General features: G+C 61.0%; 43 protein-coding genes and 1 pseudogene (1 of these 44 only partly in view). 13 read left to right on the plus strand and 31 right to left on the minus strand.

Annotation, left to right across the window (positions count from 1 at the left end; all coding sequences use genetic code 11):
- The 3 genes from WH299_RS06570 to WH299_RS06580 form a co-directional block, all read right to left on the minus strand.
- On the minus strand, positions 1-863 hold the 5' portion of the coding sequence (locus tag WH299_RS06570; protein ID WP_323623174.1) for a phasin family protein. 103 nt of this gene lie to the left of the window's left edge; 863 of the gene's 966 nt are visible here — the first part of the coding sequence; its start codon is at positions 861-863; its stop codon lies off the left edge, out of view.
- A gap of 12 nt (positions 864-875) precedes the next feature.
- A complete protein-coding gene (locus WH299_RS06575; protein WP_028615406.1) occupies positions 876-1,298 on the minus strand; it encodes a phasin family protein in 423 nt (140 codons plus the stop codon).
- 105 nt (positions 1,299-1,403) lie between these two features.
- A complete protein-coding gene (locus WH299_RS06580) occupies positions 1,404-1,679 on the minus strand; it encodes a polyhydroxyalkanoic acid system family protein (protein WP_028615405.1) in 276 nt (91 codons plus the stop codon).
- A 144-nt stretch (positions 1,680-1,823) separates the two neighbouring features.
- Here WH299_RS06580 and ubiE point away from each other — a divergent pair, with 144 nt between their 5' ends.
- The 11 genes and pseudogenes from ubiE to WH299_RS29620 all read left to right on the plus strand — a co-directional run bounded on the left by ubiE (position 1,824) and on the right by WH299_RS29620 (position 9,975).
- Entirely contained in the window at positions 1,824-2,594 is a 771-nt protein-coding gene (ubiE, locus tag WH299_RS06585; protein WP_016972732.1) for a bifunctional demethylmenaquinone methyltransferase/2-methoxy-6-polyprenyl-1,4-benzoquinol methylase UbiE, read from the plus strand.
- Positions 2,594-3,217: a ubiquinone biosynthesis accessory factor UbiJ gene (locus WH299_RS06590; RefSeq protein WP_028615404.1), complete on the plus strand. Its 624-nt coding sequence runs from the start codon at positions 2,594-2,596 to the stop codon at positions 3,215-3,217. Before ubiE ends, WH299_RS06590 begins: the two co-directional genes overlap by 1 nt.
- Positions 3,214-4,818: a ubiquinone biosynthesis regulatory protein kinase UbiB gene (gene ubiB / locus WH299_RS06595; protein WP_122730446.1), complete on the plus strand. Its 1,605-nt coding sequence runs from the start codon at positions 3,214-3,216 to the stop codon at positions 4,816-4,818. Before WH299_RS06590 ends, ubiB begins: the two co-directional genes overlap by 4 nt.
- A gap of 41 nt (positions 4,819-4,859) precedes the next feature.
- Complete coding sequence (hisI, locus tag WH299_RS06600) at positions 4,860-5,252, plus strand: phosphoribosyl-AMP cyclohydrolase (RefSeq protein WP_012721796.1); 393 nt, start codon at positions 4,860-4,862, stop codon at positions 5,250-5,252.
- Between the two features lie 2 nt (positions 5,253-5,254).
- Entirely contained in the window at positions 5,255-5,587 is a 333-nt protein-coding gene (locus WH299_RS06605) for a phosphoribosyl-ATP diphosphatase (RefSeq protein WP_003187881.1), read from the plus strand.
- A 26-nt stretch (positions 5,588-5,613) separates the two neighbouring features.
- Positions 5,614-5,892 carry a twin-arginine translocase TatA/TatE family subunit gene (locus tag WH299_RS06610; RefSeq protein WP_016979166.1) on the plus strand — a complete coding sequence of 93 codons (279 nt, stop codon included), beginning with the start codon at positions 5,614-5,616 and terminating at the stop codon, positions 5,890-5,892.
- Between the two features lie 10 nt (positions 5,893-5,902).
- Positions 5,903-6,307, plus strand: coding sequence for a Sec-independent protein translocase protein TatB (gene tatB, locus WH299_RS06615; RefSeq protein WP_028615402.1), 405 nt, complete (start codon positions 5,903-5,905; stop codon positions 6,305-6,307).
- Complete coding sequence (tatC, locus tag WH299_RS06620; protein ID WP_010213805.1) at positions 6,304-7,092, plus strand: twin-arginine translocase subunit TatC; 789 nt, start codon at positions 6,304-6,306, stop codon at positions 7,090-7,092. Before tatB ends, tatC begins: the two co-directional genes overlap by 4 nt.
- Positions 7,089-7,796, plus strand: coding sequence for a 16S rRNA (uracil(1498)-N(3))-methyltransferase (locus WH299_RS06625; protein WP_122730444.1), 708 nt, complete (start codon positions 7,089-7,091; stop codon positions 7,794-7,796). Before tatC ends, WH299_RS06625 begins: the two co-directional genes overlap by 4 nt.
- Positions 7,797-8,148: 352 nt before the next feature.
- Positions 8,149-9,117 (plus strand): annotated as a pseudogene (locus WH299_RS29615) (methyl-accepting chemotaxis protein); the annotation flags it as partial.
- Between the two features lie 144 nt (positions 9,118-9,261).
- On the plus strand, positions 9,262-9,975 hold the full coding sequence (locus WH299_RS29620; RefSeq protein ID WP_371923933.1) for a methyl-accepting chemotaxis protein: 714 nt from the start codon (positions 9,262-9,264) through the stop codon (positions 9,973-9,975).
- Between the two features lie 172 nt (positions 9,976-10,147).
- Here the strand turns inward: WH299_RS29620 and WH299_RS06635 are convergent, their stop codons facing one another.
- The 22 genes from WH299_RS06635 to hutC all read right to left on the minus strand — a co-directional run bounded on the left by WH299_RS06635 (position 10,148) and on the right by hutC (position 36,630).
- Positions 10,148-10,882, minus strand: a complete 735-nt coding sequence (locus WH299_RS06635) for an amino acid ABC transporter ATP-binding protein (RefSeq protein ID WP_122730440.1) — start codon at positions 10,880-10,882, stop codon at positions 10,148-10,150.
- Positions 10,875-11,834 (minus strand): amino acid ABC transporter permease, encoded by a 960-nt coding sequence (locus WH299_RS06640; protein ID WP_028615398.1) that lies wholly within the window; start codon positions 11,832-11,834, stop codon positions 10,875-10,877. The genes WH299_RS06635 and WH299_RS06640 overlap by 8 nt, the downstream gene beginning before the upstream one ends.
- 51 nt (positions 11,835-11,885) lie before the next feature.
- The gene (locus tag WH299_RS06645) at positions 11,886-12,683 is read right to left on the minus strand and encodes a transporter substrate-binding domain-containing protein (RefSeq protein ID WP_025999974.1); all 798 of its coding nucleotides are present in this window, start codon (positions 12,681-12,683) and stop codon (positions 11,886-11,888) included.
- A 219-nt stretch (positions 12,684-12,902) separates the two neighbouring features.
- On the minus strand, positions 12,903-13,703 hold the full coding sequence (locus WH299_RS06650; protein WP_122730439.1) for a transporter substrate-binding domain-containing protein: 801 nt from the start codon (positions 13,701-13,703) through the stop codon (positions 12,903-12,905).
- Positions 13,704-13,889: 186 nt separating this feature from the next.
- Complete coding sequence (mdoH, locus tag WH299_RS06655; RefSeq protein WP_123475228.1) at positions 13,890-16,460, minus strand: glucans biosynthesis glucosyltransferase MdoH; 2,571 nt, start codon at positions 16,458-16,460, stop codon at positions 13,890-13,892.
- Positions 16,453-18,189 (minus strand): glucan biosynthesis protein G, encoded by a 1,737-nt coding sequence (locus WH299_RS06660; RefSeq protein ID WP_028615395.1) that lies wholly within the window; start codon positions 18,187-18,189, stop codon positions 16,453-16,455. Before WH299_RS06660 ends, mdoH begins: the two co-directional genes overlap by 8 nt.
- A gap of 267 nt (positions 18,190-18,456) precedes the next feature.
- Positions 18,457-18,894 carry a D-aminoacyl-tRNA deacylase gene (gene dtd, locus WH299_RS06665; RefSeq protein WP_339549899.1) on the minus strand — a complete coding sequence of 146 codons (438 nt, stop codon included), beginning with the start codon at positions 18,892-18,894 and terminating at the stop codon, positions 18,457-18,459.
- Complete coding sequence (pip, locus tag WH299_RS06670) at positions 18,891-19,862, minus strand: prolyl aminopeptidase (protein WP_123475232.1); 972 nt, start codon at positions 19,860-19,862, stop codon at positions 18,891-18,893. Before pip ends, dtd begins: the two co-directional genes overlap by 4 nt.
- A gap of 103 nt (positions 19,863-19,965) precedes the next feature.
- The gene (locus WH299_RS06675; protein WP_339549900.1) at positions 19,966-20,901 is read right to left on the minus strand and encodes an alpha/beta hydrolase; all 936 of its coding nucleotides are present in this window, start codon (positions 20,899-20,901) and stop codon (positions 19,966-19,968) included.
- Positions 20,898-21,830, minus strand: a complete 933-nt coding sequence (locus tag WH299_RS06680) for a choline ABC transporter substrate-binding protein (RefSeq protein ID WP_339549901.1) — start codon at positions 21,828-21,830, stop codon at positions 20,898-20,900. The genes WH299_RS06675 and WH299_RS06680 overlap by 4 nt, the downstream gene beginning before the upstream one ends.
- A gap of 190 nt (positions 21,831-22,020) precedes the next feature.
- The gene (gene hutG, locus WH299_RS06685) at positions 22,021-22,821 is read right to left on the minus strand and encodes an N-formylglutamate deformylase (RefSeq protein ID WP_122730426.1); all 801 of its coding nucleotides are present in this window, start codon (positions 22,819-22,821) and stop codon (positions 22,021-22,023) included.
- Between the two features lie 12 nt (positions 22,822-22,833).
- A complete protein-coding gene (gene hutI / locus WH299_RS06690) occupies positions 22,834-24,039 on the minus strand; it encodes an imidazolonepropionase (protein ID WP_126569682.1) in 1,206 nt (401 codons plus the stop codon).
- A 15-nt stretch (positions 24,040-24,054) separates the two neighbouring features.
- On the minus strand, positions 24,055-25,464 hold the full coding sequence (locus WH299_RS06695; RefSeq protein ID WP_028615389.1) for an amino acid permease: 1,410 nt from the start codon (positions 25,462-25,464) through the stop codon (positions 24,055-24,057).
- A gap of 201 nt (positions 25,465-25,665) precedes the next feature.
- Positions 25,666-27,204 (minus strand): histidine ammonia-lyase, encoded by a 1,539-nt coding sequence (gene hutH / locus WH299_RS06700; protein WP_339549902.1) that lies wholly within the window; start codon positions 27,202-27,204, stop codon positions 25,666-25,668.
- 32 nt (positions 27,205-27,236) lie between these two features.
- Positions 27,237-28,745, minus strand: a complete 1,509-nt coding sequence (gene hutH / locus WH299_RS06705) for a histidine ammonia-lyase (protein ID WP_126569683.1) — start codon at positions 28,743-28,745, stop codon at positions 27,237-27,239.
- Positions 28,746-28,905: 160 nt separating this feature from the next.
- Positions 28,906-29,730, minus strand: a complete 825-nt coding sequence (locus WH299_RS06710) for a quaternary amine ABC transporter ATP-binding protein (RefSeq protein WP_050572407.1) — start codon at positions 29,728-29,730, stop codon at positions 28,906-28,908.
- On the minus strand, positions 29,727-30,578 hold the full coding sequence (locus WH299_RS06715; protein WP_028615386.1) for an ABC transporter permease: 852 nt from the start codon (positions 30,576-30,578) through the stop codon (positions 29,727-29,729). The genes WH299_RS06710 and WH299_RS06715 overlap by 4 nt, the downstream gene beginning before the upstream one ends.
- Positions 30,579-30,649: 71 nt before the next feature.
- Positions 30,650-31,615, minus strand: coding sequence for an ABC transporter substrate-binding protein (locus WH299_RS06720; RefSeq protein ID WP_122730418.1), 966 nt, complete (start codon positions 31,613-31,615; stop codon positions 30,650-30,652).
- 69 nt (positions 31,616-31,684) lie between these two features.
- The gene (locus WH299_RS06725) at positions 31,685-33,130 is read right to left on the minus strand and encodes a purine-cytosine permease family protein (protein WP_068933863.1); all 1,446 of its coding nucleotides are present in this window, start codon (positions 33,128-33,130) and stop codon (positions 31,685-31,687) included.
- Positions 33,131-33,274: 144 nt separating this feature from the next.
- On the minus strand, positions 33,275-34,960 hold the full coding sequence (gene hutU, locus WH299_RS06730; RefSeq protein WP_256656584.1) for a urocanate hydratase: 1,686 nt from the start codon (positions 34,958-34,960) through the stop codon (positions 33,275-33,277).
- A gap of 402 nt (positions 34,961-35,362) precedes the next feature.
- Complete coding sequence (locus WH299_RS06735) at positions 35,363-35,923, minus strand: HutD/Ves family protein (RefSeq protein ID WP_339549904.1); 561 nt, start codon at positions 35,921-35,923, stop codon at positions 35,363-35,365.
- Positions 35,920-36,630: a histidine utilization repressor gene (hutC, locus tag WH299_RS06740; protein ID WP_232920667.1), complete on the minus strand. Its 711-nt coding sequence runs from the start codon at positions 36,628-36,630 to the stop codon at positions 35,920-35,922. The genes WH299_RS06735 and hutC overlap by 4 nt, the downstream gene beginning before the upstream one ends.
- Positions 36,631-36,777: 147 nt before the next feature.
- Here hutC and WH299_RS06745 point away from each other — a divergent pair, with 147 nt between their 5' ends.
- Entirely contained in the window at positions 36,778-38,142 is a 1,365-nt protein-coding gene (locus tag WH299_RS06745; protein ID WP_122730413.1) for a formimidoylglutamate deiminase, read from the plus strand.
- 130 nt (positions 38,143-38,272) lie between these two features.
- On the opposite strand, the gene WH299_RS06750 is transcribed toward WH299_RS06745, so the two are convergent.
- The 6 genes from WH299_RS06750 to WH299_RS06775 all read right to left on the minus strand — a co-directional run bounded on the left by WH299_RS06750 (position 38,273) and on the right by WH299_RS06775 (position 47,945).
- Positions 38,273-38,842: a lipocalin family protein gene (locus WH299_RS06750; RefSeq protein WP_028615380.1), complete on the minus strand. Its 570-nt coding sequence runs from the start codon at positions 38,840-38,842 to the stop codon at positions 38,273-38,275.
- 30 nt (positions 38,843-38,872) lie between these two features.
- On the minus strand, positions 38,873-39,127 hold the full coding sequence (locus WH299_RS06755; RefSeq protein ID WP_010213853.1) for a hypothetical protein: 255 nt from the start codon (positions 39,125-39,127) through the stop codon (positions 38,873-38,875).
- A 176-nt stretch (positions 39,128-39,303) separates the two neighbouring features.
- Positions 39,304-40,314 (minus strand): class 1 fructose-bisphosphatase, encoded by a 1,011-nt coding sequence (locus WH299_RS06760; protein WP_003237460.1) that lies wholly within the window; start codon positions 40,312-40,314, stop codon positions 39,304-39,306.
- 109 nt (positions 40,315-40,423) lie between these two features.
- A complete protein-coding gene (locus WH299_RS06765) occupies positions 40,424-41,776 on the minus strand; it encodes a DUF3999 domain-containing protein (protein ID WP_339549906.1) in 1,353 nt (450 codons plus the stop codon).
- Entirely contained in the window at positions 41,776-45,294 is a 3,519-nt protein-coding gene (locus WH299_RS06770) for a DUF2339 domain-containing protein (protein WP_339549905.1), read from the minus strand. Before WH299_RS06770 ends, WH299_RS06765 begins: the two co-directional genes overlap by 1 nt.
- 200 nt (positions 45,295-45,494) lie before the next feature.
- Positions 45,495-47,945: a glycogen/starch/alpha-glucan phosphorylase gene (locus WH299_RS06775; RefSeq protein ID WP_126569688.1), complete on the minus strand. Its 2,451-nt coding sequence runs from the start codon at positions 47,943-47,945 to the stop codon at positions 45,495-45,497.
- A gap of 240 nt (positions 47,946-48,185) precedes the next feature.
- On the opposite strand from WH299_RS06775, the gene WH299_RS06780 reads away from it, so the two are divergent.
- On the plus strand, positions 48,186-48,620 hold the full coding sequence (locus WH299_RS06780; protein WP_017529542.1) for a YkgJ family cysteine cluster protein: 435 nt from the start codon (positions 48,186-48,188) through the stop codon (positions 48,618-48,620).
- Positions 48,621-48,796: the final 176 nt, after the last annotated feature.

Below are 48,796 nucleotides of genomic sequence, written 5' to 3' on the forward strand. Positions count from 1 at the left end.
GCAGGCTTGGCGGCAGCAGCAGGCTTGGGTGCTGCTGGTTTTTTCGCTACAGCAGGCTTTTTCGCGGCAGCGGGTTTTGCCGCTGGCTTGGCTGCAGCAGGTTTGGCTGCTGGTTTCGCGGCGGCCGGCTTGGCAGCGGGTTTTGCTGCAGCGGTTTTGGCGGCAGGCTTGGCGGCTGGTTTGGCAGCGGCCTTGGCTGCAGGTTTTGCGGCTGCCTTAGCGGCAGGCTTGGCAGCAGCTTTAGCAGCCACTGGTTTAGCAGCCGGTTTGGCGGCCGGTTTGGCTGCTGCGGTTTTGGCAGCTGGCTTGGCGGCTGGTTTAGCAGCAGCCTTGGCAGCGGGTTTTGCAGCCGGCTTGGCGGCAGCTTTCACCAGAGGCTTGGCCGCAGGTTTCGCAGCCGGTTTGGCCGCTGCGGTTTTAGCCGCTGGCTTGGCCGCCGGTTTTGCAGCAGCCGTTTTCGCGGGTGCCACTTTAGCGCCGGTGAGTTTTTCGATTTGCTTGGTCAAGGTATCGACCTTGCTGTGCAGCGTCTTCAACTCTGCCTTACTCGGCACGCCCAGTCGCGAAATGGCACTGTTGAGGCGTTTGTCGAAAGTTTCTTCCAACTTGCCCCACGTGTCAGAAATGCTCGACTTGGCGGAGCCGGCAGTTGCCTTGGCGGCTTCAACTTTTTTACCAACCGTGGTTTTGGTCAACTTCTCGGCTTTCTCGCCGTCCTTGACCAAAGTCTCGAAGTATTTGCCGCCGTCACTGCTAACCTTCGAGTACACGCCTAAACCAGCAAGCCAGATCTTACGGGAATATTTTTCAACTTCCCCGACCCACGAGCTGCCTTCTTTCTGAGTAGTCTTTTTAACAGCCATCCCGATGTCTCCTTAGTGTTTACGCGCGACACGTTCTAGCAATGTCGTCAGCTCTTCGAGCTTAGCAGAGAGTGTCTCAACGTCATGTTTAGACGCAATGCCGATTCGATTCAAGGCACTGGCAACACGAGTGTCAAAAGCTTTTTCAACTTTATCAAGCTGAACTTCTACCAGACCTTTGACGGCGGAGACATTACTCTTTACTTGGTCAATCTGACTGTTGGCGGCTTCAAGTTGTTCAACTGCAACTTTTTTACCTTTACTTTCAACATGTTGACCGGTCTTAACCAGCTCTTTGAAGTACTCGCCGCCCTCGCTTCCGACCTTGGCATAAGCACCAAGTCCTGCCAGCCAGATCTTACGGGCGTAGGATTTAACCTCACTCAGGGTAGTGGTCTGGGCGTCGATTTTTTTCTTCAGGATAACTTTGGCCATGGTGCACCTCACGCAGAATAGGGTGGAGGAACGGCCCACAGGAGTTGAGGGCTTGGGCACAAAGTAGGCTGTAAAATTAGAATCGGCACCCTAAGAACAGACGGATCACACCAAGGCTTTATCCAGGGCTTTCTCGATTTCGGACTTGATGGTGCCACTCATGGCCGACATCAACAGGCCCAGTTCCACATCGATGCGCAACGAATCTTCAGTGACTAATACCGCGCCCTTAACCCCCGAACGCTTGAGGTTCAAGGTATCGCCGGACCATGACGGCTCCAGGCCATATTGCTCTTTGAGTTTGAGCGCCAACTTGTCGGCCTTTGCCCGCGCGCCTTCTTTACCCAGGGAATGTGCGCGCTCAACGGTTATACGGGCCATTGCAATGACTCCTCTTTATAGGGACGTGAATACCTTCGATGCGGCAAAAGGTCTCGGTGACCACCCATCTTACCTGCAGCCTTGCCAAGACAAAGCAGGCCTTGGGGATTATCATGTCCCGCATTCTCTTTTGGTGACAGCGATATGACTGATCAGCGCAAAGGCAGCGATGCCGAACCCACCACTCACTTCGGCTTCAAGAACGTCCCGGAAAGCCAGAAAGCGGAAAAAGTCGCTGAGGTGTTCCACTCCGTGGCGGCCAAGTACGACCTGATGAACGATGTGCTGTCGGGCGGCATGCACCGCCTGTGGAAGCGCTTCACCATCGAGTTGTCGGGTGTTCGCCCTGGCAACCGTGTGCTGGACATCGCCGGCGGCACAGGTGACCTGGCGGCCAAGTTTTCCAAGCTGGTTGGCCCGACTGGCCAAGTAGTATTGGCCGACATCAACAGTTCGATGCTCAAGGTCGGTCGCGATCGCCTGCTGGATAAAGGCGTGGCCGGCAATATCGAGTTCGTCCAGGCCGACGCCGAAAAGCTGCCGTTCCCGGACAACCACTTCGACTGCGTGACCATCGCCTTCGGCTTGCGCAACGTCACCCACAAGGAAGACGCGATCCGCTCGATGCTGCGCGTGCTCAAGCCGGGTGGTCGCCTGTTGGTGCTGGAGTTCTCCAAGCCGACCAACGCGGTGATGTCCAAGGTCTACGACACGTACTCGTTTGCCTTCATGCCACTGGTAGGCAAACTGGTGCTCAACGACCCGGACAGCTATCGCTACCTGGCCGAATCGATCCGCATGCACCCCGACCAGGAAACCCTGAAGTCGATGATGGTAGAAGCCGGTTTCGACCGCGTGACCTACCACAACATGACCTCGGGTATCGTCGCCCTGCACCGCGGCATCAAGCCCTGATGCTGCTCGCCAGCCTTCTCGCCAGCGTTGAACACGGTCTCAACCGTGTGCTGCGCCTGGACAGCACCGCCCTGGCGCGGCTTGCGCACCTCAACGGCAAGGTGATTGCCGTCGACTGCCGCAGCCCTGCCTTGCAGCTGTTTATCCTGCCCAGCGATGAAGGCCTGATGCTCGCGGCCCAATGGGCCGCCGACGCCGATTGCACCCTGCGTGCGCCGGCGTCGAGCTTGTTGCACCTGGCCCTGAGCCGCAACAAGACCGCCATCCTGCACAGCGCCGAAGTGGAGCTGGAAGGCGACAGCTCGGTGCTGATGGACCTGGCTGCCGTGCTGCAGGACCTGGAACTGGACTGGGAATACGAGCTGTCACGCTGGATCGGCCCCGTTGCCACCCAGTTGATCAGCGGGCACCTGCGCAGCCGTTCGCGCTGGTACCAGCAGGGGTTTGCCAGCCTCAACCAGAACCTCGCCGAATACCTGAGCGAAGAATCGCGCACCCTGGTCGGAGAGCGGGAAGCGCAAGCGCGCTTCCGTGAACTCGACAAGGCCAAAATCGACCTGGAACGCCTAGAGGCCCGCTTCGAGCGCCTGAGCCGTTCCCTTGATCCAAGCGATAACGCATGAAGCTGCTCGCCGTCCGCCGTTTGTTTCGTATCCAGCGCGTCGTAATCCGCTACCAACTCGATGACCTGCTGTTCGCCCTGCCCCTGCCGTGGTTCCTACTCGCGGTGCGCTATGTGCTGCCGTGGCGCTGGTTGCCGCGCAAGAAGCTGGAGCTGAGCCGTGGCGCACGCCTGCGCCTGGCGTTGCAGGACCTGGGGCCAATCTTCATCAAGTTCGGGCAGATCCTCTCGACCCGCCGCGACTTGCTGCCTGAAGACATCGCCGACGAGCTGATGCTGCTGCAGGACCGCGTGCCGCCGTTCGACTCCCAACAATCGATGGCGCTGATCGAAGAACAATTGGGCAAGAAAATCAGCGAAGTCTTCAGCCGCTTCGACGTTGAGCCCCTAGCGTCGGCCTCTGTGGCCCAGGTCCACGCGGCACAACTCAAGACCGGCGAAGAAGTGGTGGTGAAGGTGATTCGCCCGGGTCTCAAGCCGATCATCGGCCAGGACCTGGCATGGCTGTTTATCCTCGCCCGTGCCGCCGAGCGTTTCTCGGCCGATGCGCGGCTGCTGCACCCGGTGGACGTGGTCGCCGACTACGAAAAGACCATCTACGACGAACTCGACCTGCTGCGCGAAGCCGCCAACGCCAGCCAGCTCAAGCGCAACTTTGAAGGCTCGCCGCTGCTGTACGTACCCCAAGTTTACTGGGACTGGTGCCGCCCCAAAGTGCTGGTGATGGAGCGCATCTACGGCGTGCAGGTCACCGACCTCGCGACCCTGGCCGACCAGCGCACCGACATGAAGATGCTCGCCGAGCGAGGCGTGGAGATCTTCTTCACCCAGGTGTTCCGCGACAGTTTCTTCCACGCCGACATGCACCCCGGCAACATCTTTGTCAGCACCGTGAACCCGTGGAGCCCGCAGTACATTGCGATCGACTGCGGCATCGTCGGCAGCCTGACCCCGGAAGACCAGGACTACCTGGCCCGCAACCTGTTCGCCTTCTTCAAGCGCGACTATCGCCGTGTGGCGCAGTTGCACATTGATTCAGGCTGGGTGCCGGCGGAAACCAAGCTCAACGAATTCGAAGCGGCGATCCGTACCGTGTGCGAGCCGATCTTTGAAAAACCGTTAAAAGATATTTCCTTCGGCCAGGTGCTGATGCGCCTGTTTCAGACCGCGCGACGCTTCAACATGGAAGTGCAGCCACAGCTGGTATTGCTGCAAAAAACCCTGTTGAACATCGAAGGACTGGGCCGCCAGCTGTACCCGGACCTGGACCTGTGGAACACCGCCCAGCCGTTCCTCGAACGCTGGATGCGCGAACGCATGAGCCCGAAAACCGTGCTGGGCAACCTGCATAGCCAGATGGAACAACTGCCGCACCTGGCCAACATGACCCGCGACCTGCTGGAGCGCATGTCCCAGCCCCACGCCAAGGACCCGGCGCCGCCCTGGAAGCAGCGCAAGGACGACTGGTTTCTGCGCCTGCTGGGTGCTGCGCACCTGGTCGGCGGGGTGATGCTGGCCATCGGTGGCCCGCTGAACCAACTGGGCCACTGGCCGGCTGGCATCATGGTCGCGGTGGGTGTTTATCTGATCGTGCGTCGATAGCCAATCCGGTTATACACTGTCGCAAATTGCCGGAGCCGAACATGAAAGACTGGCTGGACGAGATCAAATGGGACAGTGACGGCCTGGTGCCGGCCATTGCCCAGGACTACAAGACCGGGCGCGTGCTGATGATGGCCTGGATGAACCGCGAGGCCCTGAGCCTCACCGCCACTGAGCAGCGCGCCATCTATTGGTCACGCTCGCGTGGCAAACTGTGGCGCAAGGGCGAAGAGTCCGGGCACGTGCAGACCCTGCACGAGATGCGCATCGACTGCGACGCCGACGTGGTGATCCTCAAGGTCGAGCAGATCGGCGACATCGCCTGCCACACCGGCCGTCACAGCTGCTTCTATCGCGTGTTCGAGAACGGCGAATGGAAAGTTGTGGAGCCGGTGCTCAAAGACCCGCACGCCATCTACTCGGCAGGACACTAGACATGAGCGATACCCTGAACCGCGTGGCCCAGGTGCTGGAAGACCGCAAAGGCGCGGATGCCGACAGTTCCTACGTCGCCAGCCTGTACCACAAGGGTTTGAACAAGATCCTGGAGAAACTCGGCGAAGAATCCGTCGAGACCATCATTGCGGCCAAGGACGCGCAAATCAGCGGTGATTACAGCGATGTAATCTACGAGACCGCTGACTTGTGGTTCCATAGCCTGGTCATGCTCGCCCAACTGGGGCAGCATCCGCAGGCTGTGCTGGATGAACTGGACCGACGCTTCGGCTTGTCCGGGCATGCCGAGAAAGCCTCGCGCCCGTCGGCCTGAATAACCAAGACTAGAGGATTTGCAGCATGGGCATTTTTGACTGGAAACACTGGATCGTCATTCTGGTGGTGGTGGTACTGGTGTTCGGCACCAAGAAACTCAAGAACCTGGGCACCGACGTGGGCGAATCGATCAAGGGCTTCCGTAAAGCCATGAACGACGATGAGAAACCGGCCGACCCGGCTGTAAATCCGGTGCCTCCGGCGCAGCCTGTGCACCCGCAGGCCACCCAGCCGATCACCGAGCGCCGTACGTTCGACGTTCAGGCTGAGAAAGTCGAAGAGCCGACCCGCAAAGACTCGTGAGCACTGACTAATGTTTGGTATCAGCTTCTCTGAACTGCTGCTTGTCGGCCTCGTAGCCTTGCTGGTACTGGGGCCGGAACGCCTGCCCGGTGCAGCACGTACGGCCGGCCTGTGGATCGGGCGCCTGAAACGCAGTTTCAACGCCATCAAACAGGAAGTTGAACGGGAAATCGGCGCCGACGAGATCCGCCGGCAACTGCACAACGAGCACATCCTTTCGTTGGAACAGGAAGCCCGCAAGATTCTGTCACCGGTGCAGGAGCCCGCCAAACCGGCAGAGCCTGTGGCCCAAAACAGCATCGCGCCTGTTGCCGAAGCCGCCCCCGTGGCACCGATCGCGCCCACCGAGCCTGCGCCGACGCCCACCGCGTCGCCCGCGCCCCATGACCCTACATTGCCGCCGCGAGCCCCATGAGCGCTGATAAACCGGAAAACGACCAGCATATGCCGCTGGTCTCGCACCTCACCGAGCTGCGTACCCGCCTGCTGCGTTGCGTAGCGGCCATCTTCATCATCTTTGCCGGGTTGTTCGCCTTTACCCAGCAGATCTACACCTTCGTCTCCACGCCGCTGCGCCAGTACCTGCCGGCCGGTGCGACGATGATCGCCACCGACGTGTCGTCGCCGTTCCTCACGCCGCTGAAGCTGACCATGATGGTGTCGCTGTTCCTGGCGATCCCGGTGATCCTGCACCAGATCTGGGGCTTTATCGCGCCGGGCCTGTACAAGCATGAGAAGCGCATCGCCGTGCCGCTGCTGGTGTCGAGCATCCTGCTGTTCTACACCGGCATGGCATTCGCCTACTTCCTGGTGTTCCCGCTGATCTTCAAATTCTTCGCCGCCGCCACCCCGGCCGGCGTGGAAATGATGACCGACATCACCAGCTACCTCGACTTTGTGATGACGCTGTTCTTCGCCTTCGGCGTGGCCTTCGAAATCCCGGTGGCCGTGGTGCTGCTGGTATGGATCGGCGTGGTCAACGTGGCGTACCTGAAGAAGATCCGCCCGTACGTGATCATCGGCTGCTTCGTGGTCGGCATGATCCTTACGCCACCGGACATCTTCTCCCAGACCCTGCTGGCCGTGCCGATGTGGATGCTGTTCGAAATCGGCATCCTGTTCAGCGGTTTGATCAGCAAGCGCGGCGAACACCCGGATGACCAGCCCGACGACGACCAGCCGCCAGCGACCCAGCCGTGAACCTGCTGCTCCTTGAAGAGGCCGACTTCATCGCGGCCGACCGTGTGGTGCTGCGTGATCGACGCCTGGTGCACATGCAGGAAGTCCACCGCGCCGCCGTCGGCGACAGCCTGCGTGTTGGCCGCATCAGTGGACGGATGGGCAATGCGCAACTGCTGCGCCTGGAAGCCACCGAAGCCGAGCTGCAAGTCAGCTTCGACCAGCCGCCACCGGCCAAGCTGCCACTGACCCTGCTGCTGGCCCTGCCACGCCCGAAGATGCTGCGTCGAGTGTTGCAGACCGTGGCCGCCATGGGCGTGCCCAAGGTGGTGCTGCTCAACAGCTACCGCGTCGAAAAGAGCTTCTGGCAAACCCCGTTCCTGGAACCCGAAGCGATTCGCGAGCAATTGATCCTCGGCCTGGAACAGGCGCGGGACACGGTGTTGCCCGAGATCATTATCGAAAAACGCTTCAAACCCTTCGTCGAAGACCGCCTGCCGGCACTGGTTGAAGGCACCCTGGGCCTGGTCGGTCATCCTGGCGACTATCCAGACTGCCCCCGCGGCCTCGACGAGCCAGTGACCCTGGCGATTGGTCCCGAGGGCGGCTGGATTCCCTACGAAGTGGACCTGCTGGCCAAGGCCGGCTTGCAGCCGGTACAACTCGGCGCCCGCATCCTGCGCGTCGAAACCGCCGTCACCGCCCTGCTCGCCCGCTTGTTCTAACCCCGCTTACTCCGGACGGATGGGCTTTTTGTGGTGAGCGGGCTTGCCCCGCGCTGGGTGGCGGAGCCGCCCTAAACCCAGGCATCGCGGTCTTGCTGATACACTGCGGCGTCCTTGTTGGGGCCGCTGCGCAGCCCAGCGCGGGGCAAGCCCGCTCACCACAAAAAGCCTCTCCGACATTCGACCTTGTTGCTACAGAACTCACCTACGCTGCCGATAAGCTCTTAATAAGTCCAAGCCTTGTTCCAGGGGAGTTCGCAGCATGTATCGTTGGTTAGCCGAAAAGCTGGGGAATGTCAGCGTCAAAACCAAACTCGGCGTGGGCTTCGGCCTGGTATTGCTGCTCACGTTGATGATCACCTTCACCGGCTGGACCGGCCTAGGCGACGTGATCAGTCGCGGTGACAAACTGGGCTATATCTCCAGCCTCAACGGCCTGACCAAGGACTTGCGCCTGGCGCGCCTGGACTTCGAAATGCGGCGCGGCGAACAAGGCACCGACGCGGTCAATAGCCTGATCGCCAAGCTGGACAGTGGCCTCAAAACCGCCGCCGACCTGATCGAGCAACCCGGCGACAAGGCCCTTGTGGAACAGCAACAAGACGCCTTGAACCAATACAAAAAGGCCTTTGCCGCCATGGTCCAGGCCGGGCTCAAACGCGAAGGTGCGCGCAGCAAACTGGGCGACACCGCCGACAACGCCGTGGCGAAGGTCAGCGAGGTCGAGAAAAGCCTGCTGCAAGGTGACAGCGTCACGCAGTTCAACAGCGTGGTCGACCTGAGCAAACTGATTCAGCAAGCGCGCTTCCAAGTGCGCGGCTATACCTACAGCGCCAAAGTCGAGGCTGAACAACCGGCCCTCGACGCCATTGATAACGCGGTGAAGAAAATCACCGAGCTGGAAGGCCAACTGCCCGCGCAGTACCAGGCCAATCTGCAGGAGGCCAGCACCTCGTTGCAAGCCTACCGCGCGGCCGTCAGCCAGTACCGTGACTCCCAGACCGCTGCCGCCGAGGCGTTGAAAATCATGAGCGCCCAGGGCGACATCCTGCAAGCTCACAGCGAAAAACTCACCACCTCGCAAACGGTGGTGCGCGACACCGACGCCGCGCAGGCCAAACAACTCTTGCTGCTGGCGACCGTGCTGGCGCTGATCTTCGGCCTGGTGGCCGCCTGGGCGATCACGCGCCAGATCGTCATCCCGCTGAACCAGACCCTCAAGGTGGCCGAGCGCGTCGCCTCCGGCGACCTGAGCCACAACCTGACCTCCACACGCCAGGACGAACTGGGCCAACTGCAACGGGCCATGCAAAGCATGACCGTCGGCCTGCGCGAGCTGATAGGCGGTATCAGCGACGGCGTCACTCAGATCGCCAGCGCTGCCGAGCAATTGTCGGCCGTGACCGAACAGACCAGCGCCGGGGTCAATAGCCAGAAGGTCGAGACCGACCAGGTCGCCACCGCCATGAACGAAATGGCCGCCACTGTGCAGGAAGTCGCGCGCAACGCCGAGGAAGCCTCTGAAGCCGCCGTAGCGGCTGACCAACAGGCCCGAGAAGGCGACAAGGTCGTCGGCGAAGCCATCGCCCAGATCGAACGCCTGGCCACCGAGGTGGGTAACTCCACGGTCGCCATGGGCGACCTGAAGCGCGAAAGCGACAAGATCGGCAGCGTGCTCGATGTGATCAAGTCCGTAGCCCAGCAAACCAACTTGCTGGCCCTCAACGCCGCGATTGAAGCTGCGCGCGCCGGGGAAGCCGGGCGTGGCTTCGCCGTGGTGGCGGACGAGGTGCGTAGCCTGGCCCAACGCACGCAGAAGTCCACCGAAGAGATCGAAGAGCTGATCGTCGGCCTGCAAAGCGGCACCCAGCAAGTAGCGACCATCATGGACAACAGCCGCGGCCTGACCGACAGCAGCGTCGAACTGACCCGTCGTGCCGGCAGCGCCCTGGCGAACATCACCCGCACGGTCTCGACCATCCAGGCGATGAACTCGCAGATCGCCACCGCCGCCGAGCAGCAAAGCGCGGTGGCTGAAGAGATCAACCGCAGCGTGTTGAACGTGCGTGATGTGTCGGAGCAGACCTCGTCAGCCAGTGAAGAAACCGCCGCGTCCAGTGCAGAACTGGCCCGCCTGGGGATTTATCTGCAAACGCTGGTGGGCCGCTTCCGGATCTGAGCCACACTTGATGAAACGTCCTACGTAGTGATCAGCCCAGCATTGTGCCGAATCGAATTAGCGTTTCATTAGTTGCGAAACGCTTCTTCAGATTCGGAGGTCACCATGTTTTCTCGGCTGACCCGCTTGCTGGTCAATGCCAGCGTCCGCCTCAAGCCCGCACAGGAACAGGCTATAAGACCTGACGCAGGAAGGCCTGGGCCCGTGGGTCCTTCGGCGCATCGAAGAACGCGGCCGGGGCAGCGTCTTCCAACAGTTTGCCATGGTCGAAGAACAGCACCCGGTCAGCCACTTCACGGGCAAAGCCCATTTCGTGGGTGACGCAGACCATGGTCATGCCTTCCAGGGCCAGGGTCTTCATCACGTCCAGCACTTCGCCGACCATTTCCGGGTCCAGCGCCGAGGTCGGCTCGTCGAACAGCATGACCTTGGGGTCCATCGCCAGAGCCCGGGCAATCGCGACGCGCTGCTGCTGCCCACCGGACAAGCGTGATGGAAACTCGTTGGCCTTCTGCGCAATTCCGACCTTTTCCAGCAACGCCAGGGCCTTGGCCTCGCGTTCCTTCTTGCTGCGCTTGCGCACGACTTTTTGCGCCAGGCACAGGTTTTCCAGCACCGTCATGTGGGGGAACAGGTTGAAATGCTGGAACACCATACCGACTTCGCGGCGATAGGCGTTCACGTCGGTTTTTGGATCAGCCAGTTGCAGGCCGTCGATGCTCACCGAACCCGAGTCGAATTCTTCCAGGCCATTGAGGCAGCGCAGGAAGGTGGACTTGCCGGAGCCGGACGGGCCAATCACCACCAGCACTTCGCCTTTGGCCACCTGAGTGCTCACGTTGTCGACCGCACGGACCACATGGCCACGGGTATCGAAGACTTTTACCAGATCGCGGACTTCAATCACTTTGCGCGAGCCTCCGCTCAAGCCGGCTGGCCATTTTCGACAGCGGCAGGTTGATCAGCAGGTACAGGCCTGCGACACAGAACAGAATTTCAAACGGCGAGAACGAGGTGGTGATCACTTCGCGGCCGCTTTTGAGCAGTTCGGTAATCGCAATCACCGAGACCAGCGAAGTGTCTTTTACCAGGCTGATAAATTGCCCGGCCAATGGCGGCAACACGCGCTTGAATGCTTGCGGCAGTACCACATGGCGCATCGACTGGCTCGCGCTCAGGCCCAAGGACCGCGCAGCTTCATTCTGGCCGCGGGTGATGGACTGCACACCAGCGCGCACGATTTCCGCTACATAGGCGCCGGTAAACAGCGAAAGCGCGGCGATCCCAGCAAATTCCCGGGACAGGTTGAGCACCGTGCCGATAAAGAAATAGAAAATGAAGATCTGCACCAATAGCGGCGTACCGCGCACCAGCTCGACGTAGATCGTCGACAGATCTCGCAAGGTCGGGTTGCTGGACAACCGGCACAAGCCAGTCGCCAAACCGATCGCCAGGCCCAGGATGCCCGACACCACCGACAGCCACAACGTGGTCCACAACCCCCACATCAGCGGGCCCAGCGCCCAATGGCGGGTCACGCCCACCACGTCGCCTTCGGCCACATCGTCGCCACGCGCCACTTGCAGGCTGTTGTCGGCAACGGTCAGCTTCTGCTCGGCGCCTGCGTCGTTGCGCAGGGTCACTTCGGCGACATCGCCTTTGCGTACCAACTCGACAACGGTGGAGATATCAGCGGCGCGCTGGGACGTTTCAGCCTGGTAGGCGAAGTACTGCGGCACGCGGTTCCAGCGCCACTCGTAGGACATCAACGAGGTGGCGTAGTACAAGGCGCCAGCCAGACCGACCAGCACGACCACCGTCAGCAGGTGCCAGGGCCATTGGGCTTTTTTCTGTTTCATTACTCAACATCCAAAAAAGTCTAAGGCAAGCCCGCTCACTACAAACCAGCCTTATTCCATGTCCTTGAGCCACTCGGAGCTCTTGAACCACTTGTCATGGATGCGATCGTAGGTGCCGTCGTTACGGATCTGGTGCAGGAAGTTGTTGATGAAGTTGATGCTGTCGTAGTCGCCTTTTTTCAGGCCGAACGCCAGGGGTTCGAAGGTGAAGGGTTCTTCGAGGTATACCAGCTTGCCGTTACCGACTTTCTTCTCGGCAACCACGTTGTACGGCGCGTCATACACAAAGGCATCGGCCTTGCCGTTGACCACGTCCAGCACGCCTTCCTGCTCGTTGTCGTAGCCGTGGTACTTGGCCTTGGAGATCAGCTTCTTTGCGACCATCTCACCGGTGGTGCCGAGCTTGGAGGTCAGGCGGTATTTCTCGTCGTTCAGGTCTTTGTAGGACTTGATTGTGCCTTCCAGTTCCTTGCGGATCAGCAGGGTCTGGCCGACCACGATGAAGGGTTCGCTGAAGTTCAGGCGCAGGTTGCGTTCCTGGGTCAGGGTCATGCCGCTGCCGATCATGTCGAACTTGTTGGTCAGCAGCGCCGGGATGATGCCGTCGTAGCCGGTGGAGATCGGTTCGAACTTGACGCCCATGGACTTGGCCATGGCCTTGAGGATGTCCACTTCGAAACCGATGATTTCGCCGCGCTTGTTGGTCATCTGGAACGGCATGTAGGTCGGGTCCATGCCGACTTTCAGCGTACCGCGCTTGACCGCATCATCGATGGCGCCGGCCTGGGCCGCATTGACCGCGACCAGCGCGGTGACGCCTAGCAGCAGCATCGAAAGATACTTTTTCATCATCAAGTCCCCTGAACGATTCTTATAAGGTCGGCGCGCAAACGGGCTGCACCATTTCGGGGTGCGATCCTAACCCACTCGTCTGCTGTCACAAAGGTTTCACGGCTATTTGTTATCGGCGTATGTCGGAAAAGCCCCACAACAGGACAGCAAAGGGCAGGCGTAGACACGTGCAGGGGCGATCGAAGCAACGGTTTGATGTGTAAGCAGTTATGACTTTCAGTCGATCTCTGCCAGCCAGGCGGTGTCTTTAAACCACTTATCGTGAAGATGATCGTAGGTGCCGTCCTGGGCAATCTGGTTGAGGAAATGGTTGATCCAATTGAGGCTGTCGAAATCACCCTTTTTCAAGCCAAACGCCAGGGGTTCAAACGTGAAAGGTTGCTCAAGCGCCAGTAGGGTGCCGTTCTCCGCGCGACTCAGGGCGATCAGGTTGTAGGGCGCGTCATGAATAAAAGCATCGGCCTTGCCTTGTACCACTTGGCGTACCCCTTCCTCCGGTGTTGAGAAACTGCTGACTCGGGCCGCCCCTAGAAACCGTCGCGCGGCCGCCTCGCCGGTAGTGCCTTCGGTAGCGGCGATCCGGTAGCTGGCGTCATCCAGGTCTTCCACACTGCTGACCTTGCCCGCCAGGCGTGGGTGCAACAACGCGGACTGGCCGACCACAATGAACGAGTCGCTGAAGTTCAGCTTGAGGTTGCGCTCTTGGGTGATGGTCATACCGCTGCCGATCAGGTCGAACTTCTTCGCCTGCAACCCCGCTACCAGTTCGGTGTAAGGCACCGCGACCAGCTCAAGCTCCACACCCAGCGCTTGGCTCATGACGTTGAGCAGGTCGATTTCAAAGCCGACGATGCGGCCCTGTTTGTCGGTCATTTCGAAGGGCACGTAGGTGGGCGTAGTGCCGACCTTCAGTACGCCGCGTCGAACGGCGTCGTCAATCGCGCCGGCCTGTGCCAACCCCGTGTGAATCAATGCAGCAGCGCTTAGCAGCAGTGCCAAACAATAGCCTTTGCTCATAAATACCCCTGTGGCAAGTCCAAATCCGGGGCGATGCTAACTCAGTCACAGGCACAGCAATACGCCTCGAACAAGGGTCTTTTGTTTCGAAAAAACAAGGGCTTGGCGTAAGGGAGGAGGAAGGGGGAAACGCTGTAGGACCAGCGCGTCGAACACCCCCGAGGAGAACCCTCGGGGGCGTCTGAATCAGGCCGGTTGGGCCTGGGACGACAACGGTTGCAGCGGCAGCAACGGCGCGTGCGGATCAGCCTTGATCGAGTCACGCCAGGCGGCGAGCCACTCGGCATGGCCTTCGCTCCAGACGTGCTCATGCAGGCGCGCCAGGGCGACCGGGTCGCTCAGCAGGGCCAGGCGTTCGCCGTTGTTGAGGCCAGCGGGGCCGACTTTCAACGCATGACGCACACGTTCGGTACGCAGGTACTCGATCGGCTCGGCCTCACGGTGACGCGACGTCGCCAGGGCACAGGCAAGGGCGTTCTGCTGTGGGTCGACCACCGAACGCACGAAGCCGTCGTTCAGCGCGTGCCAACGGTTTTCGTGGGTGTACAACTCGGTCGACAGCAAGGCCTGTGGCGGATTGTATTCCTCGGGGATCAGGAACAGGCTCTCGTCGCGGGACTTGAGGCCCAGCCCGACACGGCTGGAGATCACCGAGACCGGGATCGACAGCATCAGCGAACCCACGATCGGCACCAACCACCACAGGAAGCTCGGGTTCAACCACACTACCAACAGGGCCCACAGGAAGCCCAGCACGGTTTGCGGACCGTGGCGCTTGACCGCTTCGCTCCATGGGGTGGAGTCGTCGTCACGCTGCGGTGAGTTCCAGGTTGCGGCCCAGCCGAGGAACGCGGCGAGCACGAAACGGGTGTGGAAAATCATCCGCACCGGCGCCAGCAGCATGGAGAACAGCATCTCCAGCAGCATCGACAAGGTCACCTTGAACTTGCCGCCGAACTCTTTCGCGCCCTTGGCCCAGATCAGGATGATGCTCAGCAGTTTCGGCAGGAACAGCAGCACGATGGTGGTAGAGAACAGCGCCACCGCCTTGTCCGGATGCCATTGCGGCCACAGCGGGTACAACTGGCGTGGTGCCATGAAGTACTGCGGCTCCATCAGGGTATTCACCGCCAGCAACGCCGTGGACAGCACCAGGAACAGGAACCACAACGGCGCCGACAGGTAGGACATCACACCGGTCAGGAACACCGCACGGTGCACCGGGTGCATGCCCTTGACCAGGAACAGGCGGAAGTTCATCAGGTTACCGTGGCACCAACGACGGTCACGCTTGAGTTCGTCCAACAGGTTCGGCGGCAGCTCTTCGTAGCTGCCCGGCAGGTCGTAGGCAATCCACACGCCCCAGCCGGCACGGCGCATCAGCGCAGCTTCAACGAAGTCGTGGGACAGAATGGAACCGGCGAACGCGCCTTTGCCCGGCAACGGCGCCAGGGCGCAGTGCTCGATGAACGGCTTCATGCGGATGATTGCGTTGTGACCCCAGTAGTGGGATTCACCCAGCTGCCAGAAGTGCAGGCCGGCGGTGAACAGCGGGCCATACACGCGGGTAGCGAACTGCTGCATGCGCGCATACAGGGTGTCCATGCCCGACGCACGCGGCGCGGTCTGGATGATCCCTGCATCCGGCGTGGCTTCCATCAAACGTACCAGGCTGGTCAGGCATTCGCCGCTCATCACGCTGTCCGCGTCGAGCACAACCATGTACTTGTAGTCACCGCCCCAGCGACGGCAGAAGTCGTCGAGGTTGCCGCTCTTGCGCTTTACGCGACGGCGGCGACGGCGATAGAAGATCTTGCCGAAACCACCGGCCTCGCGGCACACGTCGAGCCAGGCTTGCTGTTCGGCGATGCAGATATCGGCATCATTACTGTCGCTGAGCACGAAGAAATCGAAGCGATCCAGATCACCCGTGGCGGCGACCGACTCGAACGTGGCACGCAAACCGGCAAATACCCGAGGCACGTCTTCGTTGCAGATCGGCATCACCAACGCGGTACGGGCATCTTTCGGAATCGGCTCGTCACCGGCACTTTTACCGGAGATGCGGTATTTATCGTGGCCGGTCAGCAGTTCCAGGAAGCCCATCAACGCGGTCCAGAAACCGGCTGACACCCAGCAGAACAAGATCCCGAACATAATCAGGATGCTGGTTTGCAGGGCGTAAGGCAGTACCTGGGTAGCAGTTTGCAGCAGGGTCTGGTTACGGATTTCGTCGAAGTCGACCAGCGACCAACCCTGGTACGGCATGATGCCTTTCATGTACCAACCGGCAACGATGGTCTGGCCGAGCATCAGCACCAGCAGGATGTAACGACGGATCGAACCGACCGTACGCCAGCGCGCAGCCGGCAATACACGCTCATCCTTCGGCGGCGCCGGAGGATTGCTGCGCCCGGTGATACGGCGCCAGCCGCGCACCAGGATATTGGTGCGCCACGGCTCCGGCACCACGCGGGTACGACGGATCGGCGGCGTGGCCTTCAAGCACACGCGACCGGCGGCGTCGACCGCCAGCATTTCGGCGTCTTGCAGCTCTTCGGCGGTGTTGAGGGTCAACCGGCGGCCAACCGACGCCTGGGCGGCATCGACCGGCGCATCGAAGGTCGACGACGACAAGCGTTCGTGCAACTCGGTGAAGGATGTGCAACCCGCCAGTTCGGCGCGCTGCTCAGCGGTCATCGGTAGATGCGCCAGATACTCCTGCAGAGTTTCTGGCTGGACTTGAGAATTACTCATCGGCAGGCAACTGGTAGCTCCAGGTTTCGGTCAGGACTTGTTCGGTCTTGATCGGCTCCGGTGTGGCTGGGGCAGCTTCTGGCTGCTTGGCTTCCTTGTCTTTCGCGTCTTTCTTGGCCTGTTTCTCGTGCTGCTTGGCCAGGACCTTGTCAGCCTTGAGCACGTGGCTGGAATCCTGCTCAGGAGCCGGCGGCGGAACGTCCTGCACCAGCGCAGCGCGCATTTCGGTCGGCTTGCCTGCGTCCTTGATCTTCATGCGCAGGGTCAGGCGCCAGCCTTTCGTGTGTTCGTTGTAGCGCACACTGTTTTCAACCAGTTCGGCGTTGTCGCTGACGCTCACTTGGCTGCGCACCGGGGCATCCGACGGCAGGGCCTTGAGGGATGGGCCCTCGAAGTCCACCAGGTAGGCCACGCTGCCGTCAGGCTGGCGGATCAGGTTGGATTGCTTCACGTCACCGGTAGAACGTAGGGTTTGCTTGACCCACGCGCTGTCGCTCGGGTGCAGGGACTTTTCGTCCATGGTCCAGTGCAGGCGGTAGGAAACATCCAGTGGCTTGCCGACTTCAGGCAGCTCGGCCGGGCTCCAGAACGCAACGATGTTGTCGTTGGTTTCGTCGGCGGTTGGGATTTCCACCAGGTTGACGGTGCCTTTGCCCCAGTCGCCCTCAGGCTCGATCCAGGCGCTTGGGCGCTTGTCGTAGTTGTCGTCGAGGTCTTCGTAGTGGCTGAAGTCGCGACCGCGTTGCAGCAGGCCGAAACCTTTCGGGTTCTCTACGGTGAAGTTGCTGACCGACAGGTGTTTCGGGTTGTTCAGTGGGCGCCAGATCCACTCGCCGTTGCCGGCATGGATCGACAGACCGCTGGAGTCGTGCAGTTCACGACGGTAGTTCAGCACTTTGGAAGGCTGGTTCGCGCCGAACAGGTACATGCTGGTCAACGGGGCAACGCCCAGCTTGCTGACCTTGTCACGCAGGAACATCTGGGATTTCACGTCGACAATGGTGTCGGTGCCCGGACGCAGGATCAGGCGATAAGCGCCAGTAGCCCGCGGGGAATCCAGCAAGGCAAAGATCACCAATTGTTTCTCACCCGGCTTTGGACGCTCGATCCAGAACTCGGTGAACCGCGGGAACTCTTCCCCGGACGGCAATGCGGTGTCGATCGCCATGCCACGGGCAGACAGGCCATACGCCTGGCCCTTGCCGACCACGCGGAAGTAGCTCGCGCCCAGCATGGTCATGATTTCGTCTTGCTTGTCGGCCTTGTTGATCGGGTACAGCACACGGAAGCCGGCATAACCCAGCTGTTCGGTGGCTTTAGGATCAAACTTCACGTCGCCAAAATCGAAGCGCGTCGGGTCGTATTTGATTTCCTGGACGCTGTCGGCGGTGACTTCGTTGATTTTCACCGGTGTATCGAAGTGCATACCCTGGTGATAGAAGGACAGCTTGAACGGGGTGTTCTGATCGGCCCACTCGGCTTTTTCGTTGCGGAAACGAATCTTCTGGTAGTCCGCGAACTTCATTTCACGGAATTCGTTCGGCAGATTGCTGCGCGGAGCTTCGTATTTCTGCCCGGCCAGCTCTTTTGCCTTGGCCGACACATCATCCAGACTGAATGCCCACAGTTGACCCGCGCCGAACAGGCAAAACAGGGCGGAGCCCGTCACCAGTGCGTTTCGTAACCGTTTGGCAGACAATTTTGGTGCATTACAGGGACTAACAATCACGAGCAACCCTCGCCGAAAACAGATCAAAAAACCAACGGCCAGCTATCTATATGCCAGGTTGGCGAGCATTGTTCCGACTCCCCTGGGGCGAAATGATTCCCCATTGGCGATCGGACAAGTCTCTACTTAAGTCAAAAATGGACCAAACAACGCTGATCCCCGTAGCGCGCGATTATCTAGTAGCCCGCGATACAACGCATCAGGGATAACGAAGTATTTGTAGCGAAACCCTGCGTTTTTAGGCATTAAAAGTCGTTTTTAATACATTCACGTCTGCAAGAGGAAGGTCACAGGGCCATCATTGACCAAATGCACCTGCATATCGGCGCCAAAACGCCCTGACGCCACCTTGCCATGCAATTGTTGCGCTTGTAACAGCAAGTGATCAAAAAGCGCTGCTCCCAGGGCCGGCGGGGCCGCTGTGGAGAAGCTCGGCCGCAGCCCGCTCTTGGTATCGGCCGCCAGGGTGAACTGCGACACCAGCAGCAAACCGCCGTCGATATCCTTCAATGACAGGTTCATCTTGCCTTCGTCGTCACTGAACACCCGATAGTTCAACAGCTTGTGTAACAGCTTATCGGCACTCTCCGGCGTATCCGTAGGCTCGACGGCCACCAGCACCAGCAAACCCTGGTCGATGGCGCCGACGATTTCGCCCGCCACCTCGACGCGGGCGCCGCGCACCCGTTGCAGCAGGCCCTTCATGCTTCTTCAGGCGGCAGGTCGAGCAAGCGACGTGCCATTTCACTGGTCGCACGCACCAAGGCATCGGTGATGCCGGGTTCGGACGCCGCATGGCCGGCCTCGCGAATCACCTGCAACTCACTGTTGGGCCACGCCTGGTGCAACTCCCAAGCGTTATCCAAAGGGCAAATCATATCGTAGCGCCCGTGGATGATTACGCCAGGCAGATGGGCGATCTTGTGCATATCGCGGATCAGCTGGTTAGGCTCCAGAAACGAGTTGTTGGTGAAGTAGTGGCACTCGATCCGCGCGATGGACAGGGCGCGTTGCGGCTCGGAAAACCGCTCCACATGCTGTGGGCTCGGGCACAGGCCGAGCATGCGCCCTTCCCAGCCGGACCAGGCTTTGGCCGCGTGCATCTGGGCGATCTGATCGTTGCCGGTGAGGCGCTTGTGGTAGGCCGCGATCATGTCGTGGCGCTCTTCCGGCGGGATCGGCGCGAGGTAGTCCTGCCAGTAATCAGGGAACAGGCGGCTTGCCCCTTCCTGATAGAACCAGTGAATGTCCTGCGGACGTGCCAGGAAAATGCCGCGCACAATCAGGCCGAGCACCCGCTCCGGATGGGTTTGCGCGTAGGCCAGGGCCAGGGTCGAGCCCCAGGAGCCGCCGAACAGTACCCACTTGTCGATGCCCAGGTGCTCGCGGATGCGCTCTAGGTCGGCGACCAGGTCCCAGGTGGTGTTGTTTTCCAGGCTGGCGCGCGGGGTGGAGCGCCCGCAACCACGCTGGTCGAAAGTAACGATGCGGTACAGGTTCGGATCGAAATAGCAGCGGCTCTGGGCATCACAACCGGCACCAGGGCCACCATGGATGAAGACAACGGGCAAACCTTCGGGGGAGCCACTTTCGTCGACGTACAGCGTGTGGGTGTCATCGACAGCCAGATCGTGCCGGGCGTGGGGTTTGATCTGCGGGAACCAAGTCTGCATTGCGCGCTCCGTAAGGGGTCGGGTTCATCCCTGGGGGGACGTCTTTTATTTTGCCGTCTGGCACTATAAACCCGAATTGTGCAATGAGCATGTCCTAGAGCACTTAGACCTGTGTCAGCCCTTCGCCCCCTAGGTAATCCAGCAGGTAATCGTAGAGCCGGTCCACTTCCGGCACCTGCCGCCGCGCCCGCAGGCAGCCGTGCACCAGGCCTTTGCCGGGATACAGCACGGTGGCTACGCCCGCCGCTTGCAGGCGTTCAGCGTAAAGCATGCCGTCGTCGCGCAGCGGGTCGAACTGGGCCACGGCGATGAACGCCTTGGGCAAACCGCTGAAGTCTGCGGCCAGCAGCGGCATGGCGTAGGGCGACGGTTTGCCGCTGCCCTGCAGGTACAGCGCCAAGTAGCAGTCGGTGTCGGCGCTGCTGAGCAGGGGCGCGTCCATGCAGTCACCCCGCGATGGCAGGTCGGAGGGGCCGCCCAACCCCGGATAGATCAAGACCTGGGCTCGCGGCAACGGTTGCCCGTCGTCACGCAATCCCGTACACAATGCTGCCGCCAGGTTGCCGCCCGCACTGTCGCCCATGACCACCAAACGCTGCACGTCGATGGCATAGGGCGCCTGCCCCGCCTGGATTGCCTGCCACACGGCACGACAATCCTCGTAGGCGGCCGGGAACGGGTGTTCAGGCGCCAGCCGATAATCAATGGCGATCACCAAGACTTGCAAGGCCGTGGCCAGTTCGAAGCAGATGAAATCGTGGGAATCCAGGTCGCCGACCACCCAGCCGCCGCCGTGCATATAAAGGAGGCATGGCCAGCCGTCAGGAGGCATCGGCGCGGCCGGCAGATAACTGCGCACGCCTACGCCGGCCAAGGCGAAGTCCTCGACCTGCAAGCTTTCTGGTTTCGGCGGGGTAAACGCCTGGCACATGCGGTCGTAATTTTGACGTAAGCCTGCCAGCGAAGAGTCGTCGCTGGTGAAGGACTCCGTCTTCTCCACGAACGCTGCCAACTCAGGCGAAATAGGGTATCGACTCATTTCAAACTCGCCTGGACCGCCGTGGCACCGTCGCTGCCATCAAACGCCTTGACCCCAGCCAGCCAGCGCTGCAAATCCTCGGGATGGTAACGCAACCATTGCTTGGCCACATCCTGCGGCGACTTTCGCTCCATGATCGGCACCATCAACTGGCTTTCCTGGGCGGCGGTGAAGGTGAGGTTCTCCAACAAGCGATTGGCGTTGGGGCAGCGCTCGGCAAAATCCGGCGCGGTGACGGTGGAGACGGTGGCGCGGCCTTCGTCGGGGCCGAACACGTCTTCACTGCCGGTGAGGTACGCCATCTTCATATTGATGTTCATCGGGTGCGGGGTCCAACCGACGAACACTACAAACTCCTTGCGATTCACCGCCCGCTGCACCGCCGCCAGCATTCCGGCTTCACCGGAAGCCACCAGCTTGAAGCCGCCGAGGCCAAAGTGGTTGGTGTCGATCATTTTCTGGATATCGGTATTGGCGCCGCTGCCTGGCTCGATCCCATAGATCTTGCCGCCCAGCTTGTCCTTGAAGCGGGCGATGTCGGCGAAAGTCTTCAAGCCTGCGTCGGCCACGTATTGCGGCACGGCCAGTGTGGCCTGGGCGTCGGCGAGGCTGGGCGTATCGAACACCTTGACCTGCTTGGCCGCCAGGAACGGCGCGATGTTGTTGTCCATCGCCGGCTTCCAGTAACCGAGGAAAATATCCAGGCGCTTGTCGCGGATGCCGGCAAAGATGATCTGCTGCACGGCGCTGGTCTGTTTGCTGTCGTAGCCGAGGCCATTGAGCAACACGTCGGCCATACCGGAGGTGGCGACCACGTCAGTCCAGCTGACCACGCCCATGCGGATGTTCTTGCAGGAGGCCGGCTCAGCGGCCATGGCGTGTGCACTGAACAGTGCGGCGCCGATAAGGCTCAACAAGGTTTTTTGCATGGGGGGTGGTCTCACTTGGCTGTTGTTATTCCACAACCTTAACCAGTGGAGCCTGAGTCAACACGAACTGGGGCGACGGGCAGTTGCACTGGGGCGACTGTGCGGCCGTCATCGCGGGCAAGCCCGCTCCCACATTTTGACCGTGTGAACCCGGTTCATTGTGGGAGCTGGCTTGCCTGCGATAACTATTTCAGCCGTAACGCTGTTGCCCCCAGGCTAACAACCCGTCGAGCAATTGCTTGAGCACCACCCGCGTCGGCTCGGCCAGATCCGGTCGATAACGGAACGGTTCGAACTCTTCCATATAGGCGCTCTGGCACAACTCCAGCTGCACCGCATGGATATCCTGCGCCGGGTCACCGTAATGCCGGGTGATATGGCCGCCCTTGAAACGCCCGTTCAGCACATGGGTGTACTGCGGATGCGCCGCGCAAATGGCCTCCAGTTGGCTGGCCAGCTCCGGATCACAGGCGGCGCCATTGAAAGTGCCGAGGTTGAAGTCCGGCAGCTTGCCTTCGAACAGGTGCGGGATGACCGAACGGATCGAGTGCGCATCGAACAGCAAGGCGTAGCCGAACTCGGCCTTGAGCCGTGCCAGCTCTTCCTGCAGCGTGCGGTGATACGGGCCCCAGACCTTTTGCAGGTAGCTGGCACGTTCGGTCTCGCTGGGTTCCAGGCCTTCCTGGAACAACGGCACGCCGTCGAACAGCGTGGCCGGGTACAGGCCGGTGGTGGCGCCCGCGTACAGCGGCTTGTCGTCGGAGGGACGGTTAAGGTCGATGACGAAGCGCGAGTACTCGGCCGCCAAGGTGCTGGCGCCCAGTTCTTCGGCAAAGTCATACAATGCGGGGATGTGCCAGTCGGTGTCCGGCAGGCTTTGCGCCTCGGGGATCAACCCCGCCTCGACAGCAGGCGTCAGGCGCAGACCGGCGTGGGGCATGCTGATCAGCAGCGGCACACGGCCTTGTTTGAAGTTCAGAACCTTATCCACGAACAGCACTCCTCAAACAGTGACGTCGACGCCATGGCGTACGACGCGTTTATCCAACTCGCCGCCCAGCCAATAGGCCAGGTCGGCGGGACGATCGATCTGCCAGGCGACGAAGTCCGCCACCTTGCCGACTTCCAGGGAGCCGTGGGTGTCGCCCATGCCCAACGCAGTGGCGGCATGTTGCGTGGCGCCGGCCAGGGCTTCTTCCGGGGTCATGCGGAACAGAGTGCAGGCCATGTTCAGCATCAGGCGCACCGACAGCGCTGGCGAGGTGCCGGGGTTGAGGTCGCTGGCGATGGCGATCTTCACGCCGTGCTTGCGCAGGGCGTCCATCGGCGGCAACTGGGTTTCGCGCAGGAAGTAGAACGCGCCCGGCAGCAAGACCGCGACGGTGCCGGAAGCGGCCATGGCGATGGCGTCTTCTTCAGTCATGAACTCCAGGTGGTCCGCCGACAGCGCCTGGTAACGCGCGGCGAGGCTGGAGCCGTGCAGCGACGAGAGTTGCTCGGCATGCAGCTTCACCGGCAGGCCGAGTTGCTGGGCAACTTTGAACACGCGCTCCACCTGCTCGGTGGAAAACGCCAGGTATTCACAAAACGCATCCACCGCGTCCACCAGCCCTTCCGCCGCCAAGGCTGGCAGCATTTCGGCGCAGATGTGCTCGATGTAGTCGTCGGCGCGGTCCTTGTATTCCGGCGGCAACGCGTGGGCCGCCAGGCACGTGGCGCGCACGCTGACCGGCAGTGCTTCACCGAGACGACGGGCTACGCGCAGCATTTTGCGTTCATTGGCCAGGTCCAGGCCGTAGCCGGACTTGATCTCTACGGTGGTCACGCCGTCCCGTAGCAGACTGCGCAGGCGCTTTTCAGCGCTGGCAAACAGTTCATCTTCCGTCGCCGCACGGGTGGCACGCACAGTGCTGGCAATACCGCCGCCCTTGGCCGCGATCTCGGCGTAGCTCACGCCTTCGAGGCGTTGCTCGAACTCGCCGCTGCGGTTACCGCCAAACACCGTATGGGTGTGGCAGTCGATCAGGCCGGGGGTCACCCACGCGCCTTGCAGGTCATGCACCTGGGCGTAATCCGCCGTGGGTGCCTGGCTGCGGGGGCCGATCCACTCGATGAGCGAACCGACGGTCACCATGGCGGCATCCTCGATGATCGAGTATTTGCCCTGTGCCATGGTTGCGACGTGACAGTGTTGCCAAAGCGTTTTCATCAACGCCTCCCTAGATTAACGATGAGACAAAGCCGGATCGTAATGGACCTTGGCCGCTTGCCCGGCAGCGGGCTTGACCCACAGCAGGTAAGCCACCACCAGCAGCACGATCCACACAGCACCGACCAGCAAAGCGGCCTGGGTGTCCGGGAAGTAACCCAGCACGCCAAACACGAACAGCATGAATACAATGGCGGCCGCCGGCGCATAGGGCCAGAACGGCACGGGGAATTTCAGTTCGGCCACCTGCTCTTTAGTCATCGAACGGCGCATGGCGACCTGGGTGAACAGGATCATCAGCCACACCCACACGGTGGCGAAGGTGGCAATCGAGGCGATCAGCAGGAACACGTTTTCCGGGATCAGGTAGTTGAGCACTACGCCGCCGAGCAGCGCTGCGCCCATCACCAGCACGGTCATCCACGGCACGCCGTGCTTGGACAATTGCGCGAAGCCCTTGGGCGCCTGCCCTTGCTGGGCCAAGCCGTACATCATGCGGCCAGCGCCGAAGATGTCGCTGTTGATGGCCGAAACGGCCGCCGAGATCACCACGATATTGAGAATGGTCGCCGCCGAGCCGATGCCCAAGTTGCTAAAGATCTGCACAAACGGGCTGCCTTGGCTGCCGATCTGCGGCCATGGATAGATGGCCATCAGCACAAACAAAGTCAGTACGTAGAACAGCAGGATACGCAGCGGCACCGCGTTGATCGCCTTGGGGATCACGCGTTGCGGGTCCTTGGCTTCGCCGGCGGTGATGCCAATGATTTCGATGCCGCCAAAGGCAAACATCACCACTGCGAACGAGGCGATCAGGCCGCCGACGCCATTAGGCATGAAGCCGCCGTGGGCCCACAGGTTGCTAAGGCCGCTGGCCTGGGTTTCACCGGCAGAATGAATACCGAACAGCATGATGCCGAAACCGCCGAGGATCATCGCCACGATGGCGCCTACCTTGAGCAGCGACAGCCAGAACTCCATTTCGCCAAACACTTTGACGTTGCACAGGTTCAGGCCGCCGATCAAAAACACAATGCCGAGCACCCAGACCCAACGCGCGACTTCGGGAAACCAGAAGCCCATGTAGATACCGAAGGCGGTCACATCAGCCAGGCAGACGATGATCATTTCAAACGCGTAGGTCCACCCGAGGATAAACCCGGCCATGGGGCCCAGGTAGGTGCTGGCGTACTGGCCAAAAGAACCAGCCACCGGGTTGTGCACAGCCATTTCGCCGAGGGCACGCATCACCATGAACACGGCGGCGCCGCCGATCAGGTAGGCCAGCAGCACGGCGGGGCCGGCCATCTGGATGGCGGAGGCAGAGCCATAGAACAGCCCGGTGCCGATCGCAGAACCGAGTGCCATGAAGCGAATATGTCGGGCGCTGAGCCCGCGTTTCAAACCTTTCTCTTGCTGGTGCATTTCTCTTCCCTAGTTATTTTTATCCCGAGAAAAATCCGAATCTGTCACCTGACAACTGTAGTGAGCGGGCTTGCCCCGCGCTGGGCTGCGAAGCGGCCCTGAAGTTGCCACCGCATTTCTTCAGGCGGAACGCGGCGGCAGGTTTTGGGGCTGCTGCGCAGCCCAGCGCGGGGCAAGCCCGCTCACTACAGAATGTTGCGGTTACAGGCTCGGCAGCAACTTGGCCGGCACCAGCTCATTCAGGCAGCGGCTGGCCAACAGCTCGCTGGCGGCGTTGATGTCCGGTGCGAAGAAACGGTCCTTCTCATAGAACGCCACTTTGTCACGCAGAATCCCACGTGCCTTTTCAAGCGCAGGCGAAGTTTTCAGGCCGTCGCGCAGGTCCAGGCCCTGGCACGCGGCCAGCCATTCCACGGCGAGAACGCCACGGGTGTTTTCAGCCATTTCCCACAGGCGCTTGCCCGCAGCCGGGGCCATGGACACATGGTCTTCCTGGTTGGCCGAGGTCGGCAGGCTGTCGACACTATGGGGATGGGCCAGCGCCTTGTTTTCGCTGGCGAGCGCGGCGGCGGTCACTTGGGCGATCATGAAGCCGGAGTTCACGCCACCATTGCCCACCAGGAACGGCGGCAGTTGCGACATGTGCTTATCCATCATCAGCGAGATGCGGCGCTCGCTGAGGGAACCGATTTCAGCGATGGCCAGCGCCATGTTGTCGGCGGCCATGGCCACCGGTTCGGCGTGGAAGTTACCACCGGAAATCACGTCACCTTCGGCGGCAAAGACCAGCGGGTTATCCGACACGGCGTTGGCCTCTACCACCAGCACCTCGGCGGCCTGGCGGAACTGGGTCAGGCACGCGCCCATGACTTGCGGCTGGCAACGCAGGGAGTATGGGTCCTGCACCTTGTCGCAGTTCTGGTGCGACTGGGACACCTGACTGCTTTCACCCAGCAGGTGACGATAGGCCGCTGCCGAATCGATCTGCCCACGCTGGCCGCGTGCGGCATGAATGCGTGCGTCGAAGGGTGAGCGCGAACCCAGCACCGCTTCCACGGTGAGTGCGCCACACGCCAGGGCGCCGGCGAACAGGTCTTCACCTTCGAACAGGCCACGCAGGGCGTACGCGCTGGACACCTGGGTGCCGTTGAGCAGCGCCAGGCCTTCTTTGGCTGCGAGGGTCAACGGCGTGAGGCCGGCGACCTTCAGCGCTTCGGTGGCTTCCAGCCATTCGCCCTTGTAGCGTGCCTTGCCTTCGCCCAGCAGCACCAACGACATGTGCGCCAAGGGCGCCAGGTCGCCGGAGGCACCGACCGAGCCCTTCAACGGAATATGCGGGTACACCTCGGCGTTGATCAGCGCGATCAGCGCGTCGATCACCTGGCGGCGGATCCCGGAGAACCCACGACTGAGGCTGTTGACCTTGAGCACCATGACCAGCCGCACCAGCGCATCGCTGATCGGCTCACCTACACCGGCAGCATGGGACAGCACCAGGGAACGCTGGAGGTTTTCCAGGTCTTCGCTGGCGATGCGGGTCGAGGCCAACAGGCCGAAACCGGTGTTGATGCCATAGGCGGTGCGGTTCTCGGCGAGAATCTGCTCCACGCAGGCGACACTGGCTTCGATCTGCGCCGTGGCGCTGTCATCCAGACTGAGGGTTACCGGCTGCTGGTAGATGGCTCGCAGTTGGGCAAGGCTCAGTTGGCCTGGAATCAGGTTTAGCGCAGTCACATTCATACTCCTTTTGAATTGTTCTTTTGAATAAGTCTTCAGTGGAAATTCGGTAAGTCGGTGTCTTTGAGCAGCTGGGCGGTGGCCGCAATGTCCGGCGCCAGCCAGCGATCCTGCTCGTAGGCCGGCACTACTTCACGCAGCAAGCGCCAGGCGCGGCCGGTGCCGGCGCCAAAGCGTTGTTCTTTGAGAAACTCGAACGCCTGGGCCGCCAGCAAGTACTCGATGGCGAGGATCTGCGTCACGTTGGCCAACACCTGGTGCAGCTTGAGCGCGGCATTGGTGCCCATGCTCAGGTGGTCTTCCTGCAGGCCCGAGGTGACGAAGTTGTCGAGCACCGCCGGTTGCGCCAACTGGCGGTTTTGCCCACACAGCGAGGCGGCGACGTACTGCACGATCATCATCCCGGAGTTGACCCCGGGGTTGCTCACCAGGAACGCCGGCAAGCCGCTGACGTGCGGGTTGATCAGGCGATCCAGGCGACGTTCGGCCACCGAGCCGATTTCGGCCATGGCAATCGCGAGCATGTCCGCCGCCAATGCCACGGATTGTCCGTGGGGGTTGGCCTGGGACACTACGCGGTAATTGTCTGGCGTACCGAGTACCAGCGGGTTATCGGTGGCGCTGTTGAGTTCGGTCTCGATCTGGCGGGTGGCGTGTTCTACCTGGTCGCGAGCCGCGCCATGGATCTGCGGGATCGAGCGAATGCTTAACGCATCCTGTGTGCGAATGCCCTTGCTGCTGGCGATCACTTCGCTGCCATCAAGCAGGGCGCGCAGGTTGATACCCACTTGCTGCATGCCGGGGTGCGGCTTGAGGGCGATGATCTCTTCGTCAAACGCGTCGATCTGGCCGCGCTGGGCTTCGAAACTCATGGCTCCAATCACGTCGGCCCATTGCAGCAGGTGATGCGCATCGGCCAGGGCCAGGCAGCTCAGGCCGGTCATGCACGGCGTGCCGTTGACCAGGCACAGCCCGTCCTTGGCGCCGAGCACTACCGGGTGCAAACCTTCAGCGCTTAAGGCCTCTTGAGCCGGAACGATGCGGCCTCGGTAACTCACATTGCCCACGCCCAACAAGGCCACGCCCACATGGGCCATATGGGTCAGGTAACCCACCGAACCCTGGGACGGCACTTGCGGTGTGATGCCGTGGTTGAGCAGCGCCAGCAACGAATGCACCACCTGCGGATGCAGGCCGGATTTGCCGTGGCTGTAGTTGATGATCGCCGCGCAGATGATCGCGCGGGTCTGCTCGTCGCTCAGCGCCGGGCCGACGCCGCAGGCATGGCTCAGCAAGGTGTTGCGCGACAGTTGGCTGAGTTGTTCGCCCTTGAGCGACACATTGCACAGCGCACCCAGGCCGGTGTTCACGCCATACGCGCGCTCACCGCTGGTGACGATGCGTTGCACGATGGCCTGGGCATTGTCGATGCGCGCCCAGGCCTGGCCCGAGAGTTCAAGCACCGCGCCGTGGCGGGCCACGGCGACAACGTCCTGCCAGCGCAGCGGGGCGTTGGCGATGATGATTTTTGTTGGCTGGGACATCTTCATACCTTCTTCAATTCTTGTGCAGCCTTGCCGGCCTCATCGCGGGCAAGCCCGGCTCCCACATTTGAGCTGTGTGAACTCGATCAAATGTGGGAGCTGGCTTGTCGAATCGTCGCACCGCTGCGATAGCGCCAGCCGGTTCACCACATAATCCGGGTCAGACCACCGCCGCCCGCCGCTGAACAAACCGATCCACATATTCATCCGCCGGCGAATGCAGGATCTCCCGAGGGGTGCCGACTTGGATCAGCTTGCCATCCTTGAGGATCGCAATGCGGTTGCCGATGCGCACGGCCTCGTCGAGGTCGTGGGTGATGAACACGATGGTTTTGTGCAGGGTCTTTTGCAGCTCCAGCAACTGGTCCTGCATCTCGGCGCGGATCAGTGGGTCGAGAGCACTGAAAGCCTCGTCCATCAGGATGATGTCGGTGTCCGCCGCCAAGGCACGGGCCAGGCCGACGCGCTGGCGCATGCCACCGGAGAGCTGGTGCGGGTATTTGTTTTCGTAGCCCTTGAGGCCCACGGTTTCGATCCAGTGCAGGGCGCGTTCGGCGCAGACCTGCTTGGTTTCGCCACGTACCTTCAGGCCGTAGGCGACGTTGTCGAGCACGCTCTTGTGGGGCAGCAGGCCGAAGCTCTGGAACACCATGCTGATCTTGTGCCGACGGAATTGGCGCAGGGCTTCCATGTCCAGTTGCAGGATGTCTTCGCCGTCCACCAGGATCGCACCGCTGGTGGGGTCGATCAGGCGGTTGAAGTGACGCACCAACGTGGACTTGCCAGAACCCGACAGGCCCATGATCACGAAGATCTCGCCGGTGCCGATGCTCAGGGACAAGTCGTTCACGCCGACCACGCAGCCGGTCTCGGCCAGCACCTGGTCCTTGGTCTTGCCCTGGCCGATCAGCGACAGCGCGTCCTTGGAGCGCGCGCCGAAGATCTTGAAGACGTTTTTAACTTCGATTTTGCTGACAGTAGTCATTTGCTCGCCTCATGCCGTGGACGACCATAGGCCTGGGTAATGCGGTCGATGACCACTGCGAGAATCACGATCGCCAGTCCGGCTTCGAGGCCACGGCCGACGTTGAGGGTCTGGATGCCGACGAGGACGTCTTCACCCAAGCCACGGGCGCCGATCATCGAGGCGATCACCACCATCGACAGCGCCATCATGGTGGTCTGGTTGATACCGGCCATGATGCTCGGCAACGCCAGCGGCAGTTGCACGCCGAACAGTTGCTGCCAGCGGTTGGCACCAAAGGCGTTGATGGCTTCCATGACTTCGCCGTCGACCTGGCGAATGCCTAGGTCAGTGAGACGGATCAGCGGTGGCGCGGCGTAGATCACCGTGGCGAAAATCGCCGGTACCTTGCCCAGGCCGAACAGCATCAGCACCGGAATCAGGTACACGAAGCTCGGCATGGTCTGCATGATGTCGAGCAGCGGCATCAGCACCGAACGCAGGCGATTACTGCGTGCGGACAGAATGCCCAGCGGAATACCGATCAGCACCGAGATCACCGTGGCGACCATCATCAAGGCCAGGGTCTGCATCAGCTTGTCCCACAGGCCAACCGCGCCTACCAGGAACAGCAAACCGACGATCACCGCCGTGGTCACCACCTTGCGGGTGGCATGCCAGGCGACGCCGCCGACGATGGCCAGCATCAGCCACCAGGGCGCTGCGCGCAGCAACCCTTCCAGGTTGACGATGGCCCATAGCAGGGTGTCGGAAATGTGTCGGAACACATCGCCGTAGTTGGTGACCAGTGAATCCACCCAACCGTTGACCCAGTCGGCGATGGAAAACGTAAAACTCTCAGGAAACATATCGTGCTCTCGATCCAGTGGGTTGTGGCTGGGCGTCCGGTTGCCGGTGAAGGCAACCGGAAACGCTCAACCTACAAGGCCGCGTCGATTTTCTTGGCTGCGTCGTCGCTCACCCATGCGTGCCAGACTTCAGGATGTTCCTTGAGGAAGATTTTCGCCAGTTTTGGCGACTCAATTCGCTCCTTGGCCATGCGACCCAGGTTCTGGTTCAGCAGGTCGATCGGCAGGTTGACCTTTTCCAGCACGGCCACCAGTTCCGGGGCTTGTTCGTGGAAGGTCTTGGACAGGCCGACCTTGATGCTCACGCTTTTATCCACACCGGGCTTCTCTTCCAGCTTGACCAGGTCGACCTGGCCCATCAGCGGGGTTGGCGACCAGTAGTAGAACAGGATCGGCTCGCCACGCTTGTAGCTCGACAGCACCGCCGCATCCAGCGCCGGGCCGGTGCCTGGGCGGAAGTTGGTGTAGGCATTTTCCAGGCCGTAGCTTTTCAGCATTTCGCTGTTGTCCAGCTCACAGGTCCAGCCAGCCGGGCAGTTGTAGAAACGGCCCTTGGAGGGCTCTTCCTGGTCCTTGAACACCGCGGCGTACTTGGCCAGGTCAGCGATATTTTTCAGGTCGGGTGCCTTGGCTTCCAGCTTGCGTTTGGCATCGCCTTCGATCACATAACGCGGCACGTACCAGCCTTCGATGGCACCCACCACCGGGGCGCCGACACCGACGACTTTGCCGGCCTTCTCGGCCTTGTTCCAGACTTCGCTGCGGCCGACCCACTCTTCGGCAAACACTTGGATGTCGTTGCTGCTCAGGGCGTTTTCCATGGTGATGGAGTTGCCCGGCAGGCTGTCGGTTTTGCAGTCGTAGCCTTTTTCCAGCACGGTTTGCAGGATGTCGGTGAGCAGCATGCCGCTTTCCCAGTTCAGGCCTGCGAATTTCACCGGCTTGCCGGATTCGCACCAGCCAGCTGCCTGGGCGCCGACGCTCGCCAGCAAGCCCGCAGAGAACAGTGTGGCCATCAGGGTCTTATGCATTTTCATTGTTGTGACGCTCCCAATCTTGAAATGGATTACGGCAGTCAGTAGGCATCCTGCCCTGTCCACGTCCCATCAGGCTTGTGCAGCCAGCCCGTTTGTTCTTGGTATAGCGCCCTGCTCTGTTGGCAGGATCAGTCGATCGGGCACCGTGCCGTGCCATTTTTTCGCACACAGGTAGTACAGCGCTGCCGGCAGGACCAGACCGATGATCCAGGAAATGTCGACATCACCCAGCGCAGCTACCAAAGGGCCGGTGTAGAACTTGGTGGAGATGAACGGCAATTGCACCAACACGCCGAAGACGTACACGCTGATCCCCAGCAGGTTCCAGCGACCGTAGCGACCGTTCGGATCGGCCAGCGCCGGCACGTCATAGCGGTCGCGGGTGATGCAGTAGTAATCCACCAGGTTGATCGCGCTCCAGGGCGTGAAGAACGCCAGCAGGAACAGGATGAAAGACTTGAACGCGCCGAGGAACGAATGCTGGCCGAGCAAGGCGATCAAAGTCGCGGTGCCGACAATCACCAGCACGAACACCAGGCGTTGCAAGCGCGTGACCTCCAGGCGGCCACGGAAGCCGCTGATGATGGTCGCGATGCACATGAAGCTGCCGTAGGAGTTGAGCGTAGAGATGGTGACCTTGCCGAACGCGATGCTGAAATACAGCAGCGCGGCGGTAGCCCCCGTGCCACTCAAGCCCACGATGTAGGCTACTTCGTGACCGGCGAATTGCCCGTTGGACATGGCCGCGGCAAACACGCCGAGGACCATCGCCACCTGGGCGCCAATCACCGAACCTGCGCCAGCGGCGAGGAAGGTTTTCACCGACGAGGTGTTGCTCGGCAAGTAACGTGAGTAGTCCGCCACGTACGGGCCGAAAGCGATCTGCCAAGAGGCCGCGAGCGACACCGCCAGCAGGAAGCTGCTCCAGCTGAAGTGGCGGATCTGCAGGAGTGCGCCAACGTCGGTCTGGCTCATCAAGCGGCTGAACAGGTAGACAAAGGCGATCACGCCAATGACGCTGGCGACACGACCGATGAAGTGGATCACCCGATAACCGAGCACCGTGACCAGCACGATGACACTGGCGAAGATCAGGATGCCGACGCTATCGCTGACCCCGAACAACTGGCCCAGCGCCTGACCGGACAATACCGTGCCGGTGGCGGTGAAGCCGAGGTACATCAGGCACACCAGCACGATAGGAATGGCCGCGCCATACACCCCGAACTGCACCCGGCTGGAGATCATCTGCGGCAGGCCCAGCTTGGGCCCTTGCGCCGCATGCAACGCCATGACGCCGCCGCCCAACAGTTGGCCGATAAACAGGCCGATCAACGACCAGAACACATCACCGCCCAGCACCACGGCCAGGGCCCCGGTGACAATCGCGGTGATCTGCAGGTTGGCCCCCATCCACAGGGTGAACTGGCTCAATAGACGACCGTGTCTTTCCGCTTCCGGGATGTAGTCGATCGAACGCCTTTCGATCAACGGGGTGGTGTCATTTGCAGCCATGTCGGTTCAACCTCTGATGGATTGTTCATAAAGCCTGTGTAAAACCGCTTTTCTGTGGGAGCTGGCTTGCCTGCGATGCGGGCGACTCGGTCTATCAGTAGAACCGAGGGGATGCCATCGCAGGCAAGCCAGCTCCCACATGGGTTATTTGATCATCGGGAGATTGAGGCCCTGCTCCTTGGCGCAGTCGATCGCGATCTGGTAACCGGCGTCTGCGTGACGCATCACACCGGTGGCCGGGTCGTTGTGCAGCACACGGGCAATTCGCTCAGCCGCTTCGTCGGTGCCGTCGCAGACGATCACCATGCCGGAGTGCTGGGAGAAGCCCATGCCCACACCGCCGCCGTGGTGCAGCGAAACCCAGGTCGCGCCGCTGGCGGTGTTGAGCAAGGCGTTGAGCAGTGGCCAGTCGGACACGGCGTCGGAACCGTCCTGCATGGCTTCGGTTTCGCGGTTCGGGCTGGATACCGAGCCGGAGTCCAGATGGTCACGGCCAATCACCACCGGCGCCGACAGCTCGCCGCTGCGTACCATTTCGTTGAATGCCAGACCGAGCTTGGCGCGCTGGCCCAGGCCCACCCAGCAGATACGCGCCGGCAGGCCCTGGAAGCTGATGCGCTCGCGCGCCATGTCCAACCAGTTGTGCAGGTGGGCGTCGTCCGGGATCAGCTCTTTGACTTTGGCGTCGGTCTTGTAGATGTCTTGCGGGTCGCCCGACAGTGCCGCCCAGCGGAACGGGCCAATGCCACGGCAGAACAGTGGGCGGATGTAGGCCGGTACGAAACCCGGGAAGTCGAAGGCGTTTTCCACGCCTTCTTCCTGGGCCATCTGGCGGATGTTGTTGCCGTAGTCGAAGGTCGGAATGCCTTGTTTCTGGAATTCCAGCATGGCTTTGACGTGCACGGCCATCGACTGCTTGGCCGCCTTGATCACGGCAGCCGGCTCGGTCTTGGCGCGGGCGCGGTATTCGTCCCAGGTCCAGCCGGCTGGCAGGTAGCCGTTGAGCGGGTCGTGGGCGCTGGTCTGGTCGGTGACCATGTCTGGGCGCACGCCGCGCTTGACCAGTTCCGGCAGGATTTCCGCCGCGTTACCCAGCAGGGCAATGGAGATAGCCTTGCCTTCCTTGGTGTACTTGGCGATGCGCGCCAAGGCGTCGTCGAGGTCGGTGGCTTGTTCGTCGACATAGCGGCTGTTCAGACGGAAGTCGATGCTGACTTGTTGGCATTCAATGTTCAGCGAGCAGGCACCGGCCAGGGTTGCGGCCAAAGGTTGCGCGCCGCCCATGCCGCCGAGACCGGCGGTGAGCACCCAACGGCCAGTCAGGTCACTGTTGTAATGCTGGCGACCCGCTTCGACGAAGGTTTCGTAGGTGCCTTGGACGATGCCCTGGCTGCCGATGTAGATCCAGCTGCCGGCGGTCATCTGGCCGTACATGGCAAGGCCCTTGGCATCCAGTTCGTTGAAGTGTTCCCAGCTGGCCCAGTGCGGCACCAGGTTGGAGTTGGCGATCAATACACGTGGGGCGTTGCTGTGGGTCTTGAATACGCCAACCGGCTTGCCGGATTGCACCAGCAGGGTTTCGTCGTCATTCAGGTTAGTGAGGCTCTCGACGATCTGGTCGTAGCACTCCCAGTTGCGCGCCGCACGGCCGATACCGCCGTACACCACCAATTCTTTCGGGTTCTCGGCCACTTGCGGGTCGAGGTTGTTCATCAGCATGCGCAACGGCGCTTCAGTCAGCCAGCTTTTGGCGGTGAGCTTGTTACCGTGGGCGGCACGGATTTCGACGTCACGGTATTTTGTAGGCCTGGCTTTAGAAAAATCGGTCACGACTGGACTCCTCGGCATGATGCGCGAACATGGATGGTGCGAAGGAGAGTCTTACGCACACATCTTTACTTGTACATACAAGCATATGCAATCAAGCGGCCAACTTGCTGAGGGTGCTGTTGAGATTTTTTCGGAAAGGACGCGCAAGCCTTGGAAATTAAGGCTTGGAGACTTAATGAAATTTCTTACGGAGGATTTTTACAGCAAGGGAGGTTTGGCGCGATGGCGTGGTTTTGCGCCACGTTGGGGCATTCGGTAACAAAGTGGTGCGAGGGTTGGAAACAGTTCTGTTGCTCACCACAAAACAAATGTGGGAGCGGGCTTGCCCGCGAATGCAGTGGGTCAGCCAGCCTCTCTGGTACTGATACACCGCATTCGCGGGCAAGCCCGCTCCCACAGGTTTTAATCGCGAGCGGTCAGTTCGATGATGCAGCTGCGACCCGTTACGGAGAGGTCCAACAGGCCAGTGTTACCGTCCACTTGCAGGCAATCGTGATGGCCAAGTTTCTGGTCCAGCACCTTCACTTCATCCGCCACGCTGAACACCAGCACTGTCTGCGCCGTGCTGAAGAAACGTTGCTCACCATCAATCCATTGCAGCCGCGCGTGGTAACGCTGGGGCGAGTAGATCAGGTTGAAGTCGCGGATCGGCCCGGTGATCAGGCGACATGACACTTGGCTGTCACCCTTGAACGCAAAGGCTTGCAGCGGTAGCAACCCGCGCTGTTCCTCGCCGTCTACGGTCAACACCATGCCGGCGCCCTGGATCACGGTGATCACGCGCTGGTAGCCGGCGAAGGTGGAAAACCCGCCCGACTCTGCGATATCCGCAATCGACAAACGCCAGCCAAAGCCGTCCAGCCCTGCGCCGGCATCTCGGGTGATTTCTTCAGTGCTTCCGCCGCCGTTTTTCCACGGCATGCGGACGTACTCAGCGGCGCGCCAGACTTTTACGCTACTCATTTACTGAAACGTCCTTCAAGGCTGTGACGGGAACCGGGGTGGATCAAACGCGCAGCGGTCACCGGCTGGCGGCCCGACCAGGTGCGTCGGCGAATCAACAAGCACGGCTCGGTAGGTTCGATCTGCAGCAGCTTGCACTCGGCAGCGTCGGCAAGAATGGCTTCGACCACGTGCTCGCCTTCGGTCAGCGGCGCCACCTGGTTCAGGTAGGCATACGGCGTTTGCTGGGTGAAATCCTGCTGCAGGTATTCCGGCGCGACCAGGGCATTGACGAAGCGGTCTTCGATTTGCACGGGAATGTCGTTTTCGAAGTGCACGATCAACGAATGGAAAACACGCCCGCCTTCACGCATCTCCAACGCGACAGCACGCTCGGAACCGGCGGCCTCTTCGCCGAGGTGGATGACCTGGCAGGTATGTCGATGACCGCGCGAGGCGATCTCATCGGCAATGTTGTGCACTTCGAACAGGGCCGACTGGCTCTTGGGCTCGGCGACAAAGGTGCCGACGCCTTGCATGCGAACCAGCAACCCTTCGGCGGTGAGTTCACGCAGGGCGCGGTTGATGGTCATGCGGCTGAAACCCAGCTGGCTGACCAGTTCGCTCTCGGACGGCACGCGGTAATGGGGTGGCCAGTTGCCGTTGAGAATCTGCTGGCTGATCATCTGTTTGACGCGGGCATACAAGGGCGCCGGACTTTCGTCCATGTGGGCAGCCAGCGAAGACTTGGCAGGCGGAGTCGGCACAGGGAATCCTTGCAGGGGGAAAAGATGCATAGATTGCCGGAGTTTACCGAGCAGGCAAACGTCTGTATATGTATATACAAATAAACACACGACCGGGGTGCCTTGATCATGTCCGCTTTCTTTGCCGAACGCGCGCTGCTGCCTAATGGATGGGCCAATGATGTACGTCTTGAAGTCAGCGCTGAGGGCCTGCTGACAAAGGTTGAGGCCAATGCCAGCGCAGAGGGTGCCGAACGGCTGAGAGGCCCGGTATTGGCGGGCATGCCGAACCTGCACTCCCATGCATTCCAGCGCGCCATGGCCGGTTTGGCCGAAGTGGCGGGCAATCCGAATGACAGCTTCTGGACCTGGCGCGACCTGATGTACCGCATGGTCGGCAAGATCAGCCCGGAACAATTGCAGGTGATCGCGCAACAGCTGTATATCGAGATGCTCAAGGCCGGCTACACCTCAGTGGCCGAATTTCACTATGTGCATCACGACGTCAGCGGCCAGCCGTATGCCGATCGCACGGAACTGTCACGGCAGATCAGCCAGGCGGCGGCCAGCAGCGGGATTGGCCTGACACTGCTGCCTGTGCTTTACACCCACTCCGGTTTTGGCGGCCAGGCGCCGAATGAAGGCCAGCGGCGGTTTATCAACAGCACCGAGCAATACCTAGACCTGCAGGCGCAGCTCAAACCCATCCTCGCCGCACAAACGGCGCAGCAGTTGGGGCTGTGTTTCCACTCGTTGCGCGCGGTGACGCCACAGCAAATCAATGACGTGCTGGCCGCCAGCGACAAGGCGTGCCCGGTGCATATCCACATCGCCGAACAGCAGAAGGAGGTCGAAGACTGCCTGGCCTGGAGCGGCAAACGCCCGCTGCAATGGCTGTATGACAACGTTGAAGTGGATGAGCGCTGGTGCCTGGTGCATGCCACTCATGCCGATGCGGATGAAGTCGCACGCATGGCCAAGAGCCGCGCGATTGCCGGCTTGTGCCTGACCACCGAGGCTAACCTGGGTGATGGGATTTTCCCGGCGGTGGAGTTTCTGGCCCAAGGCGGACGCATGGGCATCGGGTCCGACAGCCATGTGTCATTGAGCGTGGTGGAGGAGTTGCGTTGGTTGGAATATGGCCAGCGCCTGCGCGATCAGCGGCGTAATCGTTTGTATCGCAGTGATCAGCCGATGGTCGGCCGTACGCTGTTTGATGCCGCGCTGGACGGCGGCGCCCAAGCGTTGGGGCAACCGATTGGTCGGCTGGAAGTGGGCAAGCGTGCGGATTGGATTGTGCTGGATGGCAATGATCCATACCTGGCGACGGCAACAGAGGATGGGATTCTGAATCGCTGGCTGTTTGCGGGTGGGGATCGGCAGGTGCGGGATGTGCTGGTGAATGGAAAGTGGGTGGTGCGCGATGGGCATCATGCCGGCGAAGAAGAAAGCAGCCGGGCGTTCACGCAAGTCTTGAGAGCGCTACTGGGCTAACACGCGACACATAATAAATGTGGGAGCTGGCTTGCCTGCGATACAAGCACCAAGGTGTATCAGTTACACCGTGGTGATGCTATCGCAGGCAAGCCAGCTCCCACATTTTTTGATCGGCGGTGGCCCAGGGTTATTGTGAGGTCTTTGCCATCTGCTTGTCGGACGTACGCCAGATCAATCGCGTGGTGTCATACCCCTGCTGCCGCGCCCTGCTCAACAGGTCTTCGCGGGTGTCCGCACTGACCGTCGGTGTGCGCGACAGGATCCACATATAACGCCGGCTCGGGCTGCCCACAATCGCGGTCTTGTAGTCATCGCTGACATACAACACCCAGTAATCGCCCTTGGCGACGCCCGGCAACAGCGCGGTGAACCAGTTATTGAATTCCACCCAGAGCTTGTCGGTTTTGCCCGGCACTTGCGGGGTGGCGGTGCCCTTGGCTTCTTCCCACTTCCATTCAGTCGTCAGGCAGCGGTTGAACACCGACATGTCGCCATCGGGCAACAGGGTGTAGCGGGCTTCGGACTGCGCGCAGTTGCGCTGGAAGTACATCGGCAATCGGGCCAACTCATACCAGGTGCCCTGGTAACGCTTGAGGTTGACGTTGCTCGCTGTCTTGGGTTGCAGATCATCGCCAGAATGGCTGGCGCAGCCCGCCAAAAACAGGCTGGCACAAAGGAACAAAACAAAACGCATCATTCTTCTTCTCCCGCAGGCTCTCGCCCCGGTTTACTTCAGGCCTTGCCCGGAAAACATCAGAACTTTGTCACCGGCATATTGAACGCTGATAAAGCTGGTTTTATCGCCCCAGGTGCAACTGGACATACCCAGCGCGCCGGAACAATCGGTCGGCTTACCCAGCAACGACTCCACTTCAGCCTTGGCCATGCCAGCCGACAACTTCGCGTAGTTTTCTTGATTGACCTTGCTGCAAGCGCCCAACAACACGCAAAAAGCCAGCAAAGCGAGACGGCGTAACGACATGGAAAAACTCCTGGAGGGACTAAGCAGCGTGGGTATCTGCCAGAAGCTTAGAAGGGAAAAGAGGTGTCTGGTTCCCGATGAGCGAAAACAAAAAAGCCCCGAAAACGCTGAAACGTTTCGGGGCTTCTTCAAGGGTGAACCGGCTCACAACAACGCCGCTCACTTATCGCATCAACTTACTTCTTGTGATACGCCGTCACACGCTCAACTTCTTCCTTCGAACCCAGGAACACCGCCACACGCTGGTGCAGGCCTTCAGGCTGGATGTCGAGGATACGCTGGTGGCCGTCGGTGGACGCGCCGCCCGCTTGCTCAACCAGGAAGGACATCGGGTTGGCTTCGTACATCAGGCGCAGTTTGCCTGGCTTGGACGGCTCGCGGCTGTCGCGTGGGTACATGAACAGGCCACCACGGGTCAGGATACGGTGCACGTCGGCAACCATTGCGGCCACCCAGCGCATGTTGAAGTTTTTCTTCAACGGGCCTTCTTCGCCGGCCATCAACTCGCCCACGTAGCGGGTCACAGGTTCTTCCCAGTGACGCTGGTTGGACATGTTGATCGCAAATTCCTGGGTGGACGCAGGAATGGTGATGTCTTCGTGGGTCAGTACGAAGCTGCCCATCTCGCGATCCAGGGTGAAGCCTTTGACGCCGTCGCCCAGGGTCAGCACCAGCATGGTCTGTGGGCCGTAAATGGCGTAACCGGCCGCAACCTGCTCGGTGCCTGGCTGCAGGAAGGCCTTTTCGTTCAGGGCTTCGTTCTGGCTCAGGTATTCGTTCGGGCAACGCAGCACCGAGAAGATGGTGCCGACCGGGGCGTTGATGTCGATGTTGGACGAACCGTCCAGTGGGTCGAACACCAGCAGGTAGGCGCCTTTCGGGTATTTACCGGGGATCTGGTAGGCATTGTCCATTTCTTCGGACGCCATGCCGGCCAGGTGACCGCCCCATTCGTTGGCTTCGAGCAGAATCTCGTTGGAGATCACGTCGAGTTTCTTCTGCACTTCGCCCTGCACGTTTTCAGTGCCCATGCTGCCCAGGACACCACCCAATGCGCCTTTGGACACGGCGTGGCTGATTTCCTTGCAAGCACGCGCCACCACTTCGATAAGGAAGCGCAGATCGGCAGGCGTGTTGTTGCTGCGGGTCTGCTCAATCAAATAGCGACTCAAGGTAACGCGGGACATGTAAGGCTCCGGAAAATGGGGGGCTTGAAAACCCGCGCAGTTTAACGCGAGTCGGGGCGTATTTCCTCCTATCAGAGGATTTAAACCCAATAGAGTTCATGGACTTTATTCAACGTGCCACCGACGGCTTGCGCAGCAAACTGTAGGCCATGGCACCCAGTGCCGCCACGCCGAGCAGTAACACGGCCCACAGGCCGAGTTTCTTCCAGTCGGTACCGTCTTCGGGCAAGGCGGCAATCGCAGGCGGTTTGACCGCGATTTCTCCGAGCAAGGTAGCCTGGCCCAGCGCCTTCAAACGCTCGGGACTGTAATCGGGAATCAGCGTCGAGAGTGGCAAGCTCGCGGCTTTCACGGATGCGTTCCCCAGCGCCAGGCTGAAGGGCGGCTCACCCCGCGCCAGGAACACCAGTTGCGTGGCACGCACGGCCACGCGTAAGGCGGGGGCTTCGACGCCCAGTCCACCGCCCCGCTCGTCCACTTGCAACTTCAACTGGGCAACCGTCTGGCCCGGCAACTGCAATTCATCCTGCACCACGTCCTTGCCGTTCTGGGTCAGGCGGTACAGCAGGCCATTGCTCAACGGCTGCCAGGTCTGCTTGGCGTCACTTCGACCCGACAACGTCACCGGCGCCAGCGTGTTGGGCTGCTTCAACTCGACCCGCAAGCGCTCGACATTCAGCCCCGTCGGCAATTGCCAACTGTACTCTCCCGCCTTGAGCCGCTCCCCTGGAAAGGCCTGCGACCACACCAACGGCATCGGCAAGGTGCTGCTAGTGGCGCTCTCCAGCTTGGCCGACGTCAACAACGGCGCCGCCTGGCCTTGCCACACCAGCCGCAAATAACGCGCCGATTGCCCCGGCAAGTTCACGTCATGCTGCTCGACCCGGTCATCGGCAAATGACAAGCGCGCCACTTGCCCATCGCCCCAGGCTTTCCAGTGCTGCAAATCATCACTGGCTTCAATACTGAAACGCTGGAAGCCCTCCTGCTCGCGACTCCAGTCCAGGCTCAATTGCTGCAGGGGCGCCTTGATTGCACTGGCGTCCAATACCCAGCCCCGCAGCACTTGCTTGCCGGGCTTGGGGGCTGTGGACGGTTTGATTTCCACCAGGGTGCCGGAAGTGGTGGCCTTCATTACCACGTCTGGCAGGGCTTGCTGGGTGTCGGCGGCGTACAGCGGGAACCACTTCACCGCCGTAACGTTGCGACTTTCGCTGCGCTGCGAGGCCTGACGCGATAACGCATAGGCCTGCGGCTCGCCGGCGGCGTTGAACACGCGCACATCGCCAAGATCGGCCTGGCGCGCGTTCAATTGCACCGCCAGCGGCAGCTCCAGGCGATACCAAGGGCCGCTGCCGCTGACGTTCAGCGGCACCTGGGAGGTGAAGTCGGCCGGCGTTTCCTGCGCCCACACAGACAAGGTCGTACACAGGCCCAGCACGGCCACGCTCAACTTACCGATCAAGAGGATGCTCCTTCAGTGTCCGACACCGGTTCGGCGCGCTTGGGTGGCAGCGGTGCGAAGTAACCCACCACCAGCAACAGCCCACCCACACCTATAAACGACACGATCCGCGCCAGACCGCCGCGGTTGCTCAGTTCGACAAAGAACAACTTGGCGACCACCACCGCAATCAACACTGCACCGATCAGCCACACCTCGCGGCGATGGCGCAGGTGGCCGCCGATCATCAGGCCGAGAGCGATCAGGGTCCAGACAATCGACAGGCCGGCCTGTACCAGCATGGATTCGAGCAACGCATCCAGTTGAAACGGCACGCCGCCCCAATGGTGGGCAGTGCGCATCACCAGCGCAGTGAAGAAGGCAAACAGCGAAACACCCACGACACCTTGGGCGACAAGCTCGGTACGCGGCCCCCGTAGCGGCGCGACACTTCGCGCGCACCAATACACACCCAGCAGCGCAAAGAGCAGGCCCAGGTCCAGCGGGTTGACCAGCGGCACATAGGGCAGCGGTTTGGCCGTGCCGTCGCTGAAGCTGTTCGCCAGCCAGAACCAGCCAAGCATCAGCACCGCCAATGGCACGGCCGCCAACACCCGATATTCCCTTGGATACGCCGCCACCGGCCATGGCCAACGACGTGGCGAAGCGGCCAGCACGAGATAGAGACTTGGCAGGATCGCCCAGCCCAGCCAGCGCCAGGCGTTGTACTCGGCAGTAAACCTCAGAAGACCGTAGCGCAACTCCAGCGCCAATATGCCGATCAGCATCCAGCAGCCGAGTACGTGGGCCACGCTCAACGCCTTGGCGGGCACAATCACCGCCAGGCGTCGCAGCGAGATGAAATGCACCACAAATACCGCCGACCACGCCAGCCAGCCGTACTCCGCCGCGGGGTGGTAATAAGTATGCCCGTATACCAGCAACACCAAGCCCACCGCTGGCATCAGCAGGGTGGACAACACCCCCAGCGACACCCACTTCAGGCGCGCAGCCAGCAGCATCCAGATCGCGACGCTGATTGCCGCGCACCCCAGCAGGAATGCCCCCTGCAATTCCTGTGGAATAAACCGCAACACTTCGCCGATCAGCGCCAACGTCCACCAAGCCGCGCCCCAGACCAACAGCAAGTCGCAAAGGCGTTGCAGCTTCAACACGGCAAACACCGGCGCATGGGGTTCGCGCTGCAAGCGCCAGGCGCCGACCAGCGCAGCCAGGCCCAGTACCATCGGCGTCCAGAAACCGCTGTGGGCCAACGGACGCAGCCCCTCGCTGGTCAGTGGCCCGAGCAACTCCGGTACCGCCAGCAGGAAAGAACCGCCCCCCACCAATTGCAGCAACAAGCCGAACACAAAACTAACCCGCTGTTGCAGGTACAGGCTCAGCCAGATGACCAACAGGCCACTGGCCGCCCACACGCCACTGGCACTTTCCCACGGCAGCACGAACAGCACCGCAAGGTTGATCAATACGAGGCCCGCCAACAGCACCACCGACAAACCGCGCAGCAGTCGCACATCGCTGCGCACGATGTCGTCACGCGCCGCCAACAACATGCCGCCGATCAAGGCCAAGCCAATCAACGACGCCGTGAGCAAACCGCTCCAACCGGCATTGAACACCGCTGCGCCGTCGCCACCTTGCAATCGCAGCAGGAACACCGCGCCACCCAGCAATTGCACAGCGAATGCAGTGAACAGGAAGGTACGCGAGCCGATGCGCAGGCCTATAAAAAGCGTCACCAGGCCAGCGATTGCCCAACTCACAGCGGTGCCTTGGGTATCCAGCAACAAGGGCGCGAGCAGGTACAAAAAGCTCAAGCCAAGGCTCGCCAACACCGGGAGGCCTTTGCGCTCCCAGTCTGAGGACTGCTCCTCGGACGCCTTGCGCAACTGGTCAAAGCTGAACAACAACGCAGCGCCCAGCAACAGCGCGCCCAGCGGCGCGCCACTGAGCAAGGTGTGCTCACCGGAACGCAATTCACTGAGGAACGCCAGCGCCGAACCCACTTGCAGCAACAGGCCAAATGCGCGCGCCAACGGCCGCTGCTGACGCAAGCCGAGCCAGAAAATGCCGGCGCCTTCCACCGCCCAGGCCGCCGCCGTCCAACGCGCGTCGAGGCCCAGGGGGATGGCCAGGCTGGCAAAGATCACCCCCAAGGCCAGGCAGGTTTCCGCCAGCAGCAAGGCGCGCCCACCGCTCAGCAGTCGTGCCAGGCCCATGTAGACGATGCCCAGGCCCAAGGCGCTGAACGCTGCGGCAAACTCCAGGTGCTGCACCAGCGCAAACTGCAAGCCGAAACCCACCAGCGGCGGGCCGAACAGCATGCTGCCGTCGACATAATCACCTTTGGCCGCCGACCAGCGCAGCAGTGCGCCACGGCTGTCATCCTCGGGCGCGTCGCGCATCTCCAGCAATTTACGCCGGGCGAACAGCAGGCCGATAGCCAGGTACATCAGGAAAAACAGCATCAGGAACGGTTCGGTACTCCACAGCAATTCCGGCGTGTAGGAGCGCATGCCCCAGGCGAAGCCGATCCCAAAGGTGCCGACAAAACCGATCAGGTTGAGCAGGCGCCAGGCCTTGAACCAGGCGATGGCGAGAATGCCCGCGTTGAGCAAGGCAAAGTAACTGAATAGCGCCACATGGTTGCCGGCGCCGGTGGACGTGAGGATCGGCGCCGCAAAACCGCCGAGCGCCGCTGCACAGGCCAGTCCCAGCGCATCCTGGGTGATTGCCAGGATCGCCGAAAACACCGTGACCGCCACCAGCAAGCCCAGGGCCGCACCGGGATCGATCAACGGGTGCAGGCGCATCGCGGCAAACACCGTGAGGTACAGCACCGCGATCCCGGTGCCTTGCAGCATCAGACCATAGTTGCTGTTGCGCAGCCGCAGCCACCAGCCCAACCCCAGCAGGCCCAATGCAGCAGCAGCCACCCCGGCGTAACGTAATTCGATCGGCACCACCATGCCTTCGGTGGCATAGCGCAACAGGAACGCCAGACCGAGGAACAACAGCACCACGCCGACACGCAGCACGGTGTTGCCGCCGAACAACCAATTGCGCGCGCCACTAATGGCGCGCTCGATCAAGTTGGGGCCACGGGGGATGGCAGGTTCTTTAGGTTCTGTTATCGGGACGGGCGCCCATACATCAGCCGGCAGCGGCTGGCTTGGTTCGGCAACGATGGCAACCGGCGCCAATTCGGCCGGCAGCTCCCAAACCAGATCGGGCGCTTTGGCAACAGGTGTGGGTTCAGGGATTGGGGCTTCGCCGACGATATTGCTCGGCGGCGTGGGCACTTCCATCTGCCGCAGACGATCACCCAGCGCAATCAGCGCCTTCTGCGTGGTTTCCAACTGACGCGCCTGTTGGTCCGCCTGAGTCGCCAGCTTTGACAGGCGAATCGCCTGGCCAATGCCCAAGCCCAACAGCGCACCGATGCCCGCGTCACTGAACGACTCATCGAGCGTCCAGCCGAGCACCAGGCCAATCAGCATGAAAATCCATTGCATGGTCGATATCCCTAAGCAGCCCGAGGCAGGCAAACTGGCGCCTAGTATATCGACGCAGACCCCATGTGGAAGCAAGCTTATGTGGGGACCGGGCTTGCCCGCGATGTAGACACCTCGGTGTATCTGTCACACCGAGGTGATGCTATCGCAGGCAAGCCAGCTCCCACATAAGCCCGCACACATGTGCAGGCCAGCGATGTTTAGTCGAGAGCTTTCCAGATCTCTGTCGCGTACTCCCTGATGGTCCGGTCCGAACTGAACCAGCCCATGCGCGAGGTATTCAGCACCGCCGAACGCCACCACGCCTTGGAGTCATGCCAATGCGCCTCGACCCGCGCCTGAGCGTCCCAGTACGAATCGAAGTCGGCACACACCAGGAAACGGTCGTAGTCGATCAGCCCATCGATCAGCCCCACGTACCGGCCCGGATCATCCGGCGAGAACACCCCGCCCCGAATCGCTTGCAGCACATCATTCAACCGATGGGACGCTGCAATGTCGGCCCCGGCGTTGAATTCACCGGCGTGTTTGCGCGCTTCCACCTGCTGCGCACTGAGGCCAAAGATAAACATATGCTCGGCACCGACGCGTTCGTGCATCTCGACGTTGGCGCCGTCCATGGTGCCGATGGTCAGCGCGCCATTGAGGCCGAACTTCATGTTGCTGGTGCCCGAGGCTTCAAAGCCGGCGGTGGAGATTTGCTCCGACAAGTCCGCTGCCGGGATGATGCTTTCCGCCAGGCTCACGTTGTAGTTGGGCAGAAACACCACCTTGAGCAATCCGCGCACCGTCGGGTCGTTATTGACCGTGCGGGCGATGTCGTTGGTCAGCTTGATGATCAGTTTGGCCTGGTGATAACTGGCCGCCGCCTTGCCCGAGAAGATTTTCACACGCGGCACCCAATCGGTGCCCGGCTCGGCGCGGATCGCCTGGTACAGCGCCACGGTGTGCAGAAGGTTGAGCAACTGGCGCTTGTATTCGTGGATGCGCTTGACCTGCACGTCGAACATCGCCGCCGGGTTGACTGCAATGCCCAGGCGCTCATGAATGATGTCCGCCAGCGCACGCTTACTGTGCAGACGCTGCTCGGCGAATGCCTTGCGGAACGTCTGTTTTTCGGCAAACGGCTCAAGCTCCACCAGCCGCTCTTCGGGCTTGTCGAGAATATCCCGGCCGAGCGCTTCCACCAGCATGGACGTGAGCTTGGGGTTGGCCTGGTACAACCAGCGACGGAAGGTAATACCGTTGGTTTTGTTATTGATGCGCTCCGGGTACAGCTTGTGCAGCTCGGAGAACACTGTGCTGCGCATCAACTGGGTGTGCAGGCCGGACACGCCATTGACGCTGTGAGAGCCAAGGAACGCCAGGTTGCCCATGCGCACGCGGCGGCCGTTGTCTTCTTCGATCAGCGACACGGCGCGTAGTACGTCAAAGTCGTGGATACCTTTGGCGCGCAGCGAATCGATGTGCTGGGCGTTGATCAGATAGATGATCTGCATGTGCCGGGGCAGCATGCGTTCCATCAAGCCGACCGGCCAGGTTTCCAATGCCTCGGGCAACAGCGTGTGGTTGGTGTACGACAGGGTTTCGACCGTCACATCCCACGCGGCTTCCCACGGAATGTCATGCAGGTCGACCAACTGACGCATCAACTCGGCCACGGCGATGGACGGGTGGGTGTCGTTGAGTTGGATCGCCGCGTGTTCGCCCAGGCTGAGTACCGAGCCATGCATGTTCTTGTGGCGACGCAGTAGGTCTTGCAGGGAGGCGGCGACGAAGAAGTATTCCTGGCGCAGGCGCAATTCCTGCCCCGCTTCGGTGCTGTCGGCCGGGTAAAGCACTCGGGAGATGCTTTCGGCACGTGCTACTTCGGCGACGGCGCCCAGGTGATCACCGGCGTTGAAACGTTCCAGGTGCAAGTCTTCCACTGCGCGAGCACGCCACAGGCGCAAGGTGTTGACGCTGGCGCCGCGCCAGCCGACGACCGGAGTGTCATAGGCAATGGCGCGCACAGTTTCGTTCGGCGTCCACCGCTGAATCATCTTGCCGGTGCCGTCATCCAGGGTTTCAACACTGCCACCGAAGCCGATCGGGTACACCACTTCAGGGCGTTCGAATTCCCAGGGGTTGCCGAAATCCAGCCAGTGTTCGGTCTGCTCCTGCTGCCAACCATCGACAATCGCCTGGCGGAACAGGCCGTGTTCATAACGGATGCCATAGCCATGGCCGGCAATGCCCAACGTCGACATGCTTTCCATAAAGCACGCCGCCAGGCGGCCCAGACCACCGTTGCCCAGCGCCGCATCGGGCTCCAGTAGGCGGATGCGCTCCAGGTCGACGCCCAGCTCCGACAGCGCTTCGCGCGCAATCTCCAGCACGCCCAGGTTGCTCAGGCTGTCATAGAGCAAGCGGCCGATGAGGAACTCCAGGGAAAGGTAATAAACTCGCTTCTGGCCTTTGCGGTAGATGCGCCGCGTGTGGTCCATCCAGTGATCGACCATCTGGTCGCGTGCGGCCAGGGCAATGGCTTCGAACCAGTCGTGGTCGAAGGCGTGATCCGGGTCCTTGCCCACCGCGTAGGTGAGTTTGGTCAAGACGGCATCGCGGAATGCGGCTACCTCTGCTTCTCGTGCAAGTGGTTCCTGAGACATCAATTGCGACCTCGGGCGAGATAGAAGGAGTTGCTAGAGCCTAGACGGTCTGACAGACGGTAGACGCTCTGGTTCGGCAGTTTTTTAACGCATTTACCTTTGCAGGGTTTTGATGCATTGGCCGTGCCTGCTTTTGGCAAACGCGCACCTTCTGGCCGAAACCCACAAAATATTGTTCAAAAAATCACCAATCCCGGTATGATCGCGCGCCCGGATACAGCCCCACCTTTTGGAACCCTGATGAAGCCTCAATTGATCGCCGCCGCGGAACTCGACCGTCTCGAAACGTGGCAGAAATATTCCGCGCACATGTGCGGTGGTTGCGTGTCCAGCTGCTGCACGCTGCCGGTCGAAGTGAAGATCAAGGACCTGATCCGCATCGGTATCGTCGATGAGTTCGAGCGCGGCGACCCGCCGAAGAACATCGCCAAGCGGCTGCAGAAAGAAGGCATCGTCGAGCGCTTCAATTCCAAATCCGAGATTTTTACCCTGCAGCGCATGAGCAACAACGATTGCCTGTACCTGGATCGTAAGACGCGCTTCTGCACTATTTATGACAAGCGCCCGGATACTTGCCGCAACCACCCGAAAATCGGGCCGCGGCCAGGGTATTGCGCGTACAAGCCGAAGGAAGTGGTGCGCGAGACCAAGTTCAAGACGCTCGATAAGTTCTGATCCAGATTTTTGCAGGGTTCTTGAGGGCCCTATCGCAGGCAAGCCAGCTCCCACAGTTGGAATGCATTCCAATGTGGGAGCCGGGCTTGCCCGCGATGAGGCCAGCACAGTAAACGCAAAATCCCAGGCATAAAAAAACGCCCCCCGTCTTTCGACCCGGGGCGGGTTTTTTTTAG

Origin of the sequence: Pseudomonas sp. MYb541 (assembly GCF_037479595.1) — a bacterium.
In the GTDB taxonomy this organism is placed as follows: domain Bacteria; phylum Pseudomonadota; class Gammaproteobacteria; order Pseudomonadales; family Pseudomonadaceae; genus Aquipseudomonas; species Aquipseudomonas canadensis.

Coding starts and splice junctions, on each gene's coding strand:
- WH299_RS06575 (WP_028615406.1), bottom strand. CDS start 1,298: ATGGCCAAAGTTATCCTGAAGAAAAAAATCGACGCCCAGACCACTACC.
- WH299_RS06580 (WP_028615405.1), bottom strand. CDS start 1,679: ATGGCCCGTATAACCGTTGAGCGCGCACATTCCCTGGGTAAAGAAGGC.
- ubiE (WP_016972732.1), top strand. CDS start 1,824: ATGACTGATCAGCGCAAAGGCAGCGATGCCGAACCCACCACTCACTTC.
- WH299_RS06590 (WP_028615404.1), top strand. CDS start 2,594: ATGCTGCTCGCCAGCCTTCTCGCCAGCGTTGAACACGGTCTCAACCGT.
- ubiB (WP_122730446.1), top strand. CDS start 3,214: ATGAAGCTGCTCGCCGTCCGCCGTTTGTTTCGTATCCAGCGCGTCGTA.
- hisI (WP_012721796.1), top strand. CDS start 4,860: ATGAAAGACTGGCTGGACGAGATCAAATGGGACAGTGACGGCCTGGTG.
- WH299_RS06605 (WP_003187881.1), top strand. CDS start 5,255: ATGAGCGATACCCTGAACCGCGTGGCCCAGGTGCTGGAAGACCGCAAA.
- WH299_RS06610 (WP_016979166.1), top strand. CDS start 5,614: ATGGGCATTTTTGACTGGAAACACTGGATCGTCATTCTGGTGGTGGTG.
- tatB (WP_028615402.1), top strand. CDS start 5,903: ATGTTTGGTATCAGCTTCTCTGAACTGCTGCTTGTCGGCCTCGTAGCC.
- tatC (WP_010213805.1), top strand. CDS start 6,304: ATGAGCGCTGATAAACCGGAAAACGACCAGCATATGCCGCTGGTCTCG.
- WH299_RS29620 (WP_371923933.1), top strand. CDS start 9,262: ATGAACGAAATGGCCGCCACTGTGCAGGAAGTCGCGCGCAACGCCGAG.
- WH299_RS06640 (WP_028615398.1), bottom strand. CDS start 11,834: ATGAAACAGAAAAAAGCCCAATGGCCCTGGCACCTGCTGACGGTGGTC.
- WH299_RS06645 (WP_025999974.1), bottom strand. CDS start 12,683: ATGAAAAAGTATCTTTCGATGCTGCTGCTAGGCGTCACCGCGCTGGTC.
- WH299_RS06650 (WP_122730439.1), bottom strand. CDS start 13,703: ATGAGCAAAGGCTATTGTTTGGCACTGCTGCTAAGCGCTGCTGCATTG.
- mdoH (WP_123475228.1), bottom strand. CDS start 16,460: ATGAGTAATTCTCAAGTCCAGCCAGAAACTCTGCAGGAGTATCTGGCG.
- dtd (WP_339549899.1), bottom strand. CDS start 18,894: ATGAAGGGCCTGCTGCAACGGGTGCGCGGCGCCCGCGTCGAGGTGGCG.
- pip (WP_123475232.1), bottom strand. CDS start 19,862: ATGCAGACTTGGTTCCCGCAGATCAAACCCCACGCCCGGCACGATCTG.
- WH299_RS06675 (WP_339549900.1), bottom strand. CDS start 20,901: ATGAGTCGATACCCTATTTCGCCTGAGTTGGCAGCGTTCGTGGAGAAG.
- WH299_RS06680 (WP_339549901.1), bottom strand. CDS start 21,830: ATGCAAAAAACCTTGTTGAGCCTTATCGGCGCCGCACTGTTCAGTGCA.
- hutI (WP_126569682.1), bottom strand. CDS start 24,039: ATGAAAACGCTTTGGCAACACTGTCACGTCGCAACCATGGCACAGGGC.
- WH299_RS06695 (WP_028615389.1), bottom strand. CDS start 25,464: ATGCACCAGCAAGAGAAAGGTTTGAAACGCGGGCTCAGCGCCCGACAT.
- hutH (WP_339549902.1), bottom strand. CDS start 27,204: ATGAATGTGACTGCGCTAAACCTGATTCCAGGCCAACTGAGCCTTGCC.
- hutH (WP_126569683.1), bottom strand. CDS start 28,745: ATGTCCCAGCCAACAAAAATCATCATCGCCAACGCCCCGCTGCGCTGG.
- WH299_RS06710 (WP_050572407.1), bottom strand. CDS start 29,730: ATGACTACTGTCAGCAAAATCGAAGTTAAAAACGTCTTCAAGATCTTC.
- WH299_RS06715 (WP_028615386.1), bottom strand. CDS start 30,578: ATGTTTCCTGAGAGTTTTACGTTTTCCATCGCCGACTGGGTCAACGGT.
- WH299_RS06720 (WP_122730418.1), bottom strand. CDS start 31,615: ATGAAAATGCATAAGACCCTGATGGCCACACTGTTCTCTGCGGGCTTG.
- WH299_RS06725 (WP_068933863.1), bottom strand. CDS start 33,130: ATGGCTGCAAATGACACCACCCCGTTGATCGAAAGGCGTTCGATCGAC.
- WH299_RS06735 (WP_339549904.1), bottom strand. CDS start 35,923: ATGAGTAGCGTAAAAGTCTGGCGCGCCGCTGAGTACGTCCGCATGCCG.
- hutC (WP_232920667.1), bottom strand. CDS start 36,630: ATGGACGAAAGTCCGGCGCCCTTGTATGCCCGCGTCAAACAGATGATC.
- WH299_RS06745 (WP_122730413.1), top strand. CDS start 36,778: ATGTCCGCTTTCTTTGCCGAACGCGCGCTGCTGCCTAATGGATGGGCC.
- WH299_RS06750 (WP_028615380.1), bottom strand. CDS start 38,842: ATGATGCGTTTTGTTTTGTTCCTTTGTGCCAGCCTGTTTTTGGCGGGC.
- WH299_RS06755 (WP_010213853.1), bottom strand. CDS start 39,127: ATGTCGTTACGCCGTCTCGCTTTGCTGGCTTTTTGCGTGTTGTTGGGC.
- WH299_RS06760 (WP_003237460.1), bottom strand. CDS start 40,314: ATGTCCCGCGTTACCTTGAGTCGCTATTTGATTGAGCAGACCCGCAGC.
- WH299_RS06770 (WP_339549905.1), bottom strand. CDS start 45,294: ATGCAATGGATTTTCATGCTGATTGGCCTGGTGCTCGGCTGGACGCTC.
- WH299_RS06775 (WP_126569688.1), bottom strand. CDS start 47,945: ATGTCTCAGGAACCACTTGCACGAGAAGCAGAGGTAGCCGCATTCCGC.
- WH299_RS06780 (WP_017529542.1), top strand. CDS start 48,186: ATGAAGCCTCAATTGATCGCCGCCGCGGAACTCGACCGTCTCGAAACG.